General features: G+C 62.5%; 55 protein-coding genes, 1 tRNA gene and 1 riboswitch (2 of these 57 cut by a window edge). Of the genes, 46 read left to right on the top strand and 10 right to left on the bottom strand.

Annotated elements, in window-relative coordinates; translation table 11 throughout:
* From mltG to N4J17_RS15770, 8 genes are all read left to right on the top strand, one after another.
* A protein-coding gene (gene mltG, locus N4J17_RS15805; RefSeq protein WP_198323612.1) for an endolytic transglycosylase MltG crosses the window boundary here: on the top strand, positions 1-992 show its 3' portion. It extends 7 nt beyond the left edge of the window; only the last 992 of its 999 coding nucleotides appear in the window; its start codon lies beyond the left edge, outside the window; the stop codon is at positions 990-992.
* Complete coding sequence (gene tmk / locus N4J17_RS15800; RefSeq protein WP_198323613.1) at positions 989-1,615, top strand: dTMP kinase; 627 nt, start codon at positions 989-991, stop codon at positions 1,613-1,615. The genes mltG and tmk overlap by 4 nt, the downstream gene beginning before the upstream one ends.
* Positions 1,608-2,612, top strand: coding sequence for a DNA polymerase III subunit delta' (locus N4J17_RS15795; protein ID WP_198323614.1), 1,005 nt, complete (start codon positions 1,608-1,610; stop codon positions 2,610-2,612). The genes tmk and N4J17_RS15795 overlap by 8 nt, the downstream gene beginning before the upstream one ends.
* A complete protein-coding gene (locus tag N4J17_RS15790; protein WP_198323615.1) occupies positions 2,609-2,965 on the top strand; it encodes a PilZ domain-containing protein in 357 nt (118 codons plus the stop codon). The genes N4J17_RS15795 and N4J17_RS15790 overlap by 4 nt, the downstream gene beginning before the upstream one ends.
* Positions 2,966-3,003: 38 nt before the next feature.
* Entirely contained in the window at positions 3,004-3,777 is a 774-nt protein-coding gene (locus tag N4J17_RS15785) for a TatD family hydrolase (RefSeq protein ID WP_198323616.1), read from the top strand.
* A gap of 45 nt (positions 3,778-3,822) precedes the next feature.
* Positions 3,823-4,347 (top strand): tetratricopeptide repeat protein, encoded by a 525-nt coding sequence (locus N4J17_RS15780; RefSeq protein ID WP_198323617.1) that lies wholly within the window; start codon positions 3,823-3,825, stop codon positions 4,345-4,347.
* Positions 4,348-4,355: 8 nt separating this feature from the next.
* Positions 4,356-6,290: an ATP-dependent DNA helicase gene (locus N4J17_RS15775; RefSeq protein ID WP_198323618.1), complete on the top strand. Its 1,935-nt coding sequence runs from the start codon at positions 4,356-4,358 to the stop codon at positions 6,288-6,290.
* Between the two features lie 83 nt (positions 6,291-6,373).
* Positions 6,374-7,954 carry a peptide chain release factor 3 gene (locus N4J17_RS15770; protein ID WP_198323619.1) on the top strand — a complete coding sequence of 527 codons (1,581 nt, stop codon included), beginning with the start codon at positions 6,374-6,376 and terminating at the stop codon, positions 7,952-7,954.
* Here N4J17_RS15770 and soxZ read toward each other — a convergent pair whose 3' ends face one another.
* Positions 7,955-8,257 carry a thiosulfate oxidation carrier complex protein SoxZ gene (gene soxZ, locus N4J17_RS15765; protein WP_198323620.1) on the bottom strand — a complete coding sequence of 101 codons (303 nt, stop codon included), beginning with the start codon at positions 8,255-8,257 and terminating at the stop codon, positions 7,955-7,957.
* Positions 8,258-8,303: 46 nt separating this feature from the next.
* On the opposite strand from soxZ, the gene N4J17_RS15760 reads away from it, so the two are divergent.
* Complete coding sequence (locus N4J17_RS15760) at positions 8,304-8,780, top strand: thiosulfate oxidation carrier protein SoxY (protein ID WP_338457614.1); 477 nt, start codon at positions 8,304-8,306, stop codon at positions 8,778-8,780.
* 6 nt (positions 8,781-8,786) lie between these two features.
* Here the strand turns inward: N4J17_RS15760 and N4J17_RS15755 are convergent, their stop codons facing one another.
* From N4J17_RS15755 to nagZ, 3 genes are read right to left on the bottom strand one after another with little or no spacing between them, the layout of a single operon-like run.
* A complete protein-coding gene (locus tag N4J17_RS15755; RefSeq protein ID WP_198323622.1) occupies positions 8,787-9,527 on the bottom strand; it encodes an S-methyl-5'-thioinosine phosphorylase in 741 nt (246 codons plus the stop codon).
* Between the two features lie 10 nt (positions 9,528-9,537).
* Positions 9,538-10,092, bottom strand: coding sequence for a hypoxanthine-guanine phosphoribosyltransferase (locus N4J17_RS15750; protein WP_198323623.1), 555 nt, complete (start codon positions 10,090-10,092; stop codon positions 9,538-9,540).
* Positions 10,089-11,123, bottom strand: a complete 1,035-nt coding sequence (gene nagZ, locus N4J17_RS15745; protein ID WP_370525912.1) for a beta-N-acetylhexosaminidase — start codon at positions 11,121-11,123, stop codon at positions 10,089-10,091. The genes N4J17_RS15750 and nagZ overlap by 4 nt, the downstream gene beginning before the upstream one ends.
* 279 nt (positions 11,124-11,402) lie before the next feature.
* Between nagZ and hfq the strand changes: the two genes are divergently transcribed.
* The 6 genes from hfq to N4J17_RS15715 all read left to right on the top strand — a co-directional run bounded on the left by hfq (position 11,403) and on the right by N4J17_RS15715 (position 17,886).
* Entirely contained in the window at positions 11,403-11,651 is a 249-nt protein-coding gene (hfq, locus tag N4J17_RS15740) for an RNA chaperone Hfq (RefSeq protein ID WP_198323624.1), read from the top strand.
* A gap of 47 nt (positions 11,652-11,698) precedes the next feature.
* Positions 11,699-12,997, top strand: a complete 1,299-nt coding sequence (hflX, locus tag N4J17_RS15735; RefSeq protein WP_198323625.1) for a ribosome rescue GTPase HflX — start codon at positions 11,699-11,701, stop codon at positions 12,995-12,997.
* A gap of 104 nt (positions 12,998-13,101) precedes the next feature.
* Positions 13,102-14,307: an FtsH protease activity modulator HflK gene (gene hflK / locus N4J17_RS15730; protein ID WP_198323626.1), complete on the top strand. Its 1,206-nt coding sequence runs from the start codon at positions 13,102-13,104 to the stop codon at positions 14,305-14,307.
* Positions 14,307-15,170, top strand: coding sequence for a protease modulator HflC (gene hflC, locus N4J17_RS15725; RefSeq protein WP_198323627.1), 864 nt, complete (start codon positions 14,307-14,309; stop codon positions 15,168-15,170). Before hflK ends, hflC begins: the two co-directional genes overlap by 1 nt.
* 127 nt (positions 15,171-15,297) lie before the next feature.
* Positions 15,298-16,518, top strand: coding sequence for an ATP phosphoribosyltransferase regulatory subunit (locus N4J17_RS15720; RefSeq protein WP_198323628.1), 1,221 nt, complete (start codon positions 15,298-15,300; stop codon positions 16,516-16,518).
* Positions 16,519-16,587: 69 nt separating this feature from the next.
* On the top strand, positions 16,588-17,886 hold the full coding sequence (locus N4J17_RS15715; protein ID WP_198323629.1) for an adenylosuccinate synthase: 1,299 nt from the start codon (positions 16,588-16,590) through the stop codon (positions 17,884-17,886).
* A 148-nt stretch (positions 17,887-18,034) separates the two neighbouring features.
* Here N4J17_RS15715 and N4J17_RS15710 read toward each other — a convergent pair.
* A tRNA-Leu gene (locus N4J17_RS15710) sits at positions 18,035-18,119 on the bottom strand.
* Positions 18,120-18,235: 116 nt separating this feature from the next.
* Here N4J17_RS15710 and rnr point away from each other — a divergent pair.
* The 19 genes from rnr (at position 18,236) to N4J17_RS15615 (ending at position 35,426) form a co-directional block, all read left to right on the top strand.
* On the top strand, positions 18,236-20,503 hold the full coding sequence (rnr, locus tag N4J17_RS15705; RefSeq protein WP_198323630.1) for a ribonuclease R: 2,268 nt from the start codon (positions 18,236-18,238) through the stop codon (positions 20,501-20,503).
* Positions 20,500-21,252, top strand: coding sequence for a 23S rRNA (guanosine(2251)-2'-O)-methyltransferase RlmB (rlmB, locus tag N4J17_RS15700; RefSeq protein WP_198323631.1), 753 nt, complete (start codon positions 20,500-20,502; stop codon positions 21,250-21,252). The genes rnr and rlmB overlap by 4 nt, the downstream gene beginning before the upstream one ends.
* 98 nt (positions 21,253-21,350) lie before the next feature.
* Entirely contained in the window at positions 21,351-22,409 is a 1,059-nt protein-coding gene (mtnA, locus tag N4J17_RS15695) for an S-methyl-5-thioribose-1-phosphate isomerase (RefSeq protein WP_198323632.1), read from the top strand.
* Positions 22,406-23,092, top strand: a complete 687-nt coding sequence (gene crcB, locus N4J17_RS15690; protein ID WP_198323633.1) for a fluoride efflux transporter CrcB — start codon at positions 22,406-22,408, stop codon at positions 23,090-23,092. The genes mtnA and crcB overlap by 4 nt, the downstream gene beginning before the upstream one ends.
* A 62-nt stretch (positions 23,093-23,154) precedes the next feature.
* Positions 23,155-23,316, top strand: a complete 162-nt coding sequence (locus N4J17_RS15685) for a hypothetical protein (RefSeq protein ID WP_198323634.1) — start codon at positions 23,155-23,157, stop codon at positions 23,314-23,316.
* Between the two features lie 7 nt (positions 23,317-23,323).
* Positions 23,324-24,607, top strand: a complete 1,284-nt coding sequence (gene serS, locus N4J17_RS15680) for a serine--tRNA ligase (protein ID WP_198323635.1) — start codon at positions 23,324-23,326, stop codon at positions 24,605-24,607.
* Positions 24,604-25,377 (top strand): DUF2806 domain-containing protein, encoded by a 774-nt coding sequence (locus N4J17_RS15675; RefSeq protein ID WP_198323636.1) that lies wholly within the window; start codon positions 24,604-24,606, stop codon positions 25,375-25,377. Before serS ends, N4J17_RS15675 begins: the two co-directional genes overlap by 4 nt.
* A 137-nt stretch (positions 25,378-25,514) precedes the next feature.
* Positions 25,515-26,339 (top strand): ABC transporter ATP-binding protein, encoded by an 825-nt coding sequence (locus N4J17_RS15670; RefSeq protein ID WP_198323637.1) that lies wholly within the window; start codon positions 25,515-25,517, stop codon positions 26,337-26,339.
* Complete coding sequence (mlaE, locus tag N4J17_RS15665) at positions 26,339-27,130, top strand: lipid asymmetry maintenance ABC transporter permease subunit MlaE (protein WP_198323638.1); 792 nt, start codon at positions 26,339-26,341, stop codon at positions 27,128-27,130. The genes N4J17_RS15670 and mlaE overlap by 1 nt, the downstream gene beginning before the upstream one ends.
* A gap of 3 nt (positions 27,131-27,133) precedes the next feature.
* Entirely contained in the window at positions 27,134-27,631 is a 498-nt protein-coding gene (gene mlaD / locus N4J17_RS15660) for an outer membrane lipid asymmetry maintenance protein MlaD (RefSeq protein ID WP_198323639.1), read from the top strand.
* Between the two features lie 2 nt (positions 27,632-27,633).
* Positions 27,634-27,996 carry an STAS domain-containing protein gene (locus tag N4J17_RS15655; RefSeq protein ID WP_198323640.1) on the top strand — a complete coding sequence of 121 codons (363 nt, stop codon included), beginning with the start codon at positions 27,634-27,636 and terminating at the stop codon, positions 27,994-27,996.
* Positions 27,989-29,254 carry a UDP-N-acetylglucosamine 1-carboxyvinyltransferase gene (gene murA, locus N4J17_RS15650; protein ID WP_198323641.1) on the top strand — a complete coding sequence of 422 codons (1,266 nt, stop codon included), beginning with the start codon at positions 27,989-27,991 and terminating at the stop codon, positions 29,252-29,254. Before N4J17_RS15655 ends, murA begins: the two co-directional genes overlap by 8 nt.
* Positions 29,255-29,259: 5 nt before the next feature.
* On the top strand, positions 29,260-29,901 hold the full coding sequence (gene hisG, locus N4J17_RS15645) for an ATP phosphoribosyltransferase (RefSeq protein WP_198323642.1): 642 nt from the start codon (positions 29,260-29,262) through the stop codon (positions 29,899-29,901).
* A gap of 4 nt (positions 29,902-29,905) precedes the next feature.
* Positions 29,906-31,216, top strand: a complete 1,311-nt coding sequence (gene hisD, locus N4J17_RS15640) for a histidinol dehydrogenase (RefSeq protein ID WP_198323643.1) — start codon at positions 29,906-29,908, stop codon at positions 31,214-31,216.
* A gap of 237 nt (positions 31,217-31,453) precedes the next feature.
* Positions 31,454-32,050, top strand: a complete 597-nt coding sequence (gene petA, locus N4J17_RS15635) for a ubiquinol-cytochrome c reductase iron-sulfur subunit (protein ID WP_198323644.1) — start codon at positions 31,454-31,456, stop codon at positions 32,048-32,050.
* Positions 32,050-33,429, top strand: a complete 1,380-nt coding sequence (locus N4J17_RS15630; protein WP_198323645.1) for a cytochrome b — start codon at positions 32,050-32,052, stop codon at positions 33,427-33,429. Before petA ends, N4J17_RS15630 begins: the two co-directional genes overlap by 1 nt.
* Positions 33,426-34,148: a cytochrome c1 gene (locus tag N4J17_RS15625; RefSeq protein ID WP_198323646.1), complete on the top strand. Its 723-nt coding sequence runs from the start codon at positions 33,426-33,428 to the stop codon at positions 34,146-34,148. The genes N4J17_RS15630 and N4J17_RS15625 overlap by 4 nt, the downstream gene beginning before the upstream one ends.
* 235 nt (positions 34,149-34,383) lie before the next feature.
* A complete protein-coding gene (gene sspA, locus N4J17_RS15620) occupies positions 34,384-35,037 on the top strand; it encodes a stringent starvation protein SspA (RefSeq protein WP_198323647.1) in 654 nt (217 codons plus the stop codon).
* Complete coding sequence (locus tag N4J17_RS15615) at positions 35,034-35,426, top strand: ClpXP protease specificity-enhancing factor (protein WP_198323648.1); 393 nt, start codon at positions 35,034-35,036, stop codon at positions 35,424-35,426. Before sspA ends, N4J17_RS15615 begins: the two co-directional genes overlap by 4 nt.
* Before the next feature lie 10 nt (positions 35,427-35,436).
* On the opposite strand, the gene N4J17_RS15610 is transcribed toward N4J17_RS15615, so the two are convergent.
* Positions 35,437-37,314, bottom strand: coding sequence for a TonB-dependent receptor plug domain-containing protein (locus N4J17_RS15610; protein WP_277458482.1), 1,878 nt, complete (start codon positions 37,312-37,314; stop codon positions 35,437-35,439).
* A 136-nt stretch (positions 37,315-37,450) separates the two neighbouring features.
* A riboswitch (cobalamin riboswitch) is annotated at positions 37,451-37,687 on the bottom strand.
* Positions 37,688-37,757: 70 nt separating this feature from the next.
* Here N4J17_RS15610 and msrB point away from each other — a divergent pair.
* Positions 37,758-38,213 (top strand): peptide-methionine (R)-S-oxide reductase MsrB, encoded by a 456-nt coding sequence (msrB, locus tag N4J17_RS15605; protein ID WP_198323650.1) that lies wholly within the window; start codon positions 37,758-37,760, stop codon positions 38,211-38,213.
* Positions 38,214-38,257: 44 nt separating this feature from the next.
* Positions 38,258-40,570 (top strand): polyphosphate kinase 1, encoded by a 2,313-nt coding sequence (gene ppk1, locus N4J17_RS15600; protein WP_198323651.1) that lies wholly within the window; start codon positions 38,258-38,260, stop codon positions 40,568-40,570.
* Between the two features lie 31 nt (positions 40,571-40,601).
* Here the strand turns inward: ppk1 and odhB are convergent, their stop codons facing one another.
* The 3 genes from odhB to N4J17_RS15585 form a co-directional block, all read right to left on the bottom strand.
* On the bottom strand, positions 40,602-41,747 hold the full coding sequence (odhB, locus tag N4J17_RS15595; protein ID WP_198323652.1) for a 2-oxoglutarate dehydrogenase complex dihydrolipoyllysine-residue succinyltransferase: 1,146 nt from the start codon (positions 41,745-41,747) through the stop codon (positions 40,602-40,604).
* Complete coding sequence (locus tag N4J17_RS15590) at positions 41,713-44,526, bottom strand: 2-oxoglutarate dehydrogenase E1 component (protein WP_198323653.1); 2,814 nt, start codon at positions 44,524-44,526, stop codon at positions 41,713-41,715. Before N4J17_RS15590 ends, odhB begins: the two co-directional genes overlap by 35 nt.
* Positions 44,527-44,650: 124 nt before the next feature.
* Positions 44,651-46,609, bottom strand: coding sequence for a trypsin-like peptidase domain-containing protein (locus N4J17_RS15585; RefSeq protein ID WP_277458481.1), 1,959 nt, complete (start codon positions 46,607-46,609; stop codon positions 44,651-44,653).
* A gap of 156 nt (positions 46,610-46,765) precedes the next feature.
* Between N4J17_RS15585 and gndA the strand changes: the two genes are divergently transcribed.
* From gndA to N4J17_RS15570, 3 genes are all read left to right on the top strand, one after another.
* Positions 46,766-48,283: an NADP-dependent phosphogluconate dehydrogenase gene (gene gndA / locus N4J17_RS15580; RefSeq protein ID WP_198323680.1), complete on the top strand. Its 1,518-nt coding sequence runs from the start codon at positions 46,766-46,768 to the stop codon at positions 48,281-48,283.
* Between the two features lie 105 nt (positions 48,284-48,388).
* Positions 48,389-49,420 carry a GTP 3',8-cyclase MoaA gene (gene moaA / locus N4J17_RS15575; RefSeq protein ID WP_198323655.1) on the top strand — a complete coding sequence of 344 codons (1,032 nt, stop codon included), beginning with the start codon at positions 48,389-48,391 and terminating at the stop codon, positions 49,418-49,420.
* A gap of 150 nt (positions 49,421-49,570) precedes the next feature.
* Entirely contained in the window at positions 49,571-49,963 is a 393-nt protein-coding gene (locus N4J17_RS15570) for an META domain-containing protein (RefSeq protein WP_232470612.1), read from the top strand.
* An 85-nt stretch (positions 49,964-50,048) separates the two neighbouring features.
* Here N4J17_RS15570 and N4J17_RS15565 read toward each other — a convergent pair whose 3' ends face one another.
* Entirely contained in the window at positions 50,049-50,591 is a 543-nt protein-coding gene (locus tag N4J17_RS15565) for a hypothetical protein (RefSeq protein ID WP_198323657.1), read from the bottom strand.
* Between the two features lie 35 nt (positions 50,592-50,626).
* On the opposite strand from N4J17_RS15565, the gene N4J17_RS15560 reads away from it, so the two are divergent.
* From N4J17_RS15560 to N4J17_RS15530, 7 genes are all read left to right on the top strand, one after another.
* Positions 50,627-50,821, top strand: coding sequence for a hypothetical protein (locus tag N4J17_RS15560; RefSeq protein WP_198323658.1), 195 nt, complete (start codon positions 50,627-50,629; stop codon positions 50,819-50,821).
* A 95-nt stretch (positions 50,822-50,916) separates the two neighbouring features.
* Positions 50,917-51,579, top strand: a complete 663-nt coding sequence (locus N4J17_RS15555) for an Hpt domain-containing protein (RefSeq protein ID WP_198323659.1) — start codon at positions 50,917-50,919, stop codon at positions 51,577-51,579.
* Positions 51,576-52,859, top strand: coding sequence for a diguanylate cyclase domain-containing protein (locus N4J17_RS15550; protein ID WP_198323660.1), 1,284 nt, complete (start codon positions 51,576-51,578; stop codon positions 52,857-52,859). Before N4J17_RS15555 ends, N4J17_RS15550 begins: the two co-directional genes overlap by 4 nt.
* Before the next feature lie 76 nt (positions 52,860-52,935).
* Positions 52,936-53,373, top strand: a complete 438-nt coding sequence (locus tag N4J17_RS15545; protein WP_198323661.1) for a FecR family protein — start codon at positions 52,936-52,938, stop codon at positions 53,371-53,373.
* A gap of 9 nt (positions 53,374-53,382) precedes the next feature.
* Complete coding sequence (locus N4J17_RS15540) at positions 53,383-53,967, top strand: OmpA family protein (protein WP_198323662.1); 585 nt, start codon at positions 53,383-53,385, stop codon at positions 53,965-53,967.
* Positions 53,968-54,071: 104 nt separating this feature from the next.
* The gene (locus tag N4J17_RS15535; RefSeq protein ID WP_198323663.1) at positions 54,072-56,567 is read left to right on the top strand and encodes a CHASE2 domain-containing protein; all 2,496 of its coding nucleotides are present in this window, start codon (positions 54,072-54,074) and stop codon (positions 56,565-56,567) included.
* 53 nt (positions 56,568-56,620) lie between these two features.
* Positions 56,621-56,718, top strand: the start of a protein-coding gene (locus tag N4J17_RS15530) for a DUF6311 domain-containing protein (protein ID WP_198323664.1). Its footprint extends 985 nt past the window's final position; the window shows 98 of its 1,083 coding nt (coding positions 1-98); it begins with the start codon at positions 56,621-56,623; its stop codon lies off the right edge, out of view.

The following is a 56,718-nucleotide window of genomic DNA, read 5'->3' as shown; positions in this document are numbered from 1 at the left end:
GCACGGTGCTGCTGTTCGCCGCAATGGTGTTCGCGGCCGGCGCGGCGGTGAAGGATTTCAGCGAGTCCACCGAACGGCCGCTCGCCAATACTGAGCCAGTCGTATTCGAGATCGCGCGGGGGCAGGGGCTGAAGGACGTGGCTCTGGCACTAAAGGATGCCGGCGTGATCGATGAGCCCTGGTGGTTCATGCTGCTGGCCTGGCAGGAAGGTCTGGCGCGCAAGCTACAGTCGGGGGAATACGAGATTCCGCCGGGTCTGGACCGGCGCCGGTTGCTGATGCTGTTCGCTTCCGGGAAAGTCCGACAGCATGCCGTGACCCTGGTCGAAGGCTGGACTTTCCGGCAGATGCTGGCGGCGCTGCGGGCCCAGCCGGGTCTCGAGCATCTCCTCACGGCGGAGAGCGACGGCGCCGTGCTGATGCGGGAGCTGGGAATACCGGAAGGAGATCCGGAAGGGCGGTTTTTCCCTGATACTTATTTCTTCATCAAGGGCACTCCGGACATTGAGATTCTCAAGCGCGCTCACCGACGGATGGCGGAGGTCATCGCTGCGGAATGGGCGCGGCGGGCGCCGGACCTTCCCTACCGGACGCCGGACGATGCACTCATCATGGCTTCCATCATCGAGAAAGAAACCGCCCTGCCCAGTGAAAAGGCCGAAGTGGCCGGTGTGCTGGTTAGGCGGCTCCGCACCGGTATGCCTTTGCAGGTCGATTCGACCGTGATCTACGGCCTGGGCGACCGCTTTGACGGCAATCTGCGGCGCCAAGACCTCAGGACCGACACGCCCTACAACACCTATCTTCACCGCGGTCTGCCGCCGGCGCCGATCGCCGCGCCGGGGCTGGCTTCGCTGCGGGCCGCGCTGAACCCGGCACCGGGCGACAGCCTGTACTACGTGGCACGGGGGGACGGCGGCCACCGCTTCTCGCGGACCTGGGACGAACACCGACAGGCGGTAGAGGTTTACCAGAAGGTCGGGCAACCATGACAGCGGGCAAATTCATCACGCTGGAGGGGGGCGAAGGTGTCGGCAAGAGCACGAATCTCGATTTCGTGGTGAGCCGGCTGCGCGCCCGGGGTCTGGAGGTCATCGCGACGCGGGAGCCGGGCGGCACCGCTTTCGGTGAGGCGGTGCGGGGGATTTTTCTGCATCAGGACCCTCTGAGACCGGAAGCCGAGTTGCTGCTGTTATTCGCGGCCCGCGTGCATCATCTTCGGGAAGTGATCGAACCCGCCTTGCGGCGGGGTGCCTGGGTGGTCTGCGACCGTTTCACCGACGCCAGCTATGCCTATCAGGGCGCAGGGCGAGGTATCAAGCCGGGGATCATTGATTTCCTGCGGGACTGGATTCAGGCCGGGCTGAGGCCCGATCTGACTCTGCTGCTGGATGCTCCGGTGGACATCGGCTTGAGGCGGGCGCACCAGCGCAGCGGTCCGGACCGGCTGGAAAGAGAAGACAGCGCCTTTTTCGCCCGTGTCCGCGAGGGCTATCTGGCGCTGGCGCGAACGGAACCGGATCGGATACGGGTGATCGATGCCGACCGGCCCTTGGTCCTGGTGCAGGCGGCCATCGCTGCCCAATTGGATTCCCTGTTGGATGGTTGTGTCTGATCCCATCGGTTGCTATCCGTGGCTGGTGCCGGCGCGCCGCCGGCTGGCGGCGTATCTGGAGGCGGGACGTTTGCCGCAGGGCTTGCTGATTTCAGGTGCTGCCGGCCTGGGAAAGGGAGTACTGGCCGACGATTTTGCCCGCCGGCTCCTGTGTATCAGCCCGTCGGCCGAAGGGGCGTGCGGGACCTGTCAGGCCTGCCACTTGGCCGTAGCGGGCAATCATCCGGACTATCTCCACATCGAACCGGAGGAGGCCGGCAAACGCATCACGATCGATCCGGTCCGCCGGCTGATCGACAGGCTTTCGCTCAAACCGCAGTACAGCGCTTCGCGGGTCGTGGTCATCCGTCCGGCGCATGCCATGAACATAGCGGCGGCGAACAGTCTGCTGAAAACGCTGGAAGAACCCGACCCGCATACGCTTTTCCTCCTCATCAGCGAGCGACCAGCGCAGCTGCCAGCGACGGTGCTCAGCCGCTGCCAGCGTCTGGAGGTGAGGTTGCCTGCGCGGGAGGATGCGCTGCGCTGGCTGCATGGACAAGGCGTCGGGGAAGATGCCGAAGCTTTGCTGGCGATGGCAGGCGGCGCACCGCTCAAAGCGGCCGAGCTGCACGGCGGCGATCTGGCCCAGCGCAGAAGGAGGCTCTTCGATGACTGGCTGGCCGTGCTGAGGGAAGAGAGCGATCCGCTCGCGGTGGCCGAGCATTGGGCGAAGGAGGATGGCGAGACCGTCCTGACCTGGTTGCACGGTTGGATCGCTGACCTCATCCGTATCGGCAGTACTGAAGCACCGGGGGCATTGCGCTTGGCCAATGCCGATCTGGAGCCGGGACTGCGGAAAGCGGCGGCGGGTCTGAATCTTCGCACCCTGTTTGCCCACCTCGACGAGGTCGATGCCGCCCGCCGCAATCTGGAGGGCCAGGCCAACCGGCAGCTGATCATGGAAGATATCCTGATAAACTGGAGCCGGCTCGGATCACGGGGAGCACGGCATTGAGCGAAGAGCAGGCGGGCGCCCGCCAGGGTATTCTGGCATTGACCATCAAGGACAAGAATGCGCTTTACGCCGCGTACATGCCGACAGTCAAGAATGGCGGCCTCTTCATCCCCACGACTCGCAGTTACCGCTTGGGCGACGAGGTCTTCATGCTGCTGCAGCTGATGGACGAGCCTGAGCGGATCCCGATCTCGGGGCGGGTCGTCTGGATCACCCCGAAGGGGGCCGCCGGTTTCCGTTCTGCCGGCATCGGCGTACAGTTCAACGAAGAGGATGCTGGCGTCACCAAGGCCTTGATCGAGAGTTATCTCCCCGGGCACCTTGAATCGGATCAGCCGACCCATACCATGTAAGCTCTGCAGGCAGAACCCGCCCCGTTGTTCCCGATCCGATGTTCATCGACTCCCACGCCCATCTCGACCGCCTCGATTTGAAACCGTTCGGTGGCGATTTTTCGCGTTTCATGGCGGAGGCCGGCGCCGAAGGCGTCGACCGCATGCTGTGCGTAGCGATTAATCTAGAAGACTATCCCGCCATGCGCCGGCTCATCGAACCCTACCCGAACGTGTGTGTTTCGGTCGGCGTGCATCCCAATGAAACCGATATCGAGGAGCCGAGCGCCGAACGCCTGGCCGCACTGGCGGATGACGACCGTGTCGTCGCCATCGGCGAAACCGGCCTGGACTATTTCCGCAGCGTGGGCGACCTTGCCTGGCAGCACGATCGCTTCCGCACCCACATTCGTGCCGCCAGACTCGCCGGCAAGCCGCTGATCGTCCATACCCGCGATTCCCGCGCCGACACCTTGCGCATCCTCGAGGAAGAAGATGCGGGCGAGGTGGGGGGCGTGTTCCATTGCTTCACCGAAGACTGGGATACGGCACGCCGCGCGCTCGATCTGAATTTTTCTATATCCTTTTCGGGTATCGTCACGTTCCGCACCGCCGAAACCGTTCAGGACGTCGCCCGCCGGGTGCCGGACGACCGCTATCTGATCGAGACCGATTCCCCCTACCTGGCACCAGTGCCGCTGCGGGGCAAACCGAACTATCCACAGCATGTCCGCCATGTCGCAGGCATGCTCGCCGAGCTTCGAGGCGTTTCGCTGGCCGCGGTGGCGGAGCGGACGACACGGAACTATCACGCCCTGTTCGGCAGCGGCTGAGTTAACGGAGCGAACTGTGCGGGCTTCAACTACCGGGGTTCCCTCATGAATTTCCACATCGATTCCCGGCGCTTCCATGGGCTACCCTGCCGGTGGCTGGCAGTGGCTCTGTGCCTGGCCGTTTCAGCGGGATGTGCGCAGCGTAAGGCGGTCAGGCCGTCTGCCCCGAGTGTTCGCCCGGTCCCCACGGCATCGCCGGCGCCCAGTCCCAAGCCGAAACCGTCGGCCCAGCCCACCAAGCCGGCTCCCAGAGCTTCGGCAGGCGCGAAGAAGCAGCCGGCGCCGACCCCCGCCGTAGCGGCCCTGATTTCCGATGCCGACAAGGCGCAAGCAACCGGCCAGCTCGACAATGCCGCCACCACCTTGGAGCGCGCTATCCGCATGCAGCCGCGCAATCCCGAGTTGTGGTACCGTCTGGCGACCGTCCGTATGGCACAGCAGCAACCGCGCCTAGCGCTTGATCTGGCGCGCAAATCCAAGGTGTTGGCCAAAGGCAATCCGGATCTCCTCGACAAAAGCCAGGCGCTGATCGAAGAAGCGGGCCGGCTCATGGGCGGAGCGGAAAAATAAAACATAAGATGAGCGCTGTCGACGAGGCTTTCGCTGGGGATGGCCCCCTGGCGCATGTGCTGACGGGTTTCCGGCCGCGCGCGGCCCAGTCCGGTATGGCGCGGGCAGTGGAACAGGCCATCCGCGAGGGCCGCTGTCTGATCGCCGAGGCCGGCACCGGCACCGGCAAGACCTTCGCCTATCTGGTGCCGGCCCTGCTGAGCGGCAAGCGGGTGCTGGTCTCCACCGGCACCCGGAATCTGCAGGATCAACTGTTCCAGAAGGATCTGCCCCTGCTGCGGCAGGCGCTGGGTGCGCCTGCGCATGTCGCTCTGCTCAAGGGCCGGTCGAATTACCTCTGTCCCTACCGGCTGGAAAACGTCGTCGATTTCGGATTTCGCGCCGGGTTCAGCGCCGAGGAAGCCGATCAGCTCGAACGCATCCGGCGCTGGGCGAAGACGACCCGTAGCGGCGACGTCGCCGAGGTGAGCGATGTGCCGGAGGCTTCGCCGCTGTGGCGCTCGGTCACTTCCACCGCCGAAAACTGCCTGGGACAGGACTGTCCGCTCTACGGAGACTGTCCTGTGGTCCAGGCCAGAAAGGCTGCCCAAGAGGCGCAGATCATTGTCATCAACCACCATCTGCTGTGGGCCGACTGGGCGGTCAAGACCGACGGATTCGGCGATCTGCTGCCGGAGGCCGACGTCATCATCATCGATGAGGCCCACCAGTTCGGCGAAACCGCCACACAGTTCCTGGGGGTCAGCCTGAGTAGCCGCCAGCTCGGTGAACTGGCGGACGACACCCTGATCGAGCGCACCAAGGATGCACCGGACATGGGCGGGCTGGCCGATGCCGCGACCCTGCTCAAGGCCGAGCTTACGGCCATTCGCACCATGTTGGGCGCCGAACAGCGGCGGGAGGCTTGGCACGCCGTGGCCGGAAACGAGGACGTAAGCGCCGGGCTCAAGCGCATGGAGGAAGCGTTGCTCACCTTGGCTGCGCAGCTCAAGCTCGCGGCGGTACGGGGCAAAGGTCTGGAATCCTGCTGGAAGCGCTGTGACGAGTTCATCCAAAGGCTGGAGACCTTCCTGGCTGAAGACACCGAGGAATCGGTGCGCTGGTTCGAGACCCATCGTCGCGGATTTACCCTGAGCCGGACGCCGCTGGATATCGCCGGCGAATTCGCGCGCTTCCGCAAGGCGCGGCAGGCGACGTGGATTTTCACCTCGGCGACGCTGAGCGTGTCCGGGCGCTTCGAGCATTTCTCCCGCCAGCTCGGCATCGCCGACGCCGATTGTCGGCGCTGGGAGAGTCCCTTCGACTACCGCCGTCAGAGCCTCCTGTACCTGCCGCCGGGCCTGCCCGAGCCGGGGGGCTGTGACTATACCCGGGCCGTGCTGCGGGCAGCCTGGCCGGTGCTGAAAGCGAGCCGGGGCCGTGCATTTCTGCTGTTTACCAGCCATCAAGCCCTGGCCGAGGCAGCCTCCATCCTGGAAGGTAAGAGCGAATTTCCGCTGTTCGTCCAGGGCACTCAGCCCAAGGCTCGGCTGCTGGACGCGTTTCGCGCCTCGGGCAACGGCCTGCTGCTCGGGACCGCCAGCTTCTGGGAAGGGATCGACGTTCGTGGCGAGGCGCTGTCCTGTGTGGTGATCGACAAGCTGCCATTCGCATCGCCCGGCGATCCGGTCGTCAGCGCCCGGCTGGAAGCCATCCGCAGGCGCGGTCACAGCCCTTTCGGTGTGTTCCAGCTCCCGACCGCCGTCATCACCCTCAAACAGGGTGCCGGCCGGCTGATCCGGGACGTGGACGACCGCGGTGTGCTGGTATTGGCCGATCCCCGGCTCACGTCCAAGAGTTATGGGCGGGTGTTCCTGGACAGCCTGCCACCGATGCGCATCACCCGCGACCCCGGCGTCGTGCGGGCGTTTTTTGCCGATCCGCCGGAGCGAGTTCCCGCCTGAGTTTTTTCAGCGACGTTTCGTCGTGCCCGTCCGGACGGCGATTTGGCTTAAAATAAATAGTTTTCCTTCCGCAAGCCTGTTCCATGCCCTTTCTTGACTTCGAAATCGAGCGGCGGCGAACCTTCGCCATTATCTCCCACCCCGACGCTGGCAAGACCACGCTGACCGAAAAGCTGCTACTGTTCGGCGGCGCGATCCAGCTTGCGGGTTCGGTCAAGGGCCGCAAGGCGGCGCGGCATGCCACCTCGGACTGGATGGAAATGGAGAAGCAGCGCGGCATCTCGGTCACGACCTCGGTGATGCAGTTCGAGCACCGCGACCGTATCTTCAACCTACTCGATACGCCAGGCCACGAGGACTTCTCCGAGGACACCTATCGCACACTGACGGCGGTTGACTCCGCCCTCATGGTGATCGACAGCGCCAAGGGCGTGGAGGAGAGGACCATCAAGCTGATGGAGGTGTGTCGCCTGCGCGACACGCCCATCCTCACCTTCATCAACAAGCTGGACCGCGAGGGCCGGGAGCCGGTGGAACTGCTCGACGAGGTCGAGCGGATCCTCGACATCCAGTGTGCGCCCATCACCTGGCCGATCGGTATGGGCAAGCGTTTCAAGGGCGTTTACCACTTGTACGAGGATGCGATCCATTTGTTCAGCGCCTCGCACGGCGACCGCATAGTCAAGGGCGAGATCGTCGAGGGGCTGGACAACCCGAAGCTGGATGAACTCCTAGGGGATCAGGCCGAAGAGCTGAGGATGGAAATCGAGCTGGTGCGTGGGGCCAGTCACGCGTTCGACCTGGAGGCCTATCGCGCGGGACGCCAGACGCCGGTGTTCTTCGGTTCGGCGATCAACAATTTCGGTATCCTCGAACTGCTCGATGCTTTCGCCGAATACGCGCCGCCGCCGCAGGCACGCCAGGCCCGGGAGCGCCCAGTGATTCCGGGGGAGGAAAAATTCTCAGGTTTCGTATTCAAGATCCAGGCCAACATGGACCCGGCTCATCGCGACCGCATTGCCTTCCTGCGGGTATGCTCGGGCAAGTACACCAAGGGCATGCGGCTGTTCCACGTCCGCAGCGGCAAGGCGATGCAGGTGGCGAATGCTATCACCTTCCAGGCCGACAGCCGCGAGAATGTGGAAGAGGCCTATCCTGGCGACATCATAGGCCTGCATAACCACGGTACCATCCAGGTCGGCGACACCTTCACCCAGGGCGAGAACCTGAAATTCGAGGGGATCCCCTACTTCGCGCCAGAACTGTTCCGCCGCGTGGTGCTGAAGGACCCGCTGCGATCCAAGGCGCTGCAGCGGGGCCTGCAGCAGCTGAGCGAGGAGGGGGCGACCCAGTTGTTCAAGCCTTTGCGCAACAACGATCTGATCCTGGGTGCGGTGGGTGTGCTGCAGTTCGATGTGACGGCGTTCCGGCTCAAGTCCGAATACAACGTGGATTGTGTCTACGACGCGGTGCCGGTGACTACGGCACGCTGGGTGTCGTGCAGCGATCCCAAGAAGCTTGAGGAATTCAAGCGCAAGGTCTACGACAACCTAGCCGAGGACGGCAGCGGCTATCTGGTCTATCTCGCCACCAGCCGGGTCAATCTCGCACTGACCGAGGAGCGCTGGCCGGACATCCGCTTCAGTGCGACCCGAGAGCTGTGATCAGTCGATGAAGGCTTCTTGCGATTCGGTTTTGCCGAGATTGTCGGTCCAGCTCACCCGGATGCGCTCCCCCGGCCGGCCGCCGCGGAATTGCAGAGAGAAGTACGGATCTTTGGACACGGCGGTGCTGAGGCGGCAGCGCACCACCGGCTTGCCTTCGTGCTCGAGGGTGAGTTCCTCGATGTAATGGGCCGGAACAACCTCGCCGCTAGTGTCATCCCGGCGGCGGCCGGTCTCCATCGGGTGGGTGATCAGCAAACGGACGGTCGTGATGCCGTCGGTGGTCTTAGTACGGATTTTCATGCAGGAACCGGCGGGACCTGGCTGGGCATTTAAGGTAACGGTAAGCTTGCCGTACCGGCAAGCTTGGCATTTCCCGATGAGCTTCGACTTCTCCCGACGCCGTTTCGTCCTCTCCGCGCTGAAAGGCATCGCCATATGGCGGCTTTCTGGCAGCCCCTCTGCTTTCGGGGGGGAGGCCGATTCGGCTGCCTATGATGCCGCTGTGCGCGTACTCACCGCCGGCCGCAAGCCGGAAGAAACCGCCTTGCTGGTGCTGGACGTGCCCGAGAGCGCGGAAAACGGCGCCCTCGTGCCGGTGACGCTGGAGAGCCGTCTCGGGCGCACCGCTGCGCTGCATCTCCTGGTGGTGCACAATCCCCGCCCGTTGGTGGCATCTTTCGAGTTCCTGGACGGAGCGATGCCTTCGGTTTCGTTCCGGATCAAAATGAACGAGAGCAGCCCTGTGGTCGCATTGGCCGAAGCCGGGGGGCGCATTTACTGGTGCCGTAAACAGGTCAGGGTAGCCGTCGGCGGCTGTGGCTGATCCGGGTCAGGGTGAGCCGGCGAAACAGATCAGCAGTTCGATGAAGTCGGCCATGCCCCGCGCCAGATGCCGCTCGATTTCGGCCAGGGTGATTTCTCCTTCACTCTTGCCGGCGGCCCAGTTGGCCACGATCGCGCAGGCCGCGTAGGGCAGCTCCAGTTCACGCGCCAGCGCGGCTTCGGGCATGCCGGTCATGCCGACGAGGTCGCAGCCGTCGCGCTCCATTCGCGCGATTTCTGCCGCCGTCTCCAACCGTGGCCCCTGGGTGCAGCCATAGACGCCGCCATCGACGACGGAAAGTCCCGCGGCACGGGCCGAGGCGATCAGTCTTTGGCGCAGGTGTTCGTTGTAAGGCGCAGTGAAATCGATGTGGGTGACGTGGTCCAGTCCATCTTCGAAGAAGGTGCTGGCCCGCCCCCAGGTGTAGTCGATGATCTGGTGTGGGATGGCCAGCCGGCCAGGGCCCATGTCGCGCCCGATGCCGCCGACCGCGGCGGCGGCGATGACGGCCTCGGCGCCGGCCTGTTTCAAAGCCCAGAGGTTGGCGCGGTAGTTGATCCGGTGTGGCGGGATGGTATGCGGGTCGCCGTGGCGTGCCAGGAATACGAAATCACGACGGGCCAGCCGGCCGAAGGTCAGGGCGGAGGACGGTGCGCCATAGGGCGTGGCCGGCGCCTCACGGCGCTGGATTTCGAGTTGCGTCAGCCGGGTCAGGCCGGTGCCGCCGATGATTGCGGTGAGGCTCATGGCGGATTCCTCAAGGCTCGATCTCGCGGCAGGCGTAAATGCCCGCGGCGTTGCGAAGATAACCTTTGTAGTCCAGACCGTAGCCGAACAAATAGCGGTTTTCCGTCACCAGGCCGATGAAATCGGCCTGGCAAGGCTTTTCCCGGCCCAGATTCTTGTCGACCAGCGCCGCGATCAGAACGCGTTCCGCTCCCAGTTGGAGGCAGTGTCGGCGTACCTCGGCCAGGGTGATGCCTTCGTCGAGGATGTCGTCGACCAGTAGCACGGTACGGCCTTGCAGGGAAAGACTGGGCTCCAGTCGCCAGTGCATTTCGCCGCCTTCGGTCTGGCCCCGGTAGCGGGTGGCACCGATGGCGTCCAGCTCCAGCGGAAACCGCAGATGGGTGAGCAGTTTGCCGGCGAACACGATGCCGCCGGTGAGGATGGTCAGGACGATCGGGTTGCGGTCCGCGATGGCTTCGGCGATCTCCGTGGCTAGGCGCACGATGGCGCGTTCGACCTCGGCTTCGGAATACAGCAGTTCGGCGGACGCCTCGATCCGCCTTATTTCTTCGAGTCTGTTCATTGGGCAGAGCCGGTGAGAGATCGGATGCGGTCGACGGCATTGCGCCAGTCGGTACTCGCCAGCAACTCGCCACGGTCGATTGGAAAGCGACCGTGCATGGCGGAGAGACGGCGGGCGCCGCCGGGGGATGCGGGACGGTTTTCCAGTGCCTGCAGAATGGCCGTCGTCGCCTCGGGATTGTTGCAGACCACCAACATGTCGCAGCCCGCATCGAGCGCCGCCAGCGCACGAGTGGGATAATCACCGGCCCGGGCGGCGCCGGCCATGGACAGGTCATCCGAAAAGATCGCGCCGTCGAAATTCATCCGTTCACGCAGGATGGTCTGCAGCCAGAAATGAGAAAAGCATGGCGTGTGGGTGTCGATGCGGGGGTACAGTACGTGGGCCGGCATGATGCCTTCGAGGCCCTCGCTAATCAATGTCGAAAAGGGCAGCAGATCGCGGGCGAGCAGTTCCTCGAATTCGCGGCGGTCTTCAGGCAGTGTGAGGTGCGAATCGTCAGCCACGCCGCCGTGACCGGGGAAGTGTTTACCCACCGCCGCCATGCCCGCCCGACGCATGCCGGCAGTGAAGGCGCGGGCGACGGCAGTGACTTCTTCCGGGGTGCGGGCGAAGGCACGGTCGCCGATGATGGCGCTGACGCCACTATCGACGTCGAGCACTGGCGCGAAGCTGAAGTCCACGCCTACGGCGCGCAGCTCCGCTGCCATCAGCCAGCCTGCCGTTGCGGCCGCCGCCAGCCCGGTTTCGCCATCCGCATTGAGATACGCGGCTGCCGGCGGCAGTCGGGTAAAGCCCGTCCGGAAACGCTGGACCCGTCCGCCTTCGTGATCCACGGCAATGAGGATGTCGGGCCGGAGGTCGCGGACTTCCGCCACCAGAGCCATCAATTGGTCCGGTGATTCATAGTTGCGGCTGAACAGGATCAGCCCCCCGGCGGCGGGGTGGCACAGCAATTCATGCTCGCTGTCGGACATTCTGGTCCCGACAAGGTCGAACATCACGCAGCGCGGGGAAGGTGTGGAGTTCATGGGGCTCTCTTCGTTCCGGGGCCGGCATTGTAAACCATAGAACAGAGGTCGGACGGCGGTGATTTCCGTTAAATTGTAAAAGGGCCGACTCGGGCCGGTGACGAGGCAGGCATCAGGGGAACATGCCCTGGTGCGGCAGAAAATTTTGACGGGAAGGCTTGAATTGCAAACGGTTTGTCTCAAGATTGTGCAGATGGCTAAGCCGGTGTAATTCTGTTAATTTGTGTCGAGTCTTGGATGGGAAGGTAATCCAATCCAAAAACAATGAGGAGAAAGAGGATGTCGAAGGGCCAAAATCTGCAAGATCCATTCCTGAATACACTCCGGAAGGAACATGTTCCGGTTTCGATCTATCTCGTCAACGGAATCAAGTTGCAGGGAAAGGTGGATTCGTTCGACCAGTATGTGATCATGTTGAAGAACACCGTCAGCCAGATGGTGTACAAACACGCGATTTCGACCATCGTGCCGGGCCGCCCAGTGCGTGTGCCACATGCGGGTGAAAGTGGCGACGAAGAGACCGAATGAGGCGGCAGAAGATGTGCCTCAGGGAGCCGTCGTCGTGAGGGCGTCGGTTGTTCGATAGGCCGGATACCGGATCACGCGCGGTATTGGTGCACATGCCGCTGGCCGCGCCGGATCAGGAGGATCTGGATGAGCTGCGGCTCCTGGCCATTTCCGCCGGGGCGGAGCCGGTGGCGACGCTCACGGGACGGCTGCGTGCGGTCGATCCCCGCTATTACATCGGTCAGGGCAAACTGGAAGAACTGGCCGGTACGGTCAAGGCGCAGCAGGCCGAACTGCTGCTCTTCAATCACTCGCTCACGCCGAGTCAAGAGCGCAATCTCGAAAAGGCATTGAATGTCCGGGTGGTCGACCGCAACGGCCTCATCCTGGACATCTTTGCCCAGCGTGCGCGCTCTTTCGAGGGACGGCTCCAGGTCGAACTGGCTCAGCTGAAACACCTCTCCAGCCGGTTGGTACGAGGCTGGACTCACCTCGAGCGCCAGAAAGGGGGTATCGGCCTGCGCGGTCCCGGCGAAACCCAGCTCGAAACCGACAAGCGCCTACTTGCCAACCGGATCCGCCAGATTCAGAAGCGGCTGCAGCAAGTGGAGGGCCAGCGCGATCAGGGTCGGCAGGCGCGCCGCCGGGCGCAAGTTCCGGTGGTCGGCCTGGTCGGTTATACCAACGCCGGCAAGTCGACCTTGTTCAATGCCTTGACGCAGGCGGACGTCTATTCGGCGGACCAGCTGTTCGCGACCCTCGATCCGACCCTGCGCCGTCTGAGCACCGGCGGTCTGAACCTGGTGCTGGCGGATACCGTGGGTTTCATCCGCCATCTCCCCCACGAACTCGTTGCGGCGTTCCGGTCCACCCTCCAGGAATCGGCCGAGGCGGATCTTCTGCTGCATGTCGTCGACGCCAGCGATGAGCGGATGGACGACACCATCGTCGCGGTGCGTGGGGTATTGGCAGAGATCGGTGCCGAGCGGATCCCGTGCGTCGAAGTGTACAACAAGATCGACCGCCTGGAAGGCGTGGTTCCGCACGTCGAGCGCGATGCATCGGGGCGACCGGTCCGGGTCTGGATCTCGGCCCGGACCGGCGCCGGTCTGGCGTTGCTCATGGGACTTCTGGAGGAGATCGTAGGCGGGGGGGGCGAGCGCCGCAGCCTGACTCTGACGGCGGGCCAGGGCGAACTCAGGGCACGCCTCTATCGTGAGGCGCGGGTGTTGTCCGATGAGCCCGATGGCGAAGGTGGCTGGCGGCTGTCCGTGGAATTTCCAGCCAGCGCCCGCGGTTTGCGCCTTGCCATCGGGGACGGGCCCGGGCGCGCCGGCTGCGAAGACCCGCTCACCGTGAGCCACTGACGATTCCGCTGGGGATTTTTGTATGTTGGAAGGATTTCCGGGATAATCCGGGCAATATTGCAACTCGAAAGCAATGGCTAATAGATCGTCACAGGAGTGTTCACATGGCTTGGAATGAACCGGGCGGTGGAAAGAAAGACCCGTGGAGCGGGCGCGACCAGCAGGATACCCCTCCGGATCTGGATGAAGTTCTTCGCAGTCTGCAGGACCGCATCAACAAGTTGTTCAGGCGCGGTCCCGGCGGCGGGGACGCGCCCCGGCTCGCCGGCATGATCGGTGCGGCCGCCGTGGCGGTGTGGGGTCTGACCGGTATTTACATCGTCGACGAGGGCAGCCGCGGTGTCGTCACGCGTTTCGGCAAATACGTAGAAACCACCCAGCCTGGTCCGCACTGGCACTGGCCGTCCCCGGTCGAGGCCGTGACGGTGGTGAATGTCGAACAGCAGCGCTTCGTCGAGGTCGGTTACCGTTCGGGCGGGCGCCAGCAGGCGGTCGGCTCGTTGGGTTCGGTGCCGCGTGAGGCGCTCATGCTGACGCGGGACGAAAACATCGTCGATGTCCGTCTGGCCGTGCAATACCAGATCAAGGACGCGAAAGAATATCTGTTCAACGTCCTGGATCCCGAGGGTACGCTGAAACAGGTCACCGAGAGTGCAGAGCGTTCGGTGATCGGTAACAGCACCATGGATTTCGTGCTGACGGAGGGGCGCAGCAGCATCGCCTCGGATATCAAAGCCGAAATCCAGCAGATTCTCGATCAGTACCATGCAGGCATTCGGGTCATCACCGTCAATCTGGTGGATGCCCAGCCGCCGGAAGAGGTGCAGGCGGCATTCGAGGATGCCATCAAGGCGCGTGAAGACGAGCAAAGACTCAAAAACGAAGCCGAGGCTTATGCGAACGAGGTGGTTCCCAAGGCGCGCGGCGCAGCGTCGCGCCTGATTCAAGAATCAGAAGGCTACAAAGAAAAGGTCGTCGCCCGGGCGCGCGGCGAAGCGGGCCGGTTCGAGCGCCTCTTGGGCGAATACGAGAAAGCGCCGGATGTGATGCGTGAGCGTCTTTACATCGAATCGATGCAGGAAGTGATAGGGCATGCCAATACCCTGCTGCTGGACGTGAAGAGTGGGAACAACGTGGTCTATTTGCCGCTGGATAAGATCAGGTCGGGACAGGGCGGCGCCGATGCCACGGCTTCGGAGACGGAAACCGGCAGCGTGTCCATGCCGGCGCACAGCGATGGCCAGGACGGAGGAGCCAAGACCGGCGGCGCGCGTGCATCGAGCCGCGGTAGAGACGGGAGGGGACATTAATGGCACAGGCTAAGGTAATCATGGCGGTGGCCGGTGCGGCAGCGGTGCTGGCATCGCTGTCGATGTTCACCGTTTCCGAAACCCAGAAAGTGATCAGGTTCCGCCTGGGCGAAATCGTGCAATCCGACTATACGCCCGGGATTTATTTCCAGGTGCCCTTCCTCAACAACGTCAAGAAGTTCGACGGGCGGATTCTGACCCTGGAGTCCAGGCCGGAGCGCTTCCTGACGTCCGAAAAAAAGAACGTCATCGTCGACTCTTTCGTGAAGTGGCGAGTGAAGGACGTAGCCAAGTATTACACGACCGTCGCGGGCGACGTGATCCAGGCAAACATCCGCCTGGATCAGATCGTCAAGGACGCGATGCGCAGCGAATTCAGCAAGCGCACCATCCGGGAACTGGTGTCGTCCGAACGTTCGCAGATCCGGGACGTGCTGAGCAGTGCGGCGAGTCCGGTGGCGGAGCAACTGGGTATCCAGATAGTGGACGTTCGCGTCATGCGTATCGATCTGCCGAGTGAGGTCAGTTCTTCAGTGTATCGGCGGATGGAGGCCGAGCGGGCGCGAGTGGCCCGTGATTTCCGCTCCCGCGGTGCCGAGGCGGCGGAACGGATTCGCGCGGATGCCGACCGTCAGCGGGAAGTGATCCTGGCCGATGCCTACCGGGATTCCGAGCTCAAGCGCGGCGAAGGAGAGGCGGCTGCGGCCGATATTTACGCCCAGTCCTATGGCAAGAACAAGGAGTTCTTCAGTCTCTATCGCAGCCTTTCGGCTTACCGTGCTGCGATCCACGAAGACGATACCCTCGTGCTTGAGCCTGATTCCGAGTTCTTCAGGTATTTCAAGAAGTCCACCGGTAAGTGAGGAGGCCGGGTGCCCGTCGCCACGGGCACACCGACGATTCCTCCGCTATAATTCCATTACCGACGTCTTTAGCCCCACGGTATTGCGGCAAGGGCCGGTTGATTGCGGCCCGACTCCACGATTCCTTATGTTTCCTTTTTCTTACCCAGCCGATGATCGCTGGCTTTTGCCGGAAGGCATTGAAGAGCTCCTGCCCGAGGAAGCCGAGCGACTGGAACTGCTTCGGCGAAAGGTACTCGACCGCTTCGCCGCCTGGGGTTACCGTTTGGTGATGCCACCCCTGATCGAGTTCATCGACTCACTATTGACTGGGGTTGGTCATGACCTGGATATCCAGACGTTCAAGCTGATCGATCAGGCCAGTGGGCGTCTTCTCGGCATCCGCGCCGACATGACCCCGCAGGTCGCCCGAATCGATGCCCGCACCCATGCCGGCGACATGCCGGGCCGGTTTTGCTATCTGGGCTCCGTGCTGCATACCCAGGCCGATCGTCTGGAAAAATCGCGTAGCCCCATCCAGTTCGGCGCCGAGCTTTACGGCCACGGCGGTCGGGCCAGTGATCTTGAGATCATTCGCCTGATGCTGGAGGTTCTGACGACGGCCGGTGTCGAGCAAATCCATTTGGATTTAGGACACGTCGGCATATTCCGTGGCTTGGCACGCCAGGCTGGCCTGACCGGGGAGCAGGAGGGCGAGTTGTTTTCCCTCTTGCAGCAGAAGGCGCGCCCTGAGCTCACCGCGGCCGTCGCAAGCATGGACATCGCTCCACGGCTGGCCCGCATGTTTACGGACTTGGTCGACCTCAACGGTCGTCAAGGGGTCATCGAGCGAGCGCGGGAATGCCTGTCCGAGGCCAATGCCGCGGTGCACTTGGCGCTGGAAGAAATGGCCATGCTGGCGGAACGGCTCGGTGAGTGCTGCCCCGAAGTTCCCGTTAATTTTGATCTGGCCGAATTGCGGGGGTACCGTTATCAGACCGGCGTGGTTTTCGCCGCTTTCGTGCCAGGCTATGGCAGGGAAGTTGCCCGCGGCGGGCGGTATGACGACATCGGTAAGGTGTTCGGGCGAGCGCGCCCGGCAACGGGATTCAGTGCCGATCTCAAGGTCATTCTCAGACTGTCCGGTCTCGGCGAATCTTTTTCCGGCAGCGGAGAAGGCATATTCGCTCCTGCTGCCTCCGAGCCAGCCCTGATCGCGGCTATCCGCGAATTGCGCGACGCCGGACGGACCGTGATAGAGGCTCTTCCAGGCCAGCAGGGCGATGCGGCAGCTCACGGGTTCCGCAGCGAGTTGCGGTTCGACGGCGAGCGCTGGCGGGTCTGTCCTGTTGTGGCCAAAAACACCTGACACCAGTTTCCGGCCTTTGCCGCACCAAAGTGGCAAAGGCCAAACGACACAGCAACGGAACCATCTTCAATGGCAAAAAACATAGTCGTCATCGGAACCCAGTGGGGGGACGAGGGTAAGGGCAAGCTGGTCGATCTTCTGACCGAACACGCCAATGCCGTCGTCCGTTTCCAGGGGGGGCATAATGCGGGGCACACGCTGGTCATCGACGGGCGCAAAACGGTGCTTCACCTCATCCCCTCGGGCATCCTCCGGGACAGCGTCACCTGTCTCATCGGAAACGGGGTCGTGCTGTCACCGGAAGCCCTGATGCAGGAGATAGGGGTGCTGGAGAGTGTGGGGCTGTCGATCCGCGACCGCCTGATCATCAGCGAAGCCTGCGCCTTGATCCTGCCCGTGCACGTGGCTCTGGACAATGCCCGGGAATCTGCGCGCGGCGGCAAAGCCATTGGTACTACTGGGCGCGGCATCGGGCCTGCCTACGAAGACAAGGTGGCGCGGCGGGGGCTGCGGGCGGGCGATCTCCGTGATACGGGAGGTTTGTCCGAGCGTCTGCGCGAACTGCTTGACTACCACAATTTCGTGCTGACCCACTATTACGGTGCGCAGGGCGTGGATTTCCAGGAAACCTTGGATAAGCTGCTGGATCTGGGAGGGAAAATCTGCCCCATGCTGGGGGACGTGGCGGGTATCCTGCACCGCTACCGGGCCGCAGGCGAGAACGTTCTGTTCGAGGGCGCCCAAGGCGCGATGCTGGACATCGACCACGGCACCTATCCCTATGTTACGTCCTCCAATACCACGGCAGGCGGTGCTTCCTGTGGCACCGGTGTCGGACTTTTGGATTTCGACTACGTGCTGGGAATCACCAAGGCCTATGCTACGCGTGTGGGTAACGGGCCGTTTCCGACCGAATTGCGTGATGCGACGGGAGAGATTTTGACCCAGAAGGGTGCCGAATTCGGCGCAACGACCGGGCGTCGCCGGCGCTGCGGCTGGTTCGATGCCGTCCTCATGCGTCGATCGGCCAAACTGAACGGCCTCAGCGGCATTTGCCTGACCAAACTGGACGTACTCGACGGTCTGCCGAAGATCGGGATTTGCACCGGCTACCGCTACGATGGACAGGAAATCGATACCGTACCGATCGGTGCGGACAACTACGCCCGCTGCGAACCGATCATCGAAGAGATGCCGGGCTGGCAGGAGTCAACCGCGGGTATCCGCACCTTAGACGATCTGCCGGTCAATGCCCGGGCCTACATCCAACGGTTGGAAGAGACCACCGGCGTCAATGTCGACATCATCTCGACAGGACCCGACCGGCAGGACACGATCGTGATGCAAAACCCCTTCGCGGCGGCGTAACAGGTCCGAATGCGGGTTTCCTCCAGGGAGGAGGCCCGCATGCAAAGAAATGGAAAATGGCACGATGTGTCCGCCAGCGCGGACACCCTCACAAAACAGGTATCTGATCAAATCTGGAAAGGGTGCTCGAACGAGCAAGGGGGATAGCTGGTGCCGAGGAGAGGACTTGAACCTCCACGAGTTGCCTCACATGTACCTGAAACATGCGTGTCTACCAATTTCACCACCTCGGCAAGATGATGAGGCCCGAAAGCCTTGCTAGAGCTGGTATCATAACGAGCTCCACTATCACTGTCAACAACCAGGCATTCGAGAGAACACATTGAGCATCAAGGATCAGGAAAGCGATTTGAATACGTCTTCAGCCAACGCCGCCAGCAGGGAGCGGGAATTCCGCCATAAGGATCCGTATGCCGAAAGGGAGGCGAAGAAGTACGAACGTCCGATCCCCAGTAGGGAATTGATTCTCAAGGTGCTGCAGGACATCGGCGCGCCGGCCAACCTGGAGGAGGTCGCCGATGCGCTCGGCGTGGATGACGCGGAAGACCGTGAATCACTGCGGCGCCGCCTCAATGCCATGGAACGTGACGGGCAGCTGTTGCGTAACCGCCGTGACCGTTTCTGCGTGGTCAATGCCAAGGATCTGATCGCCGGCCGGGTGATCGGCCATCCCGACGGATTCGGTTTTCTCCATCCCGACGACGGCAGCGCCGACTTGTTCCTCTCGCCGAAGGACATGCGCGCGCTGTTCCACGACGACCGGGTGGTCGTCAGTGTGCGCGGCATCGACCGCCGGGGGCGGCGGGAAGCCGCGGTGGTCCAGGTTCTGGAGCGCAATACCCACAGCACCGTCGGCCGGCTCTACATCGAGAACGACATCGCTTATGTCGTTCCGGACAACAAACGCATCTCCCTCGATATCCTGGTGCCGGAAAATGCCCTCGCCGGTGCGAGGCACGGCCAGATTGTCGTGGTCGAGATCGTCGAGCAGCCGACCGCGCGGCGCGAACCCATCGGACGGATCGTGGAGATCCTGGGCGACCACATGGCGCCTGGCATGGAGATCGAGGTAGCGATCCGCAATTACAATCTGCCGAACCAGTGGCCGGAAGAGGTCGAGGCCATGATCGCCGGTCTGGCCCCGGAAGTGCCGGAGGAGGCCAAGGCCGGTCGGATCGATCTGCGCGAACTTCCCCTGGTCACCATCGACGGCGAAGACGCGCGCGATTTCGATGACGCCGTGTATTGCCGCCGTACCCCAAAGGGCTGGAAGTTGTATGTCGCGATCGCCGACGTTTCGCATTACGTCAAGCCGGGCACGGCCCTGGACCAGGAGGCCCATAACCGCGGCACTTCGGTGTATTTCCCCGAACGGGTGATCCCAATGCTGCCTGAGGTCCTGTCCAACGGGTTGTGTTCGCTCAACCCCGAGCAGGACCGTCTGTGCATGGTCTGCGAGATGATCATCGACGACGAAGGCAATATCGGCCGCGCTCGGTTTTATGAGGCCGTCATGCGGTCCCACTCCCGTCTGACCTATACCCAGGTTGCACGCATGCTGGTCGATGGCGACAAAGCGCTCCGGCGGCAGTACCAAACGCTGCTGCCGCACCTGGAAAACCTTTATTCAGTCTATCGGGTCCTGCGGCGGGCGCGGGACGAGCGCGGCGCCATCGATTTCGAGACCCAGGAATCCCGGATCGTGTTCGGCGCCGGACGTAAGATCGACACCATCGTACCGGTCGTTCGGAATGATGCCCACCGTCTCATCGAAGAGTGCATGATCGCTGCTAACATGGCAACGGCCCGCTTCCTCGCGAAGAGCAAGGTGCCGCATTTGCTGCGCGTCCACGAGGGTCCGACGGCGGAGCGCCTGGCCGATCTGCGTACCTTCCTCGGGGAAGTCGGCTTGAGCCTGGGTGGCGGAGACAAACCCGAGCCCAGACATTATGCCGAGCTGATCGAAGCCATCCGAGGTCGGCCTGATGAGCACCTGGTGCAGACTGTGCTCCTTAGGTCGCTGGCGCAGGCCGTGTACAGTCCGGACAAGAAAGGGCATTTCGGCCTGGCTTCCGACGCCTATACCCATTTCACTTCGCCGATCCGGCGCTACCCCGACCTGCTGACACACCGCGCCATCAAACATGTCCTGAGTAAAGCCAAGGTCAGCGAATTCGCCTATTCCCACAACGATCTGGTGCTGGCCGGCGAACATTGCTCGACCTGCGAACGCCGCGCCGACGAGGCCAGCCGTGACGTCGTGAGCTGGCTCAAATGTGAATTCATGCTGGACAAGCTGGGCGAAGAGTTCGACGCCGTCATCTCGGCCGTCACCTCGTTCGGCTTTTTCGCGGAACTGCGCGACATCTTCGTGGAGGGACTGGTGCACATCTCCAACCTCGACAAGGATTTCTTCCACTACGATCCCATCGGTCATCGCCTCACCGGAGAGCGCACTGGCGTTCGATACCGGCTGGGGGATACCGTGCGGGTCAAAGTCGCCCGGGTCGATCTCGACGAGCGCAAGATCGACCTCGATCTGGTCAAGAAGACTGCCGAGGTCACCGAGCCACAGTCCAAGCGCAGAAAGCGCACCCGGAAGCGGGGCAAGAAATGACCGAAGCGCGCCGTGTCTGGGGCATTCACGCCGCTGAGGCGGCTCTGGAATACTCGCCCGACAAGATAGTCAAGGCCTGGCTGGACGATCATCGCATGCAAAACCGCCTCCAGGCCGTGGCGGTGCGGTTGGGCGAACTGGGGGTGGAGATTGTCCGGGCGGATCGGAAACAACTCGATCGCCTGGCCGATCCCCGTAAACACCAGGGCATCCTCATAGAACTCGATCTGCCGAGGGAGCAGGGAGAGGCCGAGTTGCTCGATGCACTGGATGCCGCCGATGGCCATCCGCTCTATCTCGTGCTCGATCACGTGCAGGATCCCCACAACCTCGGAGCTTGCCTGCGTACCTGCGATGCCGTGGGGGTGAAAGGGCTGGTGGTCACCAAGGACCAGTCGGTCGGGCTGACACCCACGGTGGCGAAGGTCGCTTCGGGCGCCGCCGAGACGGTGCCGGTCTACCGGGTGACGAACCTCGCCCGCTGTCTGGATCGATTCAAGCAGCGCGGCTACTGGGTGGCCGGGGCGGCGGGTGAGGCGGAGCAGACGCTGTATGAGCTGGATCTCCGCTTTCCGCTGGTCATCGTGATGGGCGCCGAAGGGGCAGGGCTGCGGCGCCTGACACGTGAGCGCTGCGACTTCCTGTTGCGGATACCGATGCTGGGCGGGGTGGAGAGTCTCAATCTTTCGGTGGCGACCGGCATAGTTCTGTATGAAGTGATGCGCCAAAGGAGGCAGGCGGCGCCCTGAACCGTCCCCCGGCGTCCATGGCCAACCGTGCCGTCAGCCCGTAAAATCCTTCTTGCGCCTCGCCGGCAGCCATAGAATCGCTCGAGGACTCCCTTACTGTGTCAGAACATTCGATTTCCGCAGTTTCCGCCGTCCAGGCCCTGAAGTGGTCGGACCGTGGCCTGGAGGTGCTTGACCAGCGCCTGTTGCCGGGAGATATGGTTTACCAGACTTTCGACACAGCGCAAGGTGTCGCGGAAGCGATCGCCAGCATGCGGGTCCGCGGGGCGCCCGCCATCGGCATCGCCGCGGCATATGGGGTGGTCCTCGGCGCGCGAGCCGCTTACGCTCGCGATCCCGCCCACTGGAAACGGGCGATCGAGGATGATTTCGCCGTGTTGGCACGATCCCGGCCCACCGCCGTCAATCTGTTCTGGGCGCTGGATCGCATGCGCGAGGCCATGGCCGCTATCGAAGGCGATCCGGTGCCGGCGCTCCTGGCCATAGCCCGCAGGATTCACGAAGACGATCTCGCCGCCAACCTGGCAATGGGCGAACTCGGCGCAGATATCCTGGCCGGATGTAAAGGGGTACTGACGCATTGCAACACGGGCGCGCTGGCGACCGGTGGATATGGCACTGCGCTGGGCGTGATCCGCAGCACTTGGCGGCGTGGCGCGCTGGAGCGAGTCTATGCCACCGAAACCCGACCCTGGTCCCAGGGGGCGCGGCTGACGGTCTGGGAACTCGGTCAGGACCGGATCCCGGCGACTCTGCTGGCCGATTCCGCCGCCGCCTGGTTGATGAAATCGGGTGCCGTACACTGGGTGGTCGTGGGTGCTGACCGGATCGCGGCCAACGGCGATGTCGCGAACAAGATCGGCACGTATTCGCTGGCGGTGCTGGCCAGACATCACGGAGTGAAGCTGATGGTGGTGGCACCGACCTCGACAGTGGACTGGGCGACGGCAGCTGGCGGGGACATCGTAGTGGAAGAGCGCGATCCGCGCGAGTTGCTGCATCCCGTCTTCCTCGGCAGCGACAGCGTGATCGACGCCTGGAATCCGGTGTTCGACGTGACTCCGGCAGCGCTGATCGACGCCATCGTCACGGAGGCGGGGGTGGTGGCGAATCCTTCGCCCCACACCATGGCGGCTCTGCGTGGAAAAGCCCGATGAATCTGTCTCTGCTTGCGATCGCTCTGGGTGGAGCCGTCGGGGCGTTGACGCGCTTCTGGGTTTCCAATGGCCTGTATGGTTGGCTGGGACGGGATTTTCCGCATGGAACCCTGTTCATCAACGTCAGCGGTTCGTTTCTCATGGGGCTTTTGTCGGTATTGATGGTCCAGCGTTTCGCTCTGGCGGCGGAATACCGGGCCGCCGCGCTGGTCGGCTTCCTCGGTGCCTACACTACGTTTTCGACGTTCTCCCTGGAGACGCTGGCACTGTTCGAGGAGGGAAGCCTGCTGAAGGCGGCGCTCAATGTCCTGCTGAGCATCATTCTGTGTCTTGCGGCGGTTTGGGTCGGGGCGGTGTTGGCACGCCGCCTGGCTGTCGGCGAGATTGCAGCCCTTGCCGGCGGGCCCGGACTGCGGATATTCGGAGCCGCCTGTGGGGTGTCCTTGCTGGCCGGTTTCGCTGCGGCTCACACATTCGCGCGGGCCGGACTGGGTCCGCAGATCGAATCGCTCGCGCTGGTGGCACTGACCGGTCTCATCGTGGTGGGTACGCTGGCCGCCCTGGTTTTAACGGGTACCGAGTTGCGGGGGCCGCTCCAGCTTTGGGGCGCCTTCACGCTGTCGGCGTTCGCCGCCGTGGTGTTTCTCAGCCTGGGGCTGGTGTTGGCAAGGGGGACGGGATGAGCAGAACAGTGATTTTCATCTGAATTTGTCTCCGCGAGTGTGAGGACATCCGGCGCGACCCGGTGAAGCATCCGCCGGCAGCGCATCAGGTCGCCGGGTTCTTCGACGCGCCCGGGCGGCTCGAATCGGCCCTGGCCGACCTCAGCGGAAAATACGATTTGCATCATGCGGTGACCTGGCCGACTCTGGCTTACCGCACCGTGAATCTCAATCAAGGAGAATGAGCGATACATGTTGGACCCACGTTTAGTCCGCGCCCAACTGGAGCAGACCGCGCAGCAGCTCGGCCGTCGCGGCTTCGTCCTGGACATCGAGGCATTCAGCGCTCTGGAAGAGCGCCGCAAGACTCTGCAGACGGAAACCCAGAATCTGCAGAACGAACGCAACAGCCGCTCCAAGTCCATCGGCCAGGCCAAGGCGCGCGGTGAGGACATCGAACCGTTGCTGGCGGCAGTGCAAGGACTGAGCGACCGCTTGAAAGAAAAAGAGGCCGAACTGTCGTCGCTCCAGGAACGTTTGGAAGCGCTGCTGCTCGGCGTGCCCAACATCCTGGAAGCTGACGTGCCCGAGGGGCGCAGCGAGGCGGACAACGTCGAAATCCGGCGTTGGGGCGAGCCACCGCAATTCGGCTTCGTCCCCAAAGATCATGTCGATCTCGCTGTCGGCCTGGGCTGTGCGGATTTCGAAGCGGCCGCCAAACTGGCTGGTTCGCGCTTCGTGGTCCTGACCGGAGTGCTGGCACGGCTGCAGCGTGCCCTGACCCAGTTCATGCTCGATACCCATGCCGGCGAGCACGGCTACCTCGAAACCTACGTGCCGTTCTTGGTCAATGCCGACAGCCTGCGCGGCACCGGTCAGCTTCCGAAGTTCGAGGAGGACTTGTTCAAGGTGGAGCACGAGCCGGCGTTCTATCTCATTCCGACCGCCGAGGTTCCGGTCACCAATCTGGTACGGGACGAGATCGTGGAAGCCGAACGCCTGCCGCTGAAATACGTCTGCCATACGCCGTGTTTCCGCAGCGAAGCCGGTTCCTATGGCCGTGACGTGCGCGGACTGATCCGGCAGCACCAGTTCGAGAAGGTGGAACTGGTCCAGATTGTCCGCCCCGAAGACTCGCGTGAGGCCCACGAGGCATTGACCCGCCACGCCGAAGTCATTCTCGAGCGGCTCGGTCTGCCGTACCGACGTGTCCTGCTGTGTGCGGGAGACACCGGCTTTTCCTCGGCCAAGACCTACGATCTGGAAGTCTGGCTGCCGGGCCAGCAGTCCTACCGGGAAATCTCGTCTTGTAGCAATTTCCGAGACTTTCAGGCGCGCCGGCTCCAAGCGCGCTGGCGCAATCCGGAAACTGGCAAACCGGAGCTGGTCCATACGCTCAACGGCTCCGGACTCGCCGTCGGCCGTACCCTGGTCGCGGTCCTGGAGAACTGCCAGGACGAGGCGGGGCGGATCCGGGTGCCGGATGTCCTGGTGCCGTACATGGGCGGCGTGAGCCTGATCGGGCCCGCCGCATGACCGGCTCGGCGACGGAAACACTACTGGCCGCGGCGCATGGGGTCGTGGGCGAGAAAGGCTTTCGCGTATCCGGTGACCCGGCATCGCTAGATTCGCCCGAGTCTCGGATCGTGGCGCGCACCGCCCATAGGGAAGCGAGGCGCCAGCGTAACATCGAACGTATCCTGGAGCTGGCAATGGCGGAGTTGGGCGAAGCTGAAGCCGATTTGCCGCTGCGGCGGGACTGGCTGGATCTGTTTTTTCGTCTGGCACAGGACGTCGGAGAGGCGGATTCTCAGGCATTCTGGGCTCGCGTACTCGCGAAAGAAACGTCCGCCCCCGGATTCTATGCGCGCCGCTCGCTGGTCGCCCTCAGCTGGATGGACGAGTGGGAGCTGGCCGGTTTCTCGGAATACTGCGCCTTCGTTTTCACCTTCGAATCCGGCTGGCGTTTCCTGTTCGACGAGTCGCTGACGCGGCCGGAGATGTGGAGCTACGTGCGCGGCAACGACCTGACTCAGCATTTCATCGGCATCGGGCTGCTGGCGCCGGAGTCCGGGGTCTTGACCGGCGCTTCACGCGGGCTTCGGGTGAGGTATTTCGACCGGGTCTATGAAATCGCCGGCACGGAGGCGGAAAATCCGGGTTCCGTCGGTTACCGCAGGTTTTCTCCCGTCGGCCAGCAGCTTGCCGCCGCCGTCCAGGTCAAGCCGTTCAACGGCTATGCTCGCAATTTGATCAAGCGGGTCAAGGAGGAGTGTGGCGTCGCGCTCGAGGCCGTCGAGCTTTGAGCTGTTCTGATGATTTTGATTGGAAAAGGTTTTTCGCCGGCGCAGGGGCGGTTCGAGTTGACTGAACCCACCCAAGTCCCGAAAATACAGGCCTTTTTTGCGTTTTGAACAGACGATACGACGCGCATAGCGGCCCAATGACCTTCCAGCCTTCGGACACCCCGGCGCTCGTTTCCATCCGCGGCCTGAGTTTTTCCCGCAATGGTCGCAAGATTTTCGACAAGATCGACCTCGACATTCCCCGTGGCAAGATCACTGCGATCATGGGGCCCAGCGGTACCGGCAAAACCACGCTGCTCAAGCTCGTAGGCGGCCAGCTCCGCCCCGACAGCGGCACTGTCCGGGTGGCTGGGATCAATGTGCACCGCCTGGGCCTGGACGAACTTTACGCCTTGCGCAAGCGTATGGGCATGCTGTTCCAGAGTGGAGCGCTGCTCACCGATCTTTCGGTCTACGAGAACGTCGCTTTCCCCTTGCGCGAGCACACCCGACTGCCGGAGTCCATGATCCGTACCCTGGTGCTGATGAAGCTCGAGGCGGTGGGCTTGCGCGGAGCGCGCGATCTGATGCCGGCTCAACTTTCGGGCGGCATGGCCCGGCGAGTCGCGCTGGCGCGAGCCATCGTGCTTGATCCCATGATGATCATGTACGACGAGCCGTTCACCGGTCAGGATCCCATTTCGATGGGGGTACTGGTGCAACTGATCCACGATCTCAACCATGGTTTGGGTTTGACCAGTATCGTGGTGTCGCACGACGTGCAAGAGACCGCTTCCATCGCGGACTATGTTTATTTGATCTCGGGTGGCAAAGTGGTGGGGCGCGGCACACCGGCGGAGCTGGCGCGGTCGGATTCGCCCTGGATCAGGCAGTTCATGGACGGGTTGCCGGACGGACCGGTCCATTTCCATTATCCTTCCAAGGATTACGCGAGCGACCTGTTGGGTTTCGTGGCGAGCTGATGAATATCGTGTTGAAGCCGTTCCAGCTTCTCGGCCAGTCGGCCCTGGTCAGCATCCGTAAGCTGGGGCGGGCCCATCTGTTCATCCTGCATGTACTGACGGGATTGCCCGGGTTGGTCGCGCGCCTTAACCTCCTCATCGTCCAGATGTATTCGGTCGGCGTGCTGAGCATCCTGCTGATCGTGATTTCAGGACTGTTCGTCGGAATGGTGCTCGGCCTGCAGGGCTATTACGTCCTTTCGGATTTCGGTGCGGAGGAGAGTCTGGGCGTGATGGTGGCCGCATCGCTGGTGCGCGAACTCGGTCCCGTGGTGACTGCGCTCCTGTTTGCGGGCCGGGCCGGTTCCGCCCTGACGGCGGAAATCGGCCTCATGAAGGCGACCGAGCAGCTTTCGGGCATGGAAATGATGGCGGTCGATCCCGTGAAACGGATCATCGCGCCACGCTATTTCGCCGGTGTGTTGTCAATGCCGCTGCTGGCGGCCTTGTTCAGCATCATCGGCGTGCTGGGTGGCTATTTTGTCGGTGTCGGTCTGCTTGGGGTGGACGAGGGCGCGTTCCGGTCGCAGATGCAGGCCAAGATCGATTTCGACGAGGACATCGTCAACGGCGTCATCAAGAGCCTGGTGTTCGGCGCGGTCGTCACCTGGATCGCCGTATTCGAAGGTTACGATGCCACGCCGACCTCGGAGGGCGTCAGCCGGGCGACGACGCGGTCGGTGGTCTATTCGGCATTCGCAGTGCTGGGCTGCGACTTCGTGCTCACGGCCCTGATGTTTGGAAAGGATTGAGGCGTGCATTCGAAAACGATCGAAATCTGGGTGGGAATATTCGTCGCCCTGGGGTTGGCGTCGCTGTTTCTGCTCGCCATGAAAGTAAGCAATCTCAGCGAATTCGAGACTGGCGCCGAAGGCTACCGGATCACCGCGCGGTTCCAGAACGTCGGAAGTCTGAGGCCCCGGGCGGCAGTATCCATGGGCGGGGTGCGGATCGGGCGGGTCACGTCGGTGTCTTTCGACAAGACCTCGTATGAGGCGGTCGTGGAAATGCGCATCGACCGGCAGTACGACACTCTCCCCAGCGATACCAGTGCCAGCATCCTGACCGCTGGTCTACTGGGGGAGCAGTACGTCGGCCTGACACCGGGCGGAAGTGATGACTATCTGGGTGACGGCGGGCAGATCGAACTGACCCAATCGGCGCTGGTCCTGGAGGAAGTCATCAGCCGTTTCCTGTTCAATAAGGCGGAAGGCGGGGACAAATCCCAGGGCGAATCGGGTAAGAAGAAATAGCCATGCGTCCGGTAGCGGGACAAAAACGCGTCTTCGCCTTGCAAGAGGATGCCCCAGGGCGGTACTCGGTGAGGGGCGAACTCACTTTTGCGACCGCGCCGGCGGCACTCAAAGAGACACTCCCCTTGTTTCGCGCCCGAAAAAACGTGGCGATCGATTTGGGCAGAGTGGAGCGCGCCGACAGCGCCGGCATCGCTCTGCTGATCGAATGGGTAAGGCTGGCACGGAAGAACGGAGCGTCCCTGCGCCTGGAAAATATGCCGGCCCAGGTCGAGAACCTGGTTCGCGTGTCTGGAACCGGTGTTTTGCTGGCGCCTTGTTCCGGAACGGTATCTCAAACTACGGACACACAACGACATGGATAAACTACTCATCGGAGGCGGACGGCCGCTTTCCGGCGAACTGCGGATATCGGGCGCCAAGAACGCGGCTCTGCCGGTGCTCGCCGCCACCTTGCTGTCGGACGGCCCCGTGACCGTGGGCAACGTCCCCCATCTTCATGACATCACGACCACCATGGAGCTGCTCGGCCGCATGGGTTTGAATCTCATGGTCGATGAAAAGCTCAATATCGAGGTCGATCCGAGCACGATCCAGAATTTTTTCGCACCCTATGAACTGGTGCGTACCATGCGGGCCTCCATTCTGGTGCTGGGGCCATTGCTGGCGCGGTTTGGGCGGGCGGAGGTATCCCTGCCGGGCGGTTGCGCCATCGGTACCCGACCGGTCAACCTCCATCTGGAAGGACTGGCTGCCATGGGGGCCGACATCAACGTCCGCAACGGTTACATTTACGCCGAAGCGAAAAGGCTGAAAGGCTGCCGATTGGTGCTGGATCAAGTGACCGTGACCGGTACCGAAAACCTGATGATGGCCGCAGCACTCGCCGACGGTGTGACCATCATCGAGAACGCGGCGAGGGAGCCGGAGGTGGTCGATCTCGCCAATTTCATCAACGCGATGGGAGGCAAGGTAAGGGGGGCGGGAACGGGCATCCTGCAGATCGAGGGGGTCGATTCGCTGAGTGGAAAGGGGCTGAACTACCGGATCCTGCCAGACCGGATCGAGACGGGAACTTACCTGGTTGCGACGGCAATGACCGGCGGTCGTGTCAAGCTCAAGGGCACCCGTCCCGACCTGCTGGACGCGGTTTTGGCCAAGCTGGAGGAGGCCGGCGCCGAAATCACTCTGGGAGACGACTGGATCGAGCTGGACATGAAGGGCCGGAGGCCGCAGGCGGTATCGCTCCATACAGCGCCCTATCCGGCGTTTCCTACCGACATGCAGGCCCAGTTCACCGCCATGAACGCCATTGCCGAGGGCGTCGGCGTCATTACCGAAACGGTATTCGAAAACCGCTTCATGCACGTTCAGGAAATGCAGCGCATGGGGGCTGACATCAAACTGGAGTCCAATACCGCCATCGTCAAAGGCGTGTCCCGCCTGACCGGGGCGCCGGTCATGGCCACCGACCTGCGTGCATCCGCCAGCCTGGTGCTGGCAGGGCTGGTGGCCGAAGGGCAGACCAAGGTCGACCGTATCTACCACATTGACCGCGGCTACGAATGCATCGAGGAAAAGCTGGCTCAGCTCGGCGCCGAAATCCGCCGTGTGCCGAATTAGCCGCCATGCTGACCATTGCCGTTTCCAAGGGCCGCATTTACCTAGAAGCTCTGCCACTCCTGGCCGAGGCCGGCATCGTGCCGTCGGTGGACCCCGATAAAAGCCGAAAGCTGATCCTTCCGACCAACCGGGATGACGTGCAACTGGTCGTCATCCGGGCGGCAGACGTGCCCACCTATGTCGAATACGGCGCGGCCGATCTCGGCATTGCCGGCAAGGATGTCCTGGTGGAATATGAAGGCGAAGGACTCTATGAGCCGCTCGATCTGGGAATAGCGCGCTGCCGGCTGATGACCGCAGGGCCGCCGGGCCGGCCGACGGCCAGTCGCCGTCTGCGGGTCGCCACCAAGTACGTCAACACCGCCAAGCGTTTTTTCGCCCGCCGCGGCGTGCAGGCCGAAGTCATCAAGCTATACGGCTCGATGGAGCTGGCGCCGCTGGTGGGGCTGGCGGACTGCATCGTCGATCTGGTCGATACCGGCAACACCTTGCGCGCAAACGGCCTGGCGCCGCAGGAGCTGATCATGGACATCAGCAGTCGCCTAGTGGTGAACAAAGCGGCCATGAAGATGAAGCACGGGCCTATCACGGAACTCGCGGGCCATTTGGCACGGATCGTTTCGGCGCGGGCCGCTCGGGAGAGGTGAGTTTATGACCGAAGTGAAAATCAAACGGCTTTACACCGCGGATGCAGACTTTGCATCGCAACTGGACCGGCTGCTTGCCTGGAGCGAAAGCGAAGACGCCGACATCCACCAGCGCGTGACCGAGATCATCGGCCGCATCCGCCGCGAAGGCGATTCGGCCCTGGTGGAGCTCACGGCGCGTTTCGACCATTTCGTCGTGGATACCGCTGCGGCGCTCGAGCTGCCGCGTGATGTGCTGGAATCGGCCTGGCAGGCGCTGCCCGCCGAGCAAGCCAAAGCCCTGCGGGAAGCGGCGGAGCGCATCCGGGCCTATGCCGAGAGGCAAAAGCTCGATTCCTGGGACTACCGTGAAGCCGACGGCACTTTGCTGGGACAGAAGATCACGCCGCTCGACCGGGTCGGCCTGTATGTGCCCGGTGGCAAGGCCGCGTATCCTTCGTCGGTACTGATGAATGCGGTTCCTGCCAAGGTCGCGGGCGTGCCAGAGCTCATCATGGCGGTGCCGGCTCCGCGGGGAGAATTGAACGCTCTGGTCCTGGCGGCCGCCTACATTTCCGGAGTGGACCGGGTCTTCCGCATCGGTGGCGCACAGGCCGTCGCCGCTCTGGCTTATGGGACGGAAATGGTGCCGCGGGTCGATAAGATCGTCGGTCCCGGCAACATCTATGTGGCGACTGCCAAAAAGCTGGTGTTCGGGCAGGTGGGAATCGACATGGTCGCAGGCCCGTCGGAGATCCTGGTGATCTCGGACGGGCGGACCGAGCCGGACTGGATCGCCATGGATCTGTTTTCCCAGGCGGAGCATGACGAGGACGCCCAGGCGATCCTGATCAGCCCGGATGCAGCCCATCTGGAGGCGGTACAGGCGAGCATCGAGCGCCTGTTGCCCGGCATGGAGCGCGCTGAGGTCATCCGCACCTCGCTGGAACGGCGCGGTGGAATGATCCTGGTCGATGATCTGGCGCAGGCGGCGGCGGTCGCCAATCGCATTGCGCCGGAACATCTGGAACTCTCGGTGGAGAGCCCGGAAATCCTGGTGCGGTCGATCCGCAATGCCGGGGCCATCTTCATGGGGCGCTATACCGCGGAAGCGCTCGGCGATTACTGTGCCGGTCCCAACCACGTCCTGCCGACTTCGGGCACGGCGCGTTTTTCGTCGCCGCTGGGCGTCTATGATTTCCAGAAGCGTTCCAGCCTGATCTACTGTTCGCCAGATGGCGCAGACCAACTGGGCCGTACAGCTTCGCTGCTGGCCTGGGGCGAAGGGCTGGGGGCGCATGCCCGTTCAGCCGAATACCGGATCAGGCACCGTTAAGCGCACCATGCCGTTTCACTCGGGTTCACCAGGGTATCGGTAAGTAACCCGCCGCGGAAACCGTCCCCGGGCGGGCCGGAGGCCACAGCCCCTGGGTGTTATAATAATGCAATTTGGCTTGACCAAACCGCACACTATGCAACACAATCGGCGGCCAAACAATAAGGAGGGTTTCGAAATGGATTGTTTCCAAAGGGAGGTAAGAGCGCTCCCAACCACCGCTGGAGAATTTTCACCATGACAGAAGGCGTCGATTCGGAGAAGCGCCGGTTCCTGACTCAAGCCGCAACCATGATCGGTGCCGTCAGCGCCGGCATGGTCGCCGTCCCGTTCGTCGGCTCCATGCAGCCCAGTGCCAAGGCTCAGGCCGCCGGCGCCCCGGTCGATGTCGATATCAGCAAACTCGAACCGGGCCAGCTCATCCGTGTGCTCTGGCGCGGCAAACCCGTATGGATTCTGCGCCGGACCCAGCAGGAGCTCGATCGTCTGGCCACGCTCGGCGAAGACGTGCTGCGCGATCCCCTGTCGAAGGAATCCGATCAGCCCAGAGCGGCGACCAATATCGTTCGCGCGGTGAAACCCGAAGTTTTCGTGGCGATCGGCGTTTGTACCCATTTGGGCTGTGCCCCGACCTTCCGTCCGGAAGTGGCGCCGGCCGATCTCGGCCCCGACTGGCCCGGCGGCTTTTTTTGCCCTTGCCACGGCTCCCGCTTCGATCTGGCCGGCCGCGTGTTCAAGGGGGTGCCGGCGCCAAAGAATCTGGACATCCCACCCTACAAATACCTCAGCGACTCCCGGATCCTGATCGGGGTTGCCGGCGAGGAGGAGGACTGATGCCCAACGAGAGAATGAAAGCCGTCATGGACTGGGTGGACCAGCGTCTTCCGGTGAGCGCCTTCGTCCGTGATCACCTGACCCAGTACTACGCGCCGAAGAATTTCAACCTGCTTTATTTCTTCGGCTCGCTCGCACTGTTCGTGCTGGTCAACCAGATCGTCACCGGCATCTTTCTGGCGATGCACTATAAGCCCGATGCCGGTCTCGCTTTCGATTCGATCGAATACATTATGCGCGACGTCAAATGGGGCTGGCTGCTGCGCTACATGCATTCGACGGGTGCGTCGGCGTTTTTCATCGTGATCTATCTGCACATGTTCCGGGCGCTCTTCTACGGTTCGTTCAAGAAGCCCCGGGAACTGCTCTGGCTGTTCGGTATGGTGATCTTTTTGCTCCTGATGGCCGAGGCCTTCATGGGTTACCTGCTTCCGTGGGGACAGATGTCCTACTGGGGGGCGCAGGTGATCATTTCGCTGTTCGGCGCCATACCGGTGATCGGCGAGGATCTCGCCACCTGGGTGCGGGGGGATTACGTGGTGGCCGATGCCACGCTCACCCGCTTTTTTGCCTTGCACGTGGTGGCGATTCCGCTGGCCATCGTGCTGCTGGTGGTGCTGCATCTGGCTGCGCTGCACACTTCCGGCTCGGGTAACCCGGACGGGATCGAGATCAAGGAGAAAAAAGATGCTTATGGTGTTCCGCTGGACGGTATTCCTCTCCATCCGTACTACACGGTGAAAGATCTGTACGCCATCGCGGTGTTCGTGATTCTGTTCGCCCTGGTCGTGTTCTACGCACCGGAGATGGGGGGCTATTTCCTGGAGCACCCCAACTTTGAGCCGGCCGATCCCATGAAGACCCCGGAACACATCGCGCCGGTTTGGTACTTCACGCCGTTCTATTCGATCCTTAGGTCGGTACCGGACAAGCTCGGCGGCGTCATCGCCATGGGGGCGTCGATCCTGTTGCTGTTCGGACTGCCATGGCTGGACCGCTGCCAGGTACGCTCGATACGGTACCGGGGCGCCTATTACAAGACTGCCCTGACCCTTTTCGTCCTGAGCTTCATCGGGCTCGGCATCCTGGGCACCAAGCCGGTGACGCCCGCCACCACGTTCCTTGCCCGGTTTTTTGCGCTCAATTACTTCGCCTTTTTCCTGCTGATGCCCTGGTACAGCCGGAAGGACAAAACCAGTCCTCTGCCGGAGCGTCTGACCGAAGCCGTGATTCCGCTGGCAAAGCGAGAAGGCATTGTCTGGGAATGGGTGCGGCGGGGCATCGCCGCGGCGGAGAATTCCGAATGGTACAGAAGGGCTGACGCAGGGTTCGCCGCTTGTTTGGACAAAGCCCGGGAATTTTGCGGAATAAAAAAATGAGACGAATCGCCGGACTTTTTCTGACTTTGGTAGCCGGCACTGCACTGGCCGTGGAGAGCGTCATGCCGCTGGAGGATGTCGACATCGACGTCTTCGATAAGGAGTCGCTCAGGCGTGGGGCCGTGACGTATGTAAACTACTGCCAGGGTTGCCATTCCCTCAAGCATCTGCGCTATTCACGCATGGCGCACGATCTGAAGCTGGAGGACGGCGTGCTGGAGCGTGATTTCCTGCGGGGTCAAGCGAAACCGCAGGACAGCATGCTCAGTGCCATGCGCGCCGCCGATGCGGAACGCTGGTTTGGGGTCGCTCCGCCCGATCTTTCGCTGATCGCGCGTTCGCGCCATCCCGACTGGATCTACAGCTATCTCCGTGGCTTTTACCTGGATCCGTCACGGCCGAATGGCGTGGACAATGCTTTCTTCCGGCAGGTAGCCATGCCGAACGTATTCGCCTCGCTCCAGGGTGCCCAGCGTCCGGTGATCAAGAAAGGCGGCGGTGTGGAAGCCATCGTCGGCCTGAAACATGTCAGTCAGGGGACGTTGCCGGCCGAGGAGTTCGACGGGATAGTGACCGATCTGGTCAATTTCCTGGTTTATGCCGCTGAACCCGCCCAATTGGACCGGCTGCGCATCGGCAAATACGTGATCGCAGTGCTGATCGTTCTGGCGTTCGTTCTCTACCGGCTCAAGCAGGAATACTGGAAGGACATCGCCTGAAGCGATCATGATACAATCCGGACCAGTCGGGGGCGCTCCAAGCGGCCCGATCCGTCCGGCTCAACGCACGGATTCGCTGCAACCGGGCGAGCGGTCCGGGAACCCCAGGATGGGGATTCCCCAAAGGGCTCGGGTGTTCTGCCGCTCCCACAGGGACGCGGCCCGCCGGTTCGCGGTTGGCCATGATCAGGAAGGGGATTCCGGGCGTGATCACGACATGAAAGAGGTGTGATACGTGGCAACTGCGGCCAGCCGAAAATCCGTGATGACTCTGTTTTGTTCCCCGACCTGCGTGTACAGTCATCGTACACGGATCGTGCTGCATGAAAAGGGAATTTCCGCGGACATCGAATATGTCGACATGGGCGACCCTCCCGAGGATCTGGTCGAACTGAATCCTTATGGCACCATGCCGACGCTCGTCGACCGGGATCTGGTGCTTTACGACTCCCGCATCATCATGGAGTATCTCGACGAGCGTTTCCCCCACCCTCCGCTGCATCCGATGGATCCGGTGTCGCGGGCCCGGGCGCGTTTGCTGGTCCATCGGGTCGAACAGGACTGGTACGGTCTTCTCGAGGATATCGAAAACACCTCCGATGCCGGTGCCCAGAAAGCCCGGAAGCAATTGCGGGAAAGCCTGCTCGCTGCCGCGCCCGTGTTCGCCGCCAAGCCCTATTTTTTGAGTGACGAATTCTGCCTGGTCGATTGTTCGCTGGCACCCTTGCTATGGCGGTTGCCCATGCTGGGCATCGAGTTGCCGCGCCAGGCCGAGCCGATCAAAGCCTACGCGGCCCGGTTATTCGAACGTCACTCGTTTCAGGCGAGCCTGAGCGACGAGGAGCGGGAGTTCGGCGCGGCGGCCCGCCTTACCCCGGAAAACGCATGATTCCGCTCAAGCCTTATCTCATACGGGCGGTGTACGACTGGCTGGTCGATAACGATTTCACTCCCTATCTGCTCGTCGACGCCGAAGTGCCTTCGGTGGACGTGCCGCGGCAGTACGTCCAGGAAGGACGCATCGTGCTCAATCTCCGCCCGCAGGCGGTCCAGCAACTGGACATGAACAACAGCGAAGTGACGTTCAGCGCCCGTTTCGGCGGCACGCCCACCCGCGTGTACATCCCGATATCGGCCGTCATGGCGCTGTATGCGCGGGAAAACGGTCAGGGCATGGTGTTCGACCAGGAAGAGGGGCCCGGCGGCGAACCGCCCACCTCGCCCGAACCGCAGGAGCCGGCGCGGAAAAAGCGGCCGGCGCTGCGGGTGGTGAAATAGGGCTTTTTTCCTAATAGGTCAGGTTCAGACCGCCGTAAGCTGCAGCCCCCGTGGCTCCGTAGCCATAGACTTCCTCATACCACTTGTTGAGCGCATTATCCACACGGGTCCACAGCGATAGGCGGTCGCTGACCTCATAGGATGCCGCGAGGTTGAGGATGACATAACCGGCCGCGATCCGGTTTCCCGTGCTGAGCCGGGGGCCGGCCATCACGATGTTGGCGTGGACGTTGGCATCGCTGCCGAAGCGGTAGTTGAGATCGAATGCTCCTTTGTTACGGGCTCTTTGATAGAGCGGGGTTCCGGTATCCTGGTCGCGGCTTTCCATGTAGGTATAGGTGCCCCGTATATCCAGGCCGGCCAGCGGATTCAGTTCGACGTAGGTCTCCACGCCCTTGGCGGTAGCATTGTTGATGTTTTCCATGCGGAACGCGACGGGATCGAACTGGATCAGGTCGTTGAAACGGTTGTTGAAATACACGATGCCGGCATTGCCTCTCACGGCCCCCCAGAACGGCTGTTCGATGCCGACGTCCCAGTTCGTACTGGTTTCCGGACGGAGGTTCGGGTTTCCCGTGTCGTACAAGGGATCGTAGAGCTGGGCGAGCGCGGGCACCTTGAAGCCGGTGCCGTAGTTGGCCTTCAACCGCGTTTCGAGGTGCGGCGCGGTCCAGACCTGGCTGACCCGCCAGGTCGTTTTGCCGCCGACGAAATTGTTGTGGTCATGCCGTACGTTGACCGTGGTGGACCACCCGTCGAAGGGGTTGATCTGGTCTTCGAGAAAATACCCCAGGGTGTTGTAGCTCTTGACGAACGGCGAGGGTTCCACGATCGTCATGGTGTCCTCCTCGTCGTCGATGCCGAAGGATACCGTGTTGGTTTCATGCGGACGCAGCGTATTGAGCCAATTGCCTTTGATCTTTTCGCCCAGGTAGGCGGCGCGGAATGGGAAAGGGTCGTCCGGGTTGGCGGCGTTGTCGTACTGGCGGTCCACACGGGTGTAGGCTATGCCGGCGGTCTGTTCCCACAGATTGTCGAACAGCTTGAGAGTGCCGAAACCGCGGGTATAGAGCTCGTTCGTGGTGCCTGTGAAGTTGGGGTCGTCGACCGGGCGTCTACGCAGAAAATCGTAGTTGTCCAGCTTGGTGAAGCCTTCGTCGTAACGCAGGCTCCAGCCCAGTTCCAGGTCGTCGGCGGGTTTGCCGTCAAGGCGGGTGCTGATGGTGGTGTTGCGGTAACCATCACGCTCGGTGGCGCCAAAGTGCTGGTCGGCGGCGGAAAAGCCGCGAATCTCGCGATGGCTGGCGGTGAGGCTGTAGTTGAGGCTAGGATCGCCGCCGGCGACGTCGCCCATGACCCGCCACGTGTCGTAGGTGCCGCCGTCCACGCTGGCTTTCAGCTTCGGTTTGCCAGTGCCTTTCTTGGTGATGATGTTAATCACCCCGCCGATGGCTTCCGAGCCGTAAACCGAACTGGCAGCCCCCCGCAGGATTTCGATGCGCTCGATGTTGTCGACGGTCAGATTGGCGAAGTCGAAGCCGGCATTGGCGGAGGACGGGTCGTTCATCTCGGTCCAGTCGATCAGGACGATGGTCTGGCCCGAATTGGCGCCGCGCAGGAACACGGAGGTCTCCCGCCCCGGACCGCCGCTCTGGGCCACGTCGAGGCCGGGAACGATGCGCAGGATCTGGTCGACCGAATAGATGCCCCGCTCTTTGATGTCCTCGGCGGTCAGGACGGTGACGGAGCTGCCGATTTGCCGGCTCGGCGTTTCGGTGCGGGTGGCCGTGATCACCACAGTGTCGAGTTCCGCGGGGTCGCTGTCGATGGCCAGAATGTCGAAGGAAAGCGTGGCGCCGAGCGCCGAGAGGAAAAGCCGGAATTTCACGTGGGACCTCTGCATGGGATGGCCATGCACACCCGCATGGCGTTAACGGTTTCGCGGAGGTCGAAAGGCCTGCCCGGGTCGGCAGGGTGGGTAGTTTGCCGGCAAAAGCGGGGCGCGACCCTCGCCCTCCGCGGGGTCTTCATGTCAATCGCAGGCCGGTCTCCGGGCTGATGAGCGGCGTGACGCCGGGCGGTGTTCTGCCTTCCCGCGCATGCGCGCAGTGGCATAAAGAATCCGCCTCGGAACGTTTGATACGTTCCGGCTCAATCACCGTTGCGGGGGCAGCGCCGGATTGGGATAAGGTATCCGCACCGGCTTCCCGTTTCACCGACCGGCTAGTCCGCCGGTCGACACCTGTGAAGGGCGCGGATTGTAGCGGATGGAAGCCGGAACGCCAATGTTCAATAATTGAATTTTTTTTAGATTTCGACGGAGACACGGCTATGGGTTGGGACCGAGAAAGCTTCAGGAAGCCGACGGAGGAAGAGATCAAAGAACGGCTGAGCGAGGAACAGTACGCGATCTGCCGGGGAAACGGCACCGAACGACCATTTGCCAATCCGTACTGGGACAACCATCGGGAAGGCATCTACGTGGACATCGTGTCGGGTGAGCCGTTGTTCAGCTCGATCGATAAATTCGATTCGGGAACGGGCTGGCCGAGTTTCACCCGGCCGCTGGAGCCCGATCACATCGTCACGTTGAGCGACCATTCCCACCTGATGGTCCGGACCGAAGTGCGCAGCAGATATGGAGACTCCCATCTGGGACACGTCTTCGATGATGGGCCGGCGCCGACAGGCAAGCGCTATTGCATCAATTCCGGCGCTTTGCGCTTCATCCCCAAAGAGGAACTGGCGGAGGCCGGATATGAGGAGTATCTGAAACTGTTCGATTGATGGAGACCGTGGAAGGCAATAGAACGGAGAAGGAGGAAGGACGTTTGGTCATCAGTAAAGTCAAAGGTCTCAGCAAGTCCACACGGATCATGCTGGCCGAGCACGGGATTTTTTCGGTCGAGGAGCTTGCCGATGCCGACGTCGGCCGGCTCACCAAGATTCCAGGCCTGAGCCGGCAGAAAGCCCAGCGTATGGTCAGGGCCGCCAAATTCATGGTGGGTGACATGGGAAAAGGGCGCGAAGAATCGGCCGCCGCCACGGGTCTGGCCGGGGTGGGGGAGCTTTCCGCGGAGGACGTCGGCCTGGACGATTCACGAGGCTTCCTGAACCGGGAACTCAGCCTGCTGGAGTTCAACCGCCGGGTACTGGAGCAGGCCAAGGATGGACGGACGCCACTGCTGGAACGGCTCAATTTCCTGAGCATCGCCTGTTCCAATATGGATGAGTTCTTCGAAATCAGGGTCGCCGGCCTGCTGCAAAAATCAGAACTCGGGGCGGCGCACACTGAGCCGGACAACATGACGCCGCAGGAAGTTCTTGCCGCTATCAGCGAACGCGCCCACGAACTGGTCGCTGAGCAGTACCGCGTGCTCAATCAGGAGTTACTGCCCGCGCTGGAAGCCGAAGGCATCCGCTTCATCCGCCGTTCCGACTGGACCGATGCCCAGCACAAATGGCTGCGGCGGTACTTCGAGGAGGAGTTGGCGCCGATTCTCAGTCCGATCGGGCTGGATCCGACCCATCCGTTCCCACGTCCCCTCAACAAAGCCCTGAATTTCATCATCTCCCTCGCCGGGAAGGATGCCTTCGGTCGCAACATCCATCTCGCCATCCTGCAGGCGCCGCGGGCGCTACCGCGCATCATCCAATTGCCGAAGAGCGTGACCGGCGGTAGGCTGCACGACTTCGTGTTCCTCTCGTCCATCATTCATGCCTTTGTCGACGACCTTTTTCACGGCATGAAGGTGAAAGGGTGCTATCAGTTCCGGGTGACCCGCAACAGCGATCTGTTTCTGGACGAGGAAGAAATCGATGATCTGCTGCAGGCGGTCGAAGGCGAACTGGCGAGCCGTAACTACGGCGACGAGGTACGGCTGGAGGTGGCCGACAACTGCCCGGACGCAGTTGTCGAGTTCCTGCTGAGCCAGTTCGGCCTCGGCGAGGACCGCCTTTATCGGGTGGACGGGCCGGTCAATCTGAGCCGGGCCCGCGAGATCTATGATCTGGTCGACCGGCCGGACCTCAAATATCCGCCCTTCACGCCGGGGTGGCCAGCGCAGCTCACGGGGCACCAGGATTTCTTCGAGGTCTTGCGCCGGCAGGATATCCTGCTGCACCATCCTTACGAGTCATTCATCCCTGTCATTGATCTGCTGCGTCAGGCCGCCGACGATCCGCAGGTGGTCGCTATCAAGCAGACGCTCTACCGCACCGGACCGGATTCGCCCATCGTCGATGCGCTGGCGCGGGCCGCTCGGGCCGGCAAGGAAGTGACCGCCGTGGTGGAACTCCTGGCACGGTTCGACGAACGCGCCAACATTTCGCTTGCCACCCGCCTGCAGGAGGCCGGCGTACAGGTGGTCTACGGCATCGTCGGCTACAAGACCCATGCCAAGATCCTGCTGATCCTGCGCAGGGAAGGGCGGACGCTGCGGTACTACACCCACCTGGGTACCGGCAATTACCATCCCCGCACCGCCCGGATGTACACCGATTATGGCCTGATGACTTCCGACAAGGCGCTGGGTGAGGACGTGCAGCGGGTATTCGTTCAGCTCACCAGCCTGGGCAAGATGGGCAAGCTGCACAAGCTGTTGCAGTCGCCGTTCACCCTCCACAAGACCCTGATCCGCAAGATCGAGCGGGAAATCGAGCATGCGAAGGAGGGAAGACCGGCGAGGATCGTCATCAAGATCAATTCTCTGGTCGAGCCCAAGCTGATTCGTGCGCTTTACCGCGCCTCGTGCGCGGGGGTGCAGGTCAAACTGATCGTGCGCGGCGTCTGCTGCTTACGGCCTGGCATTCCTGGTGTTTCGGAGAACATCGAGGTGCGCTCCATCGTCGGACGGTTCCTCGAACATAGCCGTGTGTACTGCTTCGAGAACGGCGGGGAGCCCGAGATCTATGCGGCCAGCGCGGATTTCATGGCGCGCAACATGTTCCGCCGGGTGGAAACCTGCTTTCCCATCGAAAACAAGAAGTTGGCCGAGCGGGTACGCAATGATCTGGAGCTTTATTTGAAAGACGATTGCCACTCCTGGCAACTGTGTGCGGACGGAAGCTATCAGCGGCTGCCCGACGTCCACCATTGCGATGCCCAGGCGGAACTGCTGGAGGCGCTCAAGAAAGCCGTGTGACGGGCCGGCGGGGCTGGCATCCTTCCTGGGCTCACACTTCGAGCAAGAGGCGGATGGGATCTTCGAGCAGTTCCTTGACGGTAAAAAGGAAGGAGACCGCATCACGGCCGTCGATGAGACGGTGGTCATAGGACAGTGCCAGATAGATCATGGGCCGGATCACGATCTGGCCGTCTTCCACCACCGGCCGTTCCTTGATGGCGTGCATGCCGAGGATAGCGCTCTGCGGTGGGTTGAGGATCGGCGTCGAAAGCATGGAACCGAAGATGCCGCCGTTGGTGATGGTGAAGGTTCCGCCGCTGAGTTCGTCCAGGCTCAGCTTGCCGCTGCGCGCTTTCTGGCCGAATTCGGCGATCGCTTTCTCGATCCCGGCGAAACCGGCCTGGTCGGCATCGCGCAGGATCGGCACGACCAGCCCGCGGTCCGTGGAAACGGCGATGCCGATGTCGTAATAGTCATGGTAGACGATTTCCTCGCCTTCAAGGGAAGCATTAACGATGGGAAATCGGCGCAGCGCTTCCACCGAAGCCTTGACGAAGAACGACATGAAGCCGAGTTTGATGCCATGCTGCTGCTCGAAGCGGGCCTTGTGTGCGTTGCGGATGTCGAACACCTTCTGCAGACTGACCTCGTTGAAGGTGGTCAGGGTGGCGGTCCGGTGCTGGGCTTCCAGCATGCGCTCGGCGATCCTGGCGCGCAGTCGGCTCATGGGTACCCGGCGTTCGCTTCGCCCGCCGGGCGGCAGGCGTACCTTCTCTGCAGCGGGTTTGGTTTCCAAGAAATCCAGCACATCCTGTTTGGTCAGCCGTCCGTCACGTCCACTGGCCGGAATCAGCGCCGGATCGAGGGCATGTTCAGCAACCAAGCGGCGTACCGCCGGGCTCAGCACCGCTGCCGGTTTGTCCGTCGCCCTGGCGGCGGCGGGTGTGGCGGGCCGAACCGCCGTGTCGATCACGGCGATCGGCTGGCCGCTGACCACGACATCGCCCTTGCCGCCCCGCAGTTCGACCACCACCCCGTCCTCCGGGGCCGGAACTTCCAACACCACTTTGTCGGTTTCGAGGTCGACCAGGTTTTCGCCCTTGCCCACCGTCTCGCCGACGTTCTTGTGCCAGTCCAGCAGTGTGGCGTCGCTGACCGACTCAGGCAGAGGAGGAACACTGATTTCGATGCGCATGGGCTATTTCCGTCGTCGCAGTGGGAGAGACAGGAAGAACGAGGGCACGTTCCACCAGCATTTTCTGCTGTTCGATATGCTGGCGGAAATGGCCGACCGCCGGCGCGGCGGACATCGGCGGACCGGCATAGCCGATGTCGAAGGAACGGTCCAGAATGCCGGGGAAACGGTGTTTGATTTGATGCCAGGCACCTTGGTTTTCCGGCTCCTCCTGGCACCAGATCAGTTCCTGCAGATTGGGATAGCGTTCCAGCATGGCCAGAAAGTCCTTTCGCGGGAACGGATAAAGCTGCTCGATGCGGACCAGGGCGACATGGTTCAGCTGGTACCGCCGCCGGGTTTCCAGCAGGTCGTAATAGACCTTGCCAGCGCACAGCACGAGGCGGGTGATCCGGGCCGGTTCATGGCGGTCGGTCTCGTCGATCACGCAGCGGAAGCTACCTTGGGCGAACTCGGAGAGGCTGGAGGTGGCCAGCTTGTGGCGTAGCAGGCTCTTGGGTGTCAGCACGATCAGCGGCCTGCGGTACGGACGCAGCAGCTGGCGCCGCAGGAGGTGGAAAATCTGAGCTGGGGTGGTCGGCACACAGACCTGCATATTGTCGCCGGCGCAGAGCTGGAGATAGCGTTCCAGACGGGCCGAGGAATGTTCGGGACCTTGTCCTTCGTAGCCATGTGGTAGCAGCAGGGTCAGCCCGCTCAGTCGGCCCCACTTGGTTTCTCCGGAGGAGATGAACTGGTCGATCACGACTTGGGCAGTATTGGCGAAGTCGCCGAACTGGGCTTCCCAGATCACCAGAGTGTCGGGTTCCGAGCTGCTGTAGCCGTATTCGAAGCCCAGTACACCCTCTTCGGACAACAGCGAATCGTAGATGTCGAATCTCCCCTGGCCGGCCTTCAGGTGTTGGAGCGGGGCGTAGACCTCTCCGGTACGCTGTTCGTGGATGATGGCATGGCGGTGGAAAAAAGTGCCGCGTCCGACGTCCTGGCCCGTCAGGCGGACATTGCGGCCTTCCCACAGCAGGGAGGCGTAAGCGAGGATCTCGCCGAATCCCCAGTCGGCGGGAAGTTCGCCGGCCGCCATCCGCCGGCGTGCGGCATGGATCGCTTCGACCCGGGCGTGTGCTTCGAAGCCGGCGGGCAGTGCCGTCATCCGTTCTGCTATGGCGACGAGGTCCGCCATCGGCAGGCCGGTTTCAGCCGCTGCAGTCCAGTCGGTACCCCGGTAGTGGTCCCATCGGGTCTTGACATAGCCGGCGGAGTCGCCGAGCAGCGGTCTGGACACGGGCTCGCCTCGGGCGAGAGCGTCCTGGTAATCCTGATCCATTCGCGCCGGCTCGTTCGGGGCGACGACGCCTTCAGCTATGAGCCGTTCAGCGTACAAGGCTCGGACCGGCGGATGTCGGCGGATGAAGCGGTACATCAAGGGCTGGGTGACCGCTGGTTCGTCCGCTTCATTGTGGCCATGGCGGCGGTAGCAAAGCAGGTCGATCACCACATCGCGGCGGAATTTCATGCGGTAGTCGACGGCCAGCCGGGTGACGTAAAGCACGGCCTCCGGATCGTCGCCGTTCACGTGGAACACCGGCGCCTGGACCATGTTGGCGACGTCGGTGCAGTACAGGGTGGAGCGGGCGTCGAAGGGATTGCTGGTGGTGAAGCCGATCTGGTTGTTGATAACGATGTGTATCGTGCCGCCGGTGGTATAGGCGCGGGTTTCGGCCATGTTGAGGGTTTCCATGACCACGCCCTGGCCGGCGAAGGCGGCATCGCCGTGAATGAGTACCGGCACCACGGCGGCCTCGGCATCGCCCGTGAGCCGGTCCTGGCGCGCCCGTACCGACCCTTCGACCACAGGGTCGATGATTTCCAGGTGCGAGGGATTGAACGCCAGGGTCAGATGGACCGGGCCGCCCGGACTCGCCACATCCGAGGAGAACCCCAGGTGGTACTTGACGTCGCCTGACTCTCCTTCCTGGCTCACGGTACCTTCGAATTCGCGAAACAGCAGTTCGGGTTTCTTGCCGAGGATGTTGATCAGGACGTTGAGGCGGCCACGGTGCGCCATGCCGAGCACGACTTCCCGTGTGCCCCTGGCGCCGCAGCGTTGGATCAGTTCGTCGAGCAGGGGGATCAGGCTTTCGGCGCCTTCCAGCGAGAACCGCTTCTGCCCCACGTATTTCCGGTGCAGGTATTTCTCAATGCCCTCGGCCGCGGTGAGGAGGCGCAGTATCTCCCGCTTCTGTTCCCGGTCGAAACGGTCTTGGGCGCGCGATCCTTCCAGTTTCCGCCGGAGCCAATCCCGGATCTCGGAGTCCATGATGTGCATGTACTCGACGCCGACGTGCCGGCAGTAGGTTGCCTGCAGGGTGTCCAGAATGTCTCTGAGCGGCAGCTTCTCGTCGCTCTGCAGAACGTCCACGTAGAACGCGGTGTCCATGTCGCTGGCGTCGAGGCCATAGCGGGCCGGGTCCAGCTCGCGCGAAGGCAAAGCCGGCTTGAGCGGATTGTTGTCCGCCGACAGATGGCCGTGCGTGCGATACTGGTTGATCAGTCGGTCCACCGCTGCCTGTTTGCGCACGGCGCGGTCGACATCGCCGCTTGGGAGCGGAGTGACCGGTTCGGCCGCCCTGCTTTCGCGAAAGGCGCGGAATTTCTCGCGCCAGTCCGGCGCCACGGCTTCCGGATCGCGCAGGTACTGTTCATACAGTGCTTCGACGAAACCGGCGTTGTCTTCGGAAAATGCGGTGCTGTTTGGAAATAGTCCGGATTGAGTGCTCATCTCACGCGTTCCTTGCCAAAGACACGGCCGGGTCGGAGGGGATACTGATGGAATTGTGGGGGCCAAAGCGGTGGTCTTTCAAGACCTGATACATTGTGGGAAATCGGTTTGCGACGGGCCGGCATCACTTCTGGACTGCAAAGACGGCATCGCTGACATCGCAAACGGCCGGGGTCTTCCGGGTCCTGGGCAGACAGACCCTGATGAGCGCCTGGGACGTCACCTGGCCCTTCTTGACTTTCCAGTTCCAGCTCCCGGTATTCTTGGTGCCGGATTTCAAGATCTTCCATTTCCTCCCGCCATTCTGGGACAGGGCGATGGTCACCTTCGCCCTGGCGCCGTAGCCGGTCAGTTGCCACTGGATCGGCACGACTTCTCCGGCGGTAAAGGTTTCGCCGCCAACGGGATGGAGGACGGTCATGGAGGCCGGATCGACGGAGCTCGTGCAGCTCTGATGTTCATAGCTGCCGCTGAGGGTGCCGTCCGAACATCTGCGGACCTCCGCGACCGACGGGCAGGTTACGGCGCTGTCGATCTGATAGGCGGTGACGCTCTGGCCGTCTTCCAGGCTGCCGCCCCAGGGTAGGGGGCAGGACGCCCCTGCCACGTAGGCGCAGGTTTCATAGGTGTAGCTTCCGCTGAGATGGCCGTCGGTGCAGGTTCGGACTTCAGCCGCGGCAGCGCATCGGCTGGCGGTGGGTTTCTGGTAGGCGGTGACGCTCTGGCCGCCCGGAATGCTGCCTCCCCAGGGTAGCGTGCAGGACGTGAGCCAGGGTTTGATCTGCTCGTAATATCCGGCGAAATGGCTGTAGACACTGTTCTGGTAGTCTTCCGCCGAACCGCCGAACAGCGAGCCTTTCCAGTACGCACTGTCGCCGGAGACTGCAAACAGACCGGAGCCGCTGCTGCCGCCTTCGGTACCGCCGTAGATGTATTGCACTTCATCCAGTATGTGGCTGCCTCCCTGGCCGCTGTCGGTGAACGTGATCTGCAGCGCTGTGACCTTCCCCTTGCTGACCATGGTGTGGTCGCCGCGTGGATGATGCACGCCCCATATGGCCTCGCCGACCCTGATGGCCGTGTCCCAGCTGGAAAAATAGACATTGGCCGGCGGGGGATTCCGAAGTCTGAGAAACGAAGTTTCCCGATAGAATTCGGTCCACAGGAGTTGCGCGCCGCCGAAGGTTTGGCTGTAGCGTGAATCCGTGTCGGAGACGTTGCAGCCGGTCGCCTGCCAGAACCATTCGAAGGAGGCCGTATCGGCGACGGTCTGATCCGGCAGGCAGTGGTTGGCCGTGGCGAACCAGGGCGTTTGGGTATCGCCCTTGTCATTCAGGAGGGTGCCGCTGCACAGATAAGAAGCGCCCTTTTTCAGGAAATTGATCTTGGCGGTGGCGGCCGCTGCGATCTGAAGCGCGGGATACGCCGGATCGTTCGACCAGCAGGCGAGATCGTATTGCTTGTATTGGGCATACCCTAAGCTCTGTGCGCTGAATCCTGGGGTGGCCATGTTGCCGGCGCGTACGAGGATGAGGTTGATTTTGTCGAGCCTCCAGTCGAGCGCTTCCGGCGTTGCGGTATCGTCGACGAAAATCTCGAGATCGGTACCGCTTCCCTCGGTGACGGGCAACCAAATCTCGTTGTCATGAATCGCCGCATGGCCGATCGGCGCCGGTAGGATCATGTCCTCGCTGCCCTGAAGGCGCAGTTCGAAGGACGGCGGGACACTGCCGAAAACCAAGTGCAGCCGGAGCCGCACCGCATTTGCCGTCGATACCCGGATACGGGCGGTGTAACCGCCCGCGACCGATTCCCAGTACAACAGCGACGGCGTGGCGGGGATGGGCAGGTCATACACCGTGCCGGTCTTGAACTCGCCGGGGTTTTCAGGAGTGAGGTCCGCCACTACCACGGGGATCTCCAGTTCGAAAGGCCGGCTGCCACTGCCGAGAAAACCGCTTTGGGGGACGCTTGCCGCGCTCAGCGGCGCGACCGGCCGATACTGCGCCGGTTCGGCCCGGTCCGCGAACGCGGGGCAAGAGCTAGCGATGGCAACGGCCAGGGATAGCGAACGCAGATTCATCAGCAGAGTCTTTGTTGAGAAAGTCACAGCTGTATAGTAGTGCATGTGCCCACGGTTTTTTCAGACAGCGCGAAAACTCGGGAGGTTCCCGCCTTTACTCGACGCACAAAGCGTTCTAAGGTGATTTTCGAACCTTGGCTATCGGAGCTCGTCATGATGAAGAATGGGAATGCCGACGTCGGACTCATCGGCTTGGCCGTGATGGGCCAGAATATGGCCCTCAACATCGCCGATCATGGCTATACGATCGCGGTTTACAACCGCAACTACGAGCGTACCCGGGAATTCATGGCCCACTGCGAACGCGCGGAGCCATCACGAGGACGCATTCTTCCCAGCGCAGAATTGGCGGAATTCGTTCAGGCCATCGCAAGGCCGCGACGCATCATTCTCCTGGTGAAAGCCGGCGCCGGGACCGATGCTGTGATCGGACAGCTGCTGCCGCTGCTGGACCGAGGCGACCTGATCGTTGATGGCGGCAACGCCCATTGGCTGGACACGATCCGGCGGGAGCGGGAACTGGATGCCGCTGGGTTCCGCTTCATCGGTTCCGGCGTCTCCGGCGGAGAAATCGGTGCCCGCTTCGGGCCCTCCTTGATGCCTGGCGGCAGCGCGGAAAGCTGGCGTTTGCTGGAGCCGGTCTGGCAAGCGATTGCTGCCAAGGTCGATCCGGCCACCGGCCGGCCGCTGGAGGGGGCCGCCCCTGGGCGCCCCGTGACCGGTGGCGAGCCTTGCACAGCCCTGATCGGCCCGAATGGCGCCGGGCACTATGTGAAGATGGTGCACAACGGCATCGAATACATCGACATGCAGCTTATTTCGGAAAGCTACTGGCTGCTGAAACACTTGGGTGGTCTGGAAGCCGGCGCCATCGCATCCGTTTTCCGGGACTGGAATGAGGGCGAGCTTTCGAGCTATCTGATTGAGATCACCAGTGACATCCTGCAGCAGAAGGACCCTTCCGGCGACGGTTTCCTGGTCGACAAGGTCTTGGATGCGGCTGGGCAGAAAGGCACCGGACAATGGACTGCGGCCAGCGCACTGGAGCAGGGCGTACCGGCCAACGCCATCGCCGAGGCGGTGTTCGCCCGGGCGCTTTCGGCCATGAAAGAGGAGCGGGTGGCCGCAAGCGCGATTCTGCAGGGGCCGGAGGTCCAGCGGGAGGCCAATGCCACACATTTGGTCGATGCGGTCCGGAATGCCCTGTACTGCGCCAAAATCTGCGCCTATGCCCAGGGATTCCAACTCATGGCCTCAGCCCAGAAGACCTACGGCTGGCAACTGGACTTCGCCACTATCGCCCGCATCTGGCGGGGCGGATGCATCATCCGAGCCCGTTTCCTGCAAAAGATCACTGACGCTTATACTCGGGATGCCGCGTTGTCGAACCTGATGCTTGATCCCTATTTCCGCGATGCCCTCCATCGCGGCCAGGACCACTGGCGGGAAATCGTCATGCTCGCCGTTCGCAATGGGCTGCCGGTCCCCGCCTTAAGCTCGGCCCTGGCTTATTTCGACGGCTACCGCAGCGCCAGGCTGCCCGCCAATCTGCTGCAGGCTCAGCGCGACTATTTCGGCGCTCACACCTATGAACGTACCGACCGACCACGTGGCCGGTTCTTCCATCTGGATTGGCCCGCGCCGGACCGGCCCGAAACAGAGACCGGCACCTGAAGCGGCCATCGCGCGAGGGCCTACGGGAATGCGAATCCTCCCCGTGGGGATACCGGTCGTCACAGCGGCTTTCAAGGCGCGGCCAACGATGGGAAAATACGCGACATGACAGTATCGCCCGTCCCCATGGCCAGCACATCTGCGCCCGCCCCCGGTCTGATCGACCGTTTCGGCCGCCGTGTCAACTATCTGCGCATCTCCATCACCGACCGCTGCGATTTGCGCTGCGTGTACTGCATGAGCGAGGACATGGACTTCCTCCCCCGTGCGCAGATTTTGACGTTGGAGGAAATCCATGCCATCGCCGCTACATTCGTAGACCTGGGGGTTGACAAGATCCGCATCACCGGTGGTGAGCCGCTGGTACGCAAGGGGGCCCTGGATTTGCTGCGGCGGCTCGGTCGGCTCGACGGTCTGCGTGAACTGGTGTTGACCACCAACGGCATGCGGCTGGCGCAGTCCGTCGCCGAGCTCAAGGACTGCGGGGTGCGCCGCATCAACATCAGCCTGGATTCACTTCGACCCGAGCGGTTCCGGGCGCTGACGCGGGTGGGTGATCTGGCCATGGTCCTGCGGGGCATCGACGCTGCAGTGGCGGCCGGCTTCGAGCGGATCAAGCTCAATGCCGTGATCCTGAAGGACCGCAATCACGACGAGGTGGCCGATCTGGTCGGTTTTGCCGTGGACAAAGGCATCGACATCTGCTTCATCGAGGAGATGCCACTGGGATGGGTCGACGGCCGCGACCGCCTCGAAGGCTACTATTCGAGCGACGCCATCCGAAACGATCTGGAGATGCACTTCAGCCTGCTGCCGACTCCCGAAACCACCGGCGGGCCGTCGCGCTATTTCCGGATCGCCGGCACCGATACCCGGGTCGGGTTCATCTCTCCCCACTCGCACAATTTCTGCGGCAGTTGCAACCGGGTGAGACTCACCGCCGAAGGGCGGCTGCTGCTGTGTCTGGGTAACGAGCATTCTGCGGACCTCAAACGGGTCGTGCGGGCTCATCCTGGCGATACAGAGCCCCTGAAACGGGCGATCAGGGAGGCCCTCGGCCGGAAGCCGGAACGTCATGACTTCAATCTGGCCGGCCGGCCGGTGATCCTGCGTCACATGAACGTCACGGGTGGTTGAAAAGAAACGATGACGGGGCGGGGTTTCCGTCGTCTGGCGGATCGGTTCGGGCGGTGGCCAGTCGTTTCATTGATTTTGGCATGCTTTGCGGGCTGTGCTGGCAAACCGCCGGCCGTATCCGCGCCTCAGCCGGCACCGGCCAAGCCGGCCGTGAAGAAACGGCTGGAGCCTCCTCCCCCCGAGCGCAGCGAGTTTGCTCCGGTACCGGGGGTTCCCCTGTGGCGGTGGGAATCCTGGGATCAGCATGGCAAATTGCATCTGGTGTCCAAGCCGGAAAAATACACCTTGCAACTGCTTGGTAACGGCTGGCTCAGGTTTTCGGCCGAATGCCTCAAAGGCGAGGGGATCTATGAAACCCATGGCGACCGGATCGTGATCGCCGTCACCCGGGCCGATGCGGGACGCTGCCGGCCGGGGCCGGTCGCCGAGCACTTCGTCCAGGCGCTGGAAGCGGCGTCGCACTACCATCAGACAGCTGGCCGCCTGTTCCTCGATCTGGGGCGCAACGGCGGAGGTTTGAGTTTTTCCCGGGCAAAGGATTAGGCCCATGCTCCCGACAAAGCTTCTGTGATCGATGCCGAGGGTCCGGTACGATCTGCCCGACCGCCAAGGTCCGTAAGGCCCAGCCCTACGGGTTGGGCAGATGGGCGAGGAACCATTCCAGCAGCCGGATCATTCCCACCACCGCACCGACGGAACCGACCACCCAGAGGGTCTGGCGATGGATGGCCTGGGTCAATCGTACTTCGACCTCCCGGATTTCCAGCCGGGTCTTTTCGATCTCCAGCCGGAGCGTCGCCTCGATTTCCTTGATCTGCTTTTGCAGCCTGGCGTCGATTTCTTTCATATCCAGCCGGATCGACTCGATCTCCGTCCGCAATCCGGCTTCGACTTCCTTGATTTCCTTCTGCAGTCTCGCTTCGACTTCCTTGATCTCCTTCTGCAGTCTCGCTTCGACTTCCTTGATCTCCTTCTGCAGTTTCCCTTCGACTTCCTTGATCTCCTTCTGCAGCCGCAATTCGGTCTCGCGCACCTGGCCGGCGGTCGCCACGTCCTTCAACTGGGGATAGCGGTCCTCCAGATGCTCGAAGGCTTCCGCGATCAGTTTGGCGCGCGTCTTGTCCTCGCCCGCCTCGGTCAGTTGTTCGTACAGTCGTAACGCTACGCTCATGGTCGCCCCGGAAACGCTTTGCGTCGCAGTTTAGCATGGGCCCGCTGACCCGCCGAACGGCCCCAGCGCCCGGACGAGGCTGGCTGGTCCGTTACGGGAAAATGAGCAAGGTCGCGGTGATTTTCACATTAAACGGGTTTGTGTCCGACCCGATCCGCATGCTTGAATTCAACGGCTTTTCGGATTACGTTCTAGCCATCCATGTGATGGCGTTGGGTTGCATCTTGTAAAGCCTATGGGACTGATCAATGTTTTTTCTCTCTTGGCTCGGTATTCCCGGACCTGAAAGGGCTTTGCCGTCTGTCGTCTGGAGCCCGGATGGGGCATGAACGACAGTATCACCCTTGAATCCCGTCTTTCCGAATGTCACCAGTTGCCGGGAATCGAGATGGCTGCAGCCCTGATGCGTCTTGGGCAGGATCGGGACCTGTATTTGGACGGCCTGCGCGCTTTCGCCGACGTCCATCAGGACACGCCGGAACGCCTGCGACGGCTTTGCCGCGATCCCGGCGCCGAAGCCGAAGCCCTGCGCATCCTGGCTCATACCCTGAAGGGCGAGGCCGGCAACCTCGGCATCACTGCAGTCCAGACCGCGGCCAGCCAGTTGGATACCGCTCTCCGTGCATGTTTCGCGCGGGAGATCGCGGCCTCGACCGAAGTATTGGCGGATGCGGTGGCCCGGGCCGTCCAGGAACTCCAGATCAGCCTCCCGTCTCAGGCCGCTGCAGCGAGAGAAGAGCGGATCGCCGCTGCCGACCGGCCCGCTCTCGCCGCCGTTCTCGCGGCGCTGGAAGATGAATTGTCCGCCCGCAGTCTCCGTGCCAACGACACGCTGGACCGGCTGGACACGCTGCTTGCCGGACCCGAACACCGCGCTTTCCTTACCGGCCTGCGCGCCCTGATGGTCCGGCTCCGATTCGAGGAAGCCTTGCAGAGCTTACGTGCGCAAGCGGCCTGTCATGGCTGGCGGTGGAACGCTGAGTCATGAGCCGATGCCGGCCGGCGCTGCTCATCGTCGATGATTCGCCGACCAACATCCGGCTGCTGGGGGGGGCATTGGGTGAGGATTACGAAGTCCGTTTCGCCACTTCGGGCGATGAAGCCCTGCAACTGGTCCGGCGCCTTCCGCCCGACCTCGTCCTGCTCGACGTGGTCATGCCGGCGATGGACGGCTATCAGGTATGCAGACGGCTCAAGGCCGATCGGGTCACCCGAGATATCCCCATCATTTTCATTACTTCGGCCGGTGGTGACGAGAACGAGATCCATGGCTTCGAGGCCGGCGCCGCCGACTACATCAGCAAGCCGATCAACATCCCCGTCCTGCGCACCCGCATCCGCAACCAGATCGAGCTTCACCGGGCACTCAGTGAACTGCGGCTGGCGGCCAGCGTGTTTCACAATACGATGGAAGGCATACTGGTGGCTGATGCCGACCGGACCATCATCAAGGTGAACGAGGCTTTCTGCGGCATGACCGGTTATCGGCCGGAGGACCTATTGGGGCTGAGCATGACCATGCTGCAGTCCGATCGGCACGATGATTCTTTCTTCGACCATATGTGGGAAACGGTGCGGCATAACGGCCACTGGGTAGGCGAAGTCTGGAGCCGCATGAAAAACGGGGAGAGTCATCCCCAGTTGCTGAATCTTTCGCGCGTCGACGATGGTGGAGGCGGAATCAGCCACTTCGTCGCTCATCATTCCGACATCCGGTTTCTGCTGGATCAGTCCCGGCAGCTCGAACGCCTCGCCTATCACGACGCACTGACCGGCCTGCCCAACCGTCGGTTGCTGATGGACCGTCTGCAGCAAGCCATCGCGCAGAGCCTACGGCATCGGACGCTCCTCGCGGTTGCGGTGCTGGATCTGGATGGTTTCAAGCCGGTGAACGACAGGCTGGGCCATCACGCGGGCGATGCCGTCCTGGTCCGGCTCGCCGAGCGGCTCAGTGGCGTATTGCGCATGAGCGATACCGTCGGGCGCCTGGGCGGCGATGAATTCGTGCTGATTCTGCCGGACATGGAAGCTGCGACCGACATCGAAACCGTGTTTACCAGAATTCTGGAGGCCATTGCCGAGCCGGTATCCCTCTTTCAGGACAATATCACCGTCACTGCCAGCATAGGCGTGGCGTTCTGTCCGGCCGATGGATCGGAGCCGGAATTGCTGCTGCGACGGGCGGACCGGGCGATGTACCGTGCCAAGGCATCGGGTAGCCATTGCTACAGGATTTTCGATGCAGGGCGTGACGGTGCGGTGTATTGACGGAGCTTACGCTTGCTGTGTGGAGGGCGGCCGCCGAAAATGCCCGTTTTCCTTTTGAAACCAGAGGGATTGCGCCATGCGACACGTTCTTTCCACAGCAGTGCTGGCAACCGCACTCGCTTCGGCCGCGGCCATGGCCGGCGATCCCGTGGCAAGCCTGAAAACCACCAGCGGCAAGGTCGAGGTTTCGCGCAACGATCAGGTCATCATGCTCACGGCGGGGGCGCCGTTATTCACCGGCGATGTGCTCAGGACTGGGGACGCGAGTTCGGCGGGCATCAGTTTCCAGGATGGCACACGGATGAGCATAGGGCCCGGTTCCGAGCTCAAGATCGACCGATACCGGTTCGTCCCCATCGAGCAGGACTATGCGTTCGATGTCTATCTGCGCAAGGGTTCGGCGGCTTTTTCCACCGGCAAGTTCGCAAAGCTTGCGCCGGAGGCGGTGAAGGTCAACACACCGCAGGCCAGTATCGGGATTCGCGGCACCAAGTTTCTGGTCAGGGCGGAGTAGGAGAGCACGATGAAGCATATCGGTTTGATCTCGCTGTTCGGCCCGCTGCTGGCGGCGTGCGCGCCGACGACCACCGTGGTCCTCGTTCCCGACGATGACGGCAAACTGGGCCAGGTGGAAGTCAGCGGCGGCGGTGTCAGCCGCACGATCGCCGAACCATCGGCCTATGTGGATGTGACCGATGAGGTCTCCGAACCCAGACGCATGGACGACGCGAAGGTGCAGGCGCTATTCGGTGCCGCGCTGGCGGCCGCCCCGGCCAAGCCGCTGAGCTATTTGTTGTATTTCAGCAAGGATTCGGCCGAACCCAAGCCTGATTCAAAAGCGGAAATCCCGGAAATCGCGCGGGTGATCAAGGCGCGCCCCCTCCCTGAAGTGACTCTGATCGGCCACAGCGATCAGGTCGGTAACTTCGACCACAACGAGCGGCTGTCGGCGGCACGAGCGGAGGCCATTCGTGCGTTGCTGCTGCTTGAGGGCGTCGATCCCAAGGTCTTGCGACTGGAGAGCTACGGTTTCCGTGCGCCGTTGTTTCCGGCGGCGTCGGGGGTGGAAGAACCCAGAAACCGACGCGTCGAGGTCTTTCTGCGCTGAGACGGACGGGGCGGCAATCCATGGGAGCCGTCGCCGGGCCTGGGTCTGCGCGGGCCGGCGACACTTCATCCCGCACCGTACTGACTGCCGGATGTTTGCTGACCGTGGCGGTACTACTGCTGCAGCTGGCCGGCTGGGCACCGTGGAGCGGGTTGGACGGCGCGATTTTCGATCGTCTGCTGCGTATGCGCCTGGCTGCGCGGGCAGAGTCCCGAGTCGTGATCGTAGACATCGACGACAATACGCTCTCGGCAACGGGGCAATGGCCGTGGCCTCGTTATCGCGTGGCGGCCTTGATCAAAGCGATCGCTTCGGCCAGGCCGCGGGCCATCGGCCTAGACATCCTGTTCCCGGAACCGGACCGTACCTCACTTTCCACGTTGCGGGAGAGTTTCCGGCGCGAGTTCGGGCTCGAACTGGGTTTCAGCGGCGTGCCGCCAGGGATGGAGGACAACGACGGCTACCTTGGCGCCGTCCTCGCCGCCAGCCAGACCATTGGCTCGATCTACTTTCCTCCCGATCTGCGCGACGTCGGTCCACCTTGTCCGCTGGCTCCACTGTCGATCGGCGGCGCCCGTTCCGCCATCGTCCCGCCCGAAGGGAGGAGTGTGCTTTGCAATACCTTCCCGGTGCATAGCGGGCTTGCCGGGCACGGATTCATCAATACCATCACCGATCCCGATGGCAGCCTGCGGCGCCAGCCCCTGTTGTACGCCTACGAAGGGCAGTGGTACCCGAGCCTGTCGCTGGCTGTGCTGATGCGCGTTGCCGGTGCCGATGCCGTCGAAGTGGGGAACGATGCCTTCGGGCCGGTGCTGAATCTCGGCGCCCTGGCCGTTCCGGTAGATCGGCAGGGCACGGCGCTATTGCGCTTTCGGGTTGCAGGTCACGCCCAGCAGCGCCTCTCCGCCCTCGACATTCTGCGGGAAGAGTACTCTCCGCTAGACTTGGCCGGACGGATCGTGTTGGTAGGCTCGTCCGCCGTGGGGCTGGGCGATCGCCACCGTACTGCCGTCGCGCCGGATTTGTCCGGTGCCGAGGTGCACGCCGTCCTCATCGACGATGTCCTGGAACGGATTTACTACCGCGAGCCGTCGTGGCAGGAGGTTTTCGTCGCGGGTGTGACGCTGGTCTGGGGCCTGGCGACTGCGTTGATGTTCGCCCGTCTGCCAGCGTTGCAGGCGACGTCCGGGGTCGTTGGGCTCGTCTCGGTGCTCGTTGGGCTCGGTGTGGGAACGTTCGCCGGGGCTGGTGTGGTGCTCGATTTCCTCTCGCCCGTTGCGGCGGTCGTCGTGGAGGCGGGTGTGCTGTCCTTCCTGTCGTACCGCCGGCAGGAGCGGATCGCAGCCATTTCGCGCCGCGCCCGGGAGGCGGCGGAGGCGGCATCCCGGGCCAAAAGCGAATTCCTGGCCCGCATGAGCCACGAGATCCGTACGCCCTTGCATGGCATGTTGAGCGCCGCGGAGCTGCTACTACGCGGCGGGCTGGACGCCGCGCAGAGAGAATATGCGGAGATCATCCGCGGCAGTGGCCGGACCTTGCTGGCGATGCTCGATGATCTACTCGACCTGTCCAAGATCGAAGCGGGAAAACTGGAACTCGAATCGACCGAATTCGAACTGCGGGACGTCATCGCTGCGGCGATTGGGTTGTTCCGGGCGCAGGCGTTGAGCCGAAACCTCGCTCTTCACTGGGAAGTGGAACCCAGTGTGCCGCGCCGGCTGCATGGTGATCCGGGCGCATTGCGCCAAGTCCTCGCCAATTTGCTCGGAAATGCGGTCAAGTTTACCTTGCGCGGTGGAGTAGCGCTTGAGGTGTCGCTGGACCAGGAGATGCCGGAGGCCGTGACGCTACGCTTCACCGTTTCGGATACCGGGATCGGGGTTCCGGCGGACTGTCGGGACCGAATATTCTCACCGTTCGAACAGGCGGATGGCTCGACCACGCGGAAATATGGCGGAACGGGTCTGGGACTCACCATCAGCAAGAAACTGGCGGGGCTCATGGGAGGGGAATGTGGCGTCGACAGTGAGGAGGGGCAGGGGGCGCGCTTCTGGTTCACCGCGGTTTTCGGCAGGACGGACGAGAATCGGCAAAATGGCCAGGCTCCGAGAGGGTTGGCCGTGGCCGCCGCTCCAACCGGTCAGGGCGAACAACCGCCCGGCGCAGTTGGATCCGCCGCCGAGCCGGCCGCGGGAGGAATTGCTCCCGTACCGAGAGATCCTTACAGGATCCTCGTGGCTGACGACAGTCCAATCAACCGCAAACTACTGCTCGCCATTTTGAAGAAACTAGGATACTCCGCCGATGCGGTGGGCGACGGGGAGGCTTGTCTTCGGGCCCTGGGCGAACAGCGGTACGATCTGGTGCTCATGGACTGCCTGATGCCCGAAATGGACGGTTACCAAGCCACCCGGCTGATACGGGCGGAGAAGTCCGGTGCCTTCGATCCCGGAATACCGGTCATTGCGCTTACGGCCAGCTCAGCCGCCGGCGACAGGGACAAATATGTTACCGCCGGGATGGACGATTTTCTGGCCAAGCCGGTAGACATCGAATTACTCAGCCGAATGCTGGAAAGCCGGTTGCCCGCAAAATGAGACGGAAGCCGGACGATATTGGGAGAGCCGGGAATTTTCTTTGGGAGGCAGAGATGATTGACCATGCGGCTTGGCACCGGGAGGCAATAAATCCGGTGTCTGCGTCCTTCGTAGGGCTGGTGGTCTTCTTTGCATTGACTGGGGGACGGGT

Origin of the sequence: Methylococcus capsulatus, from assembly GCF_036864975.1 — a bacterium.
Taxonomy (GTDB): domain Bacteria; phylum Pseudomonadota; class Gammaproteobacteria; order Methylococcales; family Methylococcaceae; genus Methylococcus.
Note: the sequence above shows the minus strand (reverse complement) of the source record. Positions and strands in the feature narration are given on the sequence as shown.

Excerpts from the sequence above, each read along its gene's own strand:
- tmk (WP_198323613.1), top strand. The coding sequence starts at position 989 with ATGACAGCGGGCAAATTCATCACGCTGGAGGGGGGCGAAGGTGTCGGC.
- N4J17_RS15785 (WP_198323616.1), top strand. The coding sequence starts at position 3,004 with ATGTTCATCGACTCCCACGCCCATCTCGACCGCCTCGATTTGAAACCG.
- N4J17_RS15780 (WP_198323617.1), top strand. The coding sequence starts at position 3,823 with ATGAATTTCCACATCGATTCCCGGCGCTTCCATGGGCTACCCTGCCGG.
- N4J17_RS15775 (WP_198323618.1), top strand. The coding sequence starts at position 4,356 with ATGAGCGCTGTCGACGAGGCTTTCGCTGGGGATGGCCCCCTGGCGCAT.
- N4J17_RS15770 (WP_198323619.1), top strand. The coding sequence starts at position 6,374 with ATGCCCTTTCTTGACTTCGAAATCGAGCGGCGGCGAACCTTCGCCATT.
- soxZ (WP_198323620.1), bottom strand. The coding sequence starts at position 8,257 with ATGAAAATCCGTACTAAGACCACCGACGGCATCACGACCGTCCGTTTG.
- N4J17_RS15755 (WP_198323622.1), bottom strand. The coding sequence starts at position 9,527 with ATGAGCCTCACCGCAATCATCGGCGGCACCGGCCTGACCCGGCTGACG.
- N4J17_RS15750 (WP_198323623.1), bottom strand. The coding sequence starts at position 10,092 with ATGAACAGACTCGAAGAAATAAGGCGGATCGAGGCGTCCGCCGAACTG.
- nagZ (WP_370525912.1), bottom strand. The coding sequence starts at position 11,123 with ATGAACTCCACACCTTCCCCGCGCTGCGTGATGTTCGACCTTGTCGGG.
- hfq (WP_198323624.1), top strand. The coding sequence starts at position 11,403 with ATGTCGAAGGGCCAAAATCTGCAAGATCCATTCCTGAATACACTCCGG.
- hflK (WP_198323626.1), top strand. The coding sequence starts at position 13,102 with ATGGCTTGGAATGAACCGGGCGGTGGAAAGAAAGACCCGTGGAGCGGG.
- hflC (WP_198323627.1), top strand. The coding sequence starts at position 14,307 with ATGGCACAGGCTAAGGTAATCATGGCGGTGGCCGGTGCGGCAGCGGTG.
- N4J17_RS15720 (WP_198323628.1), top strand. The coding sequence starts at position 15,298 with ATGTTTCCTTTTTCTTACCCAGCCGATGATCGCTGGCTTTTGCCGGAA.
- N4J17_RS15715 (WP_198323629.1), top strand. The coding sequence starts at position 16,588 with ATGGCAAAAAACATAGTCGTCATCGGAACCCAGTGGGGGGACGAGGGT.
- rlmB (WP_198323631.1), top strand. The coding sequence starts at position 20,500 with ATGACCGAAGCGCGCCGTGTCTGGGGCATTCACGCCGCTGAGGCGGCT.
- crcB (WP_198323633.1), top strand. The coding sequence starts at position 22,406 with ATGAATCTGTCTCTGCTTGCGATCGCTCTGGGTGGAGCCGTCGGGGCG.
- serS (WP_198323635.1), top strand. The coding sequence starts at position 23,324 with ATGTTGGACCCACGTTTAGTCCGCGCCCAACTGGAGCAGACCGCGCAG.
- N4J17_RS15675 (WP_198323636.1), top strand. The coding sequence starts at position 24,604 with ATGACCGGCTCGGCGACGGAAACACTACTGGCCGCGGCGCATGGGGTC.
- N4J17_RS15670 (WP_198323637.1), top strand. The coding sequence starts at position 25,515 with ATGACCTTCCAGCCTTCGGACACCCCGGCGCTCGTTTCCATCCGCGGC.
- mlaE (WP_198323638.1), top strand. The coding sequence starts at position 26,339 with ATGAATATCGTGTTGAAGCCGTTCCAGCTTCTCGGCCAGTCGGCCCTG.
- N4J17_RS15655 (WP_198323640.1), top strand. The coding sequence starts at position 27,634 with ATGCGTCCGGTAGCGGGACAAAAACGCGTCTTCGCCTTGCAAGAGGAT.
- murA (WP_198323641.1), top strand. The coding sequence starts at position 27,989 with ATGGATAAACTACTCATCGGAGGCGGACGGCCGCTTTCCGGCGAACTG.
- hisG (WP_198323642.1), top strand. The coding sequence starts at position 29,260 with ATGCTGACCATTGCCGTTTCCAAGGGCCGCATTTACCTAGAAGCTCTG.
- hisD (WP_198323643.1), top strand. The coding sequence starts at position 29,906 with ATGACCGAAGTGAAAATCAAACGGCTTTACACCGCGGATGCAGACTTT.
- petA (WP_198323644.1), top strand. The coding sequence starts at position 31,454 with ATGACAGAAGGCGTCGATTCGGAGAAGCGCCGGTTCCTGACTCAAGCC.
- N4J17_RS15630 (WP_198323645.1), top strand. The coding sequence starts at position 32,050 with ATGCCCAACGAGAGAATGAAAGCCGTCATGGACTGGGTGGACCAGCGT.
- N4J17_RS15625 (WP_198323646.1), top strand. The coding sequence starts at position 33,426 with ATGAGACGAATCGCCGGACTTTTTCTGACTTTGGTAGCCGGCACTGCA.
- N4J17_RS15615 (WP_198323648.1), top strand. The coding sequence starts at position 35,034 with ATGATTCCGCTCAAGCCTTATCTCATACGGGCGGTGTACGACTGGCTG.
- msrB (WP_198323650.1), top strand. The coding sequence starts at position 37,758 with ATGGGTTGGGACCGAGAAAGCTTCAGGAAGCCGACGGAGGAAGAGATC.
- odhB (WP_198323652.1), bottom strand. The coding sequence starts at position 41,747 with ATGCGCATCGAAATCAGTGTTCCTCCTCTGCCTGAGTCGGTCAGCGAC.
- N4J17_RS15590 (WP_198323653.1), bottom strand. The coding sequence starts at position 44,526 with ATGAGCACTCAATCCGGACTATTTCCAAACAGCACCGCATTTTCCGAA.
- N4J17_RS15585 (WP_277458481.1), bottom strand. The coding sequence starts at position 46,609 with ATGAATCTGCGTTCGCTATCCCTGGCCGTTGCCATCGCTAGCTCTTGC.
- gndA (WP_198323680.1), top strand. The coding sequence starts at position 46,766 with ATGAAGAATGGGAATGCCGACGTCGGACTCATCGGCTTGGCCGTGATG.
- moaA (WP_198323655.1), top strand. The coding sequence starts at position 48,389 with ATGACAGTATCGCCCGTCCCCATGGCCAGCACATCTGCGCCCGCCCCC.
- N4J17_RS15565 (WP_198323657.1), bottom strand. The coding sequence starts at position 50,591 with ATGAGCGTAGCGTTACGACTGTACGAACAACTGACCGAGGCGGGCGAG.
- N4J17_RS15560 (WP_198323658.1), top strand. The coding sequence starts at position 50,627 with ATGGGCCCGCTGACCCGCCGAACGGCCCCAGCGCCCGGACGAGGCTGG.
- N4J17_RS15555 (WP_198323659.1), top strand. The coding sequence starts at position 50,917 with ATGAACGACAGTATCACCCTTGAATCCCGTCTTTCCGAATGTCACCAG.
- N4J17_RS15550 (WP_198323660.1), top strand. The coding sequence starts at position 51,576 with ATGAGCCGATGCCGGCCGGCGCTGCTCATCGTCGATGATTCGCCGACC.
- N4J17_RS15545 (WP_198323661.1), top strand. The coding sequence starts at position 52,936 with ATGCGACACGTTCTTTCCACAGCAGTGCTGGCAACCGCACTCGCTTCG.
- N4J17_RS15540 (WP_198323662.1), top strand. The coding sequence starts at position 53,383 with ATGAAGCATATCGGTTTGATCTCGCTGTTCGGCCCGCTGCTGGCGGCG.